Raw genomic sequence first — 55163 nt, 5'->3', positions numbered from 1 at the left:
GAGACCGACTACACCGAGGACGCCCCCGGCCTGCCGAACCGTTCAACGACCCGAAGCCGAAACCGGTTGTGCTGGTTGGTTCGTGAACAGTTCGGCGACCACTGAGCCTATCTAGCCACCGTTGCCGGCGTTGTTGCCCTGATTCGTAGCTTGGCTGCCGTTCCCGGATTGGCCCCCTGCCTGGTTACCGGCGTTCCCGGACTGGCCTCCTGCTTGATTACCGGCATTCCCGGCTTGGCTCCATGTTTGGTTGCCGCCGTTGCCGGACTCGTCGCCAGCTTCATCTTTTGTGGCCTCTTCGTAGCATTTCTTGAACTTTTCGTACGTCTTCGACGCCTTGATGCAGCTGCCGACGGGGTCGGCTTGGGCCGCGGGCGCCGCGGCAACCCAAGCTCCGGCGGCTATCGCGCAAGCGGCGAGCACAGCGACGGTTCGAGCACGATCGAGGCGCATGTGGTTCCCATCCGTTGAAGGTGGACCAGCCTGTCCGGTTCACCGTACGTCGACATATTCGGACCTGCGAAGATTCCGGATGGGAAGGTCAGTTTCGCTGGGGGCAATCCCTGCTGCGACAACTCGTCGATCGTGCCCGATCCCATGCGGACCCGGAAGTGCGAGATGTGACCGACGACTACAGCGAATAGTTTGCGGCCCTTGGGTTCTGGCATTCGATACCGGCAACCGCAGCGTCGGAACGTCCGACCCACGACCGCACCCAGCACCGAGCAAAATGGACGTGTGCCGTAGACCCCGCTGGACTATCATGGCTCTCGTGCCACATCGTTAGGTTCCTCTCCGCCTTTACCTGGTGACTCGCGCCGACCTGGCGCCGGGGACACAGGTTGCGCAGGCGTCACACGCCGCGTTCGACTTTGCCGTCGCGTATCCCGACGTAATCGATGACTGGCACGCCACTTCGAACGTGTTGGTGGTGCTCGCCGCATCTGACGAGCTGTCTCTTGGTTGGTTGTGTGCCGACGCCGCCGCTGCTGGTCACCGGCTGATCCGGGTCCACGAGCCCGATCTCGACGGTGCGCTGACGGCTGCCGCGTTCGAACCGGCCGCCCATCGGCTGGTCGCCCACCTCCCTCTCGCCTTCCCTGAACGAGGGGAGGTGAAAAATGACTAATTCCATCGATGCTCAGCTGAGCGCCTCGCGCGCCCAACTCGTCGAGCTCGCCGCCGAGCGGGACGCGCTGCGCGCCCAACTCGACGGGGACTTGCCCACGGCCACCCGCTGGCTGCAGCGCAAGGTGTGGCGGCAGGCCGCCGCGCTCGACGTGCTGAACCGCCGCGTCGTCACGCAACGGTTCGTGCTGCGGACGCTCGACGAACTCGGGCGATCCCTGACGGCCGAGGAGTACCGAGCCGCCAGGACCGGTACCGCGAACGCCGAGCTGCGCGACCGGATCGACGATCCGGACGCGGCCTGATCGGTCATCATGAGGTGACCGGCAACTGCCGGTCACCTCTCAGTCCCAGATGCTCGACGGCCGAGCAGCCGCCTCTAAAGCGGCCTCCAGCGGGTTCGACTCCCGCCTGGGGCACCCCCGCACCTACCTAACCGCCGCTCGACTACGTATCTAGGTGAAAATCACCGACGCGAATGCCGGTGCGCGGATGGAAATCTCGATGTCAGCAAGCGAGCACGACTTGCCGGACACGAGGAGGAACACCATGAGCGCGGCACCTTACGAGGCGGTGGAGCGACAGCTGGCCACGCCGGCGCGCATCGCCCGCGCCACAGTGCTGGCCGCCGCGACGCTGACGGTGATGGGTCCGGCCGTCATCGCGCCGAGCCTGCCCGCCATGCGCGCGGCATTCTCGGCGGTAGCGGGCGCGGATGTGCTGGTGCGGCTGGTGCTGACCGTCACGTCGCTGGCGATCGGCCTCAGCGCGCCGCTGGCGGGCATGGCCGCCGACCGGATCGGGCGTAAACCGCTGCTGGTGGGCAGTCTCGCGCTGTACGCCGTGGCGGGAGCGGCCGGGTTCTTCGTCGACAGCATCGGTGTCCTGCTGGTGACCAGAGCCCTGGTCGGTGTCGCGGTCGGCGGCATCATGACGGCGATCAGCGCCATCATCACCGACTGGTTCGAGGGACCGAAGCGGGCGACTTTCCTTGGGCTGCAACAGGCTTTCGCCAGCATCGGCGGTGTCGTCTTCTTGCCGCTGGCCGGTCTGCTTGCCGCGTCGAACTGGAAGTTGCCGTTCTGGATCTATGGTGTCTCCGCCGTGATCCTGCCGTTCGCGCTGCTCGCTCTGCGAGAACAGCGGCGCGACAGGGTATCCGGACCGGCTCTCGACGCCGCTGGTCCGCGGTCACCGATCTTCCGGCCGATCGCCGGGCTCTACCTGCTCGCCTTCCTGGTGACGCTCGCCTTCTACATGGCCCCCACCCAATTGCCCTTCCTGCTGGCGGAACTGCACATCGGTCCGGCCTTGGTCGGTGCGGTGATAGCCGCGACGACGCTCAGCAGTGTCGGTGGCGCACTTGCCTTTCCGACGCTGCGCGGCCGCTGGTCGCCGAGTGTTCTCACGGCCGCCAGCATCGCGCTGCTCGGCATCGGCTGGATGCTGGTCGGCACCGCGAGCACGGTGGCGCAGGTGGCGGCCGGACTGCTCGTGGGCGGCGTCGGCGTCGGCCTGGCCGTCCCGAACCTGAACCTGCGATTGAGCGATCTCGCACCGGCGGCCACTCGCGGCCGGATCCTCAGCGGCCTGGTCACCGGAATCTTCCTCGGCCAGTTCGTTTCCCCGCTGATCGTCGCGCCACTCATCCAGCTCACCAGCATCGGCGGCGCGTTCCTCTGGACCGGGATCGCCATGACCGTAGGCGCGGTGATCGCGCTGCCCCTGGTCCGTAATGCCAAGTAACACACGCAAATTCCGCAACAAGTATCGAGTCCGCACACCTGCGGCTCGCCCGAATGAAGGATGAAAGAAATGATCTACCACGGCAACCGCTTCACCCTCCGCGCCGACGCCACCCCCGCAGCGGTCGAAGCAGCCCTCGAGAGCCTGCGCAACCAGGGACGGACCATTCCCTCGGTGAAGTCCTTCGTGGTCGGCCCCGATTTCGGCGGCGAGTACCAGTGGGGCGCGGTCTTCGTCATCGAGGACCTGGCAGGCTACTGGGAGTACCTGATCCACCCGGCGCACCGCAACACCGACCGCGTCGGTCTGCCGCTGGTCGACAAGTTCGCCTCCTTCGACATCACCGACGACGCGGACCCGGCGATGGCCGAGAAGATCGCCGAACTGCACCAGCGTCGCTACGACAACGACGCGGAACTGACCAAGCTGGTCTCCGACCTCGGCGAATACAGCGGTAGCGCCGCACCGGGACGGCACGGCGAGAAGTAGCCACCCGATCGAACTCGAGCCCCTGTCGGATAGCCTGTCCGACAGGGGGTTTCGTATTGCCCGAGGCCTGTCTACGAACCAGCCAGGTGGTCCGCACCGGGTTCAGGGCGTTCACGATCTCGGCCGCACCGATGAAATTCGGGCGGATCCGCCGTCGATACCTCTGAATACACCGACCGACAGCGGCGGCCCGTGCTGGGATCATCCAGCACGGAAAGAAACACAGGAGGCAAAGATGAGCGTCGGCAACCCCGCACACGAGCAGACGGTCCGGACGGGTGCGCAGGTGGGTGCGGTGAGCAGTCCCAAGGTGCTGGTGGCGGGCGCGAGCATCGCCGGGCCCGCGCTGGCCCACTGGCTGCACCGGCGCGGCGCCGAGGTGACCGTGGTGGAGCGCGCCCCCGAGCTGCGTCCCGGTGGGCAGGCGGTGGACGCGCGCGGGGTGACCAAGGAGGTCATCCGGCGCATGGGGCTGGACGCGGCGGTGCGCGCGGCCTGCACCGACACGGCGGGCGCGCACACCGTGGACGCGGACGGGAACGTGCTGGAGACCTTCCGCGTGGACGACGACGGCGGCGACGGGTACATCGCGGATATCGAGATCCTGCGCGGCGACCTGTCCCAGGTGCTCTACGACGACACCCGCGACGATGTCGAGTACCTCTTCAACGACCGGATCACCGAGCTCACCCAGGACGCGGACGGGGTCGACGTGACCTTCGAAGGCGGCGACCGCCGGCGCTTCGACCTGGTGATCGGGGCCGACGGCCTGCACTCGGCGCTGCGCAGCATGGTCTTCGGGCCGCGCGAGCAGTACGTCCGCCATCTCGGGCTGGTGCTGGCCTTCTACAGCGTGCCCAACGAGTTCGGGCTGGACCGCTGGCTGATCGACTACCAGGAGTCCGGGCGCTCGGCCATGCTGCGGCCCATCCGGGACGCCACCCGGGCGATGGCCATGTTTTCCTTCCCCTCGGCCGACTTCGAGGTCGATTACCGCGACATTGCCGCCCAGAAGCGCCTGCTGCGCGAGCGGGTGGCCGGCCTGGGTTGGTTGACTTCGGACATCCTCGCGCACCTGGACGACACCCCCGACTTCTACCTCGACCAGGTCGCCCAGGTGGTGATGGACCGCTGGTCGAGCGGCCGGGTGGGACTGTTCGGGGACGCGGCGTTCAGCGCGTCGCCGATGTCCGGGCAGGGCACCGGACTGGCCCTGGTCGGCGCCTACCTGCTGGCCGGCGAGCTGGCCGCCGCAGGCTGGGACCCGGAGGCCGGGTTCGCCGCCTACGAGGCGCGGATGCGCTCGTTCGTCGAGGCGAACCAGGAGATCGGCCGGCTGCACGCGCACAGCCTCACTACCCCCGCGCCTGCGGCCGAGCCGGGCACCGAGCCCGCCGTCGAATGGGACCTCGAGCTGATCGAGCGTGCGATCAACGGCGTCGAGCTGCCCGACTACGCGGGACTGCCGGACTCCGGGGCCACCGCCGAACCGCTGATCACCTCGTCGGCCAAGCCTTAGGCCACCGCCTCGGGCACTCAGATCAACCGGGATCGCCTGGCGCAATGGTCAGGCGAAGGGTGTGACGCCCGTCAGTAGACCCGCGGCCGGGTTTTCAGCGCTCGGCCGAACCAGGCGAAGATCGGTGCCAGGTCCGGCATCGGTGGCCAGTTGTTGATGGTCGACACCAGCTGCCAATATCGCGTCACCCGCGCGTCGTTGGCGACCTCCAGCCGCTCGACGATCCAGCGCCGCAGGTCGGCGTCGTCAGGTCGGCCGAAGGTTTCGGCGTAGCGCGCGGTCAATGTGTTGACGACGGCCGCCGCTTCGACAGCATCCGGTGCCATGCCCGCGGCCAGCGCTCGGCCGACTTCCGCGCGCACGGCCTCGGTCAGGTCATGATGCAGTCCAGTGCTGTCTCCGTCGGCTCGTTGTCGCTCCTGGTATTCCGCCATGCGCCGCACCGCGGCCCGAAAGTCGTTGTCCTGCACCAGCTGTACCAGTTCCATCCACGCCTCGACCTGCTCGGCGGTCGGCTCCTCTGGCAGGTCGGGCATGCTCGTGCGCAGCAGCTCCACCATGGCCGGATTGGCGTCGGCGCCGCCGAAGGTGTCATCGATGAAATCGTGGATATAGCGGTGCCGTTCGGCTTGGGTCAGGTTCACCAGTTTGTGCATCAGGTCCATCTCCTGTGGTTTCGATTCTCGATTCGCCACCGCCCGCAACACCGCGCGCCGCAGCCGCAGCACCCGGATCTGCGCGTCGAGCGCGGCCGCGTGTGCCACGGCGACCTCGGCGAGCGAGGTTTCGCGGGCGAGGACGCGACGCACCGTCGGCAGATCGATATCCAGTTCGCGCAGTGTCCGGACCAGTTCCAGACGCGCTAGTGCGTCGATGTCGTAGAGGCGGTAGCCGGCGGGGCTGTGACTGGTCGGCGGGACGATCCCCTTGTCGGCGTAGAACCGGATCGTCTTGACCGTCAGACCGGTCCGCTCGGCCAGCGCTCCAATGGGAAAGAGTGTCTCGTCGTCCATGCCCCAAGCTTGGCCTCTCCCCCTGATGGAGACTCAAGTCGATGCGGATCGCGATGCGGTGCGGCACTATATGACCGAGGGATCCAGCCGCCGAGGAGGACCTGATGCTGCCGGTGATCTACTCGATGAGCGTGTCGCTGGACGGTTTCATCGCCGGACCCGATGGCGACATCAGCTGGGGGGCGCCGGACGCCGAACAGTTTCGCTTGCACATCGAGCAGACCCGCGACATCGCCGCGTATGTGGCCGGCCGCGGCGTGTATCAGGACATGCTGGTGTGGGAGACCGCCGAACAGACAATGCCCGGGGAGGCGGAGCTGGAGTTCGCCCGGATCTGGCGGGCTATCCCGAAGGTGGTGTTCTCCCGCACGCTGCATTCGGTGACCGGCAATGCGCGCTTGGCCACCGACGACCTCGCCACCGAGGTCGACCGCCTGCGCCGCCGGCCGTGCGAGGGCGTGGTGTCCATCGGCGGGGCGGGCCTGGCTGCGGCGGCCATCGCCGAGGATCTGATCGACGAATATCGCCAATTCGTTTGCCCGTCCATCCTCGGCAACGGCACCCCCTATTTTCCGCCGCTCGCCCAACCACTCGACCTGCGGCTGATCGAGTCCCGAATCGTGAGCTCCCGCGTCGTCTATCTTCGCTACCAGCGGATGCGCTGAGTTGGCCCGCGCACCGGACGGCGCGTCAGCTCAGCTCCTGGGCCAGCCCGACGATGATGCCCTCGGGGCCACGGACGTAGCAGAGCCGGAAGATCTGCTCGTACTCTTCGATCGTGCCGACGAGTTCGGCGCCGTGGGCGCGCAGGCGGGCGACGACGTCGTCGACATCATCGACGGCGAACATGATGCGACGAATGCCGAGCGTGTTCGCCGGTGCGTGCTTCGGCTCGGGGCTGATCACCTTCGGCGTGTGGAACATTGCCAACTCGACCCCACCGGGTTGGCCCGGAATCCGCAGCATCGCGACCTCCTGGCGGACGTCGTCGACCCCGATCACCCGTTCCACCCAACGTCCCTCGACTGGTCCCCTGTTCTCCAGCTCCATGCCGAGTTCGACGAAGAACGCAATAACAGCGTCGAGGTCCTCGACAACGATGAGCACGTTGTCCATTCGCTGAATCGCCACAGCCCTATCTCCTTTATCGGCAAGCCCACCGTGCGCTTTGGTGCGCACGACTGTAATGACCTACGGCGAGCCGGAAACTCATCGCATGCGGGTCATCGGCTGGATGAACTCTGTTGCGCCGCCGCAATCTCCCGGACGGCGGCCGCGATGGCGCGAAAGTCCTTGCGCAGCACGTGCGAGTGGTTGCTCGCGACCTTGGCGCTGACCTGGATGTTCGGGTTGCGGGCGAGGACGGGCTCGAGCGAGGCGCGCACCGCTTCCATCTCATCGGCCCCGCCGCCGAGGTTGGCTCCGGTGGCCAGGACGTAGCGCATCGGGCAGGTCACGTTATCGAGGACCGGTGCGAGGGCGGCGTGGAGTTCGTTGGCCTCGATGTTGATGTCGGCGTGCTCGGCGGCGCTCATCCGCGCGGCCAGGCCGAGCCGACGAGCCACCGGCAGCAGAAATCGCATCCGGTGGAACAACTTTCGGATCCGCTCGCGGCCTTCCTCGCCGGTCAAGCCGTACGGCATCGCGCCGTCCACCGACACCACCCCGGCGACACGGCCGGGATTGCGCTCAGCCCAGTGCGCCGCGAGCAAGGCGCCGTAGGACCAGCCCACCAGGATCGGCCGGTCTACGCCGGTCGCCGCGAGGACGGCATCGATGTCGCGCAGACACGCCTCGAAGGAGTAGTCGGCCGATTGCCGCGACTTGCCGCGGGCCCGCTCGTCGAAGCTGATGTGCCGGTAGCCGTCACCGAGTTCGGCGATCACGGGCCGCCACGGCCGCCGGTCGGCATAGGAGCCGTTGAGGTAGACGACCGGACGGCCGGAACCACGGGTGTCGGTTACCGACAGTGCGGTGTCGTCGACGGGCACCATGCCGGTCCAGGTCGAGGTGGTCGAGTTGTTGGCTGCGTTGTTCATGTGCACACTGTCGCCAGCCCGGCTGTCACCGACCTGATGCTGGCCTGACACGGTGTTCGGCCTGCGTCAGCGTTATGGCAGCGGATCGGGTGCGATGCGGAGCAGCTGCTTGCCGAGGTTGCGTCCTTCGAAGAGGCCGCGCAGCGTGGCGGGCGCGAGTTCGAGCCCTTCCTGGATGTCTTCGGCATACACGAGCTGACCCTGGGACATCCATTCCTGTAGTCGGCCGAATGCCTCCGGGAATCGGTCGAGGTAGTCCAGAAAAATGAACCCCTCCATTCGTGCCCGCTTGATACCGAGCTGCATATAGTTGCGCGGTCCGGGAGGCGGTTCGCCCGCCTCGTAACCGGAAGAGATGCCGCCGCAGACCACAATTCGGGCTCGCTCGGCGATATTCGCCAGGCCGGCGTCGAGGACAGCGCCGCCGACGTTATCGAAGAACACGTGGATGCCCTCGGGAGCCAAGTCGCGCAGCCGCGCCTCGACATCGTCGGCCTTATAGTCGATGCAGGCATCGAACCGAGCGACCTCGGTGACCCAGGCGCTCTTGGCGGTGCCGCCAGCGATCCCGATCACCTTGCACCCCAACGCCTTAGCGATCTGCCCCGCGACGGACCCGGTCGCGCCGGCGGCCCCGGACACCAGCACGGTCTCCCCCGCCGACGGCCTGCCGATATCGACCATGCCGAAGTAGGCGGTCAGCCCGGTCGCGCCGAAGATGCTGAGCGTCGCCTTCGGATCAACGCCTGGCGGAACGACATTCATCCCGAGCAACCCTGGACCCGAGGCGATCGCATAGTCCTGCCACCCGACCATCCCGCAAACCCATTCTCCCACTGTGTAATCGGCGCTACGCGAGGCCACCACCCGGCCGACACCGCCGGCTCGCATCACCGTGCCCAGTGGCACCGGGTCCATGTAGTTCGGGCCGTCGTTGAGCCAGCCCCGCTGCGTCGGGTCGAAGGCCAGCCAGACCACTTTGACGAGCGCCTCATCCGGGCCGGGCGTCGGGACGGCGCTGCTCCTGAGCTCGAAGTTGCTGTCATCGACCGGGCCTGCCGGTCGCTCTACGAGGACCCACTGGCGATTCACCCGGCGAAACTAACCCGCCTGCCCTATCACTGTCATCCGAATTTCCCGATCTCGCACCGAGACGGAGACCGTGGCCGGACAGGCCCGCTGTCAGTAAGGGGCCGGTACATCGATGGTCAGCTCGGATGGGGTGGGGTTGGTGCTCACCTGAACAGCGACGGGACCGGAGCCGTCGAGGGTGAAGAAGGCGGCGTTCCATCCGTAATGGCCGTCGTACTGGGTCGTGCGGGTATCGGTCATGGTCGCGCCGGTATTCAGATTGCGCATGGTGACCGTCGTGGAGATGGCGCAGTTGTTTCCGCCGCCGGGCGCGGCGGACATCGAGCCGAACGGATTATTGGTGGCGTCGGGCGTGAAATTCACCGTCACCCGTGCCGTGCTGTCGATGAAATCCGCGAACTCACGGGCTTGCTGCCCCTGACTGGCCGACACCTCGGCCGAGACCGTGCCCATACATCCCGGTCCACCGTCGATGTGCGCGGGTTCGAATCGCACCGGGTCCACCGCGCCTGCTGGACCAGCGGATATGGCGAACGCGACCAGCGGAAGGGTCGATACTGCCGCAAACTTCAGAATGCCTCGCATCATGACTCCCATCCTCGTGCGGATCCGCAGTGGGTTCTCGTAGCATCACTACGGCTCAGCAATTATCTGGCAAAGTTTCACGCTAGCAGAGCGAATCCGACACCACTACCGGGCTTGCAGCCAGGCCACGATGGCGGTGACGACCGCCGGGTCCAGGCTGGCGTCGTCGGCGTTGTAACCCATCGTGACCTGGGCCTGAACCAGCTCGGAACGGGGTCGCGGCTCATGCTTGAGCACATGGTTCGCGTCGGCCGGGAACAGGAACGTCACGTTCTCGCGTCCCCTGGCCGCATGCCGCAGCGGCTCGCCGTCGGCCTGCCAGTCCACTTGGACGTCTTTCTTGCCGATGACGACGAGGACGGGCACGCGCACTCGGCCCAGCGGGGCCGCCGCATCCGCTGTCCACAACTCGCGGGCGAACGGCAGGTTGGCCGGGCTTTCCAGGGAGCGCAGGAGATTCGTAACGTCTTCGGGGAGAGCGGGGTCCGGGTCAATCGGCACGCCGGCCATAAACCGCGCAATCGACGCGTCGTACAGCTCGAGCAACTCCGCGCCGTCGGGGATCTTCGCCGCCTGTCCGGCCAACTGCGACCGGGCCACGACGCCGACGGCGCGTCCAGGAGGCCCGGTGAGAACCAGCCCGGCAAACGGGATTTCAGGTTCGCACAACGCGTAGTTGAGAACGTGCAGCGTCCCCTCACTGTTGCCGAGCCCGAAAATTCGATCGGCACGGACGTAGTCCTCGGCCGCGAGGGCGCGCACCGCGCTGGTGAGCTCGTCGAGGTGGCTCTGCATGCTCATCTTACCGATCAGCAGCGGAATGTTCTCTCGCACATGGGGTCCCGCCGCACGCTTGTCGTAGCGGAGCGAGGCGATGCCCGCCTGCGCGAGGGCCTGCGCCAGTAGACGGCCACTTCCGTTGGACCCGGGAAGTAGGGGCGAATTCCAGTCCCGATCGGTGGGGCCGCTACCGGCCACCAGCACCACACCGGGGAACGGGCCGGGACCGTCGGGCCGCACCAGCGTCCCGTATACGGTGGTCGGACCGAGCGGCCAGCTTATTTCGCGGCTCTGCACAGTCGTATCGTATGCCCCGCGTTGCCCGGGGCTGGACCTCGACGCGGCGGAGTCGGCGGGCGATGCGGGCGGCGGACTTCCCGGCGCAGGTTTTAATGGCATGGACACCGGATAGACTCAGATTCGGAGCACCGCTCCGAATCTGCGGCCGATCCAGGCGCAGACCATGGGAAGGGAGCGCCGCGTGAGTGCAGGCAACCAGCAATTGCCGACGACCGCGAAGCGCGCGGACGCCCAACGGAACGAAAAGGCCCTGCTCGATGCCGCGGCATCGGTCTTCGTCACCGACGGGGTGGACGCACCCGTACGCCGGATCGCCGCCGCGGCGGGCGTCGGCATGGGCACGATCTACCGCCACTTCCCCACCCGCGCGGACCTCGTCGTCGCCGTCTTCCGGCATCAGGTCGACGCCTGCGCCGAAGCCGGACCCACCCTGCTCGCGACCACGCCGTCACCGTTCACCGCGCTGGGCCGCTGGGTGGATCTGTTCGCCGACTTCCTGGCCACCAAGCACGGCCTCGCCGCCACGATGCGCAACGACGCCGAGGCCTTCGCCACCCTGCACGCGCTGTTCGTCGATCGCCTCGTGCCGGTGCTCGACGACCTGCTCACCGCCGCGCGGAACGCGGGCGAGATCACCGCCGACTGCACCGCCTACCAGTTGCTCCGAGCGATCGGCGATATCTGTGCGGGCGCGGAAATGGTTGACGCACAATATGACCCGCGACTCACCATTCGACTGCTACTGGATGGATGCCGGTAGAGCCGGGCCGACTGCGGCCATTGCTCTGGCCTGGACCCGAGCAAGTCCAGGGCTTAACCACGGGCATGTCGACCTCGGACCGCGAGCTGACCACCGCCGCCACCTCGCGCACTCTCAGCGGCGGCGCAACACCCGCCAGAGGACGAACACGCCCAGCGCGACTAGGGCGGCGGCAGGCACCGGCTGACTGCGTGCCGTGTCGACCAGCGAGTGCGTTTGTGCCGCAACGGGTTCGGGGGGACCTACCCGGTCGGTGGCGACCCTAGCGTTTGCCGTCGCCTGATCGGTTCGCTCCGCGGCTTTCCGGATCGCCGCTGCGGCCTTTTCCCTTGCCGCCGTGGCCTTTTCCTCGGTCACCCGCTGCGCCTCAGCCGCCGCGGCCGCCGCGTTACGCGATTCTTCGGCGGCCTTCTCTTCGGCCCGTCGCGCCACGTCGGCGGCCTTCTCCTCGGCGATCCGGCGCATCTGCGCGGTCTTCTCCTGCGCAAGATGCTCGGCTTCGGTGGCCTTTTCGCGAGCCGCGTCGGCTACCTCGTGGAATCTGTCGCGTTCCGGCGGTTCTGGTCGACTCATCATTTCCTCCTGTCCGCTGACGTCGCGTGTTCTTCAGCGTCCCGGTGCTTTTCGGTGTCCTCGTCGGACATCGCGCTGGTGTCGCGTGGTGGCAGGAAGGGTTCCTCGTCGGGCGGGAAACCCTGTTCGATGCGCCGGCCGCGGGCGAGCTCGGCATCGAATTCGGCACCGAGCAGCACCGCGACATTGGAGATCCACAACCACACCAGAAAGACGGCGACGCCGCCGAGCGATCCGTACACCTTGTTGTAGGAGCCGAAATTGGCGACGTAGACGGCGAATCCGGCCGAGGCGACGATCCACAGCAGCACGGCGAGCATGCTGCCCGGACTGAGCCAGCGGAAGCCGGGCTGCTGCGCGTTCGGCGCGGCCCAGTACAGCAACGCGAACAACAAGCTGACCAGCACCGCGAGCACCGGCCATTTCGCGATGTCCCACACCAGCACACCGGCCGATCCGACACCGAGCCAGCGCCCGAGACGTTCGGCGATCGAGCCCGTCGCGACGACGCCGATGGCGCACACCGCGAGCAGCACCACCATCGCGGCGGTCAAGCCGATGCGCACCGGAATGGTCTTCCAGATCGGCCGTCCCTCGGTGGTGTCATAGATCGCGTTGGACGCTCGCATGAAGGCCCCGATGTAGCCCGAAGCCGTCCACAAGGCGGTGGCAAGACCGATGATCGCCAACGGTCCCGCCAATTGCGGCGATCCTTGCAGCTGCTCGAGCGAGTCGACGAGCAACGCGGTGCCGCTGCCGGGTCCGATCTCCTGAATGGTGTCGATCAGCGACTGCGTGGCGGACGGCCCGAGCGCCCCCAGTATCGCGGTGAGCACGATGAGGCCGGGAAAGATCGACAGCACGCTGTAATAGGTAAGCGCCGCAGCCCAATCCGTGAGGTTGTCGTCCAGCAGCTCCAGCACGGTGCGCCGCAGCACACCCCACCACGACCGCCAGCGCAGCACCGACGGCCCGCTCGACCAGTCCACCAGCCGGTGTACGCGCCGCGCCGCGCCCTGCTTCGACATGCCCTCACCTCTCGATCGGGGAGCGAATACCCGGGCGCCGCACCGGCAAACTCGACGCGCTACAGCTTGCGCACCATCACGAATTCCAGCCGGGGATCGCCCGGCCGGACGAACCCGCTCTCCCCGGTCCGCACGAAACCGTTACGCAGGTAAAGCCGTTCGGCCGCGACATTCCCGTCGGCGAACTCCAACCAGACCACGCGGTGCCCGCCCGCGACAGACCAGTCGAGGACAGCGCGCACCAGCAGATCCGCCACCCCGGTGCCACGCGCCTCGGGCGCCACCCACATCGAGATCAGGTGCACGCCACCACGTTCGGGGTCGGGCATGCCGGCAACCGTGCCGAGTTCAGCGCCGTCGGCGCCGGCGACGAACTGCGCCCGATCGTCGAGCGCCGCCCGCCAATCCCCCTCGGTGCGTGCCTGCGCTTCAGCCAACGTCGTCCCGAAGAACTGCGGAGTGTCGGCCAGCGCCCGCAATCGAACCCGCCGGAACACTGTCCATTCGTCGGCGGTCAACAGCCGGATGTCGATCGTCGATATATTCACCCAATTTTTCTACTTGCCGGGCGCCTACCTGCGCAAACGCTTTTGGTACCGGCCGGACCGGGGGCCGCGACAACTGTTGTCGCGCAATCAGAATCCGGCCCGGCGAACGCCAATGAACTCGACCGCGGCGAACACCGCGACCACCGTCGCGCCGAGGAACATGAACACCACGCCGAGACCGGTCAGCTCGATCAGGCCGGACACCGTGAGCACCACCATGCCGACCGCCGACAGCGCGTTCACAGCGACGACGCCGACCGCCTGATGGAACGGAATCTCCGGCGATCCCGCGATGAGCAGCAGCGCGAGCGCACCGCCTAGCATCGCGACGCCGAACGGAATCGACCAGGCGGTGGGCAGGCCGAGCGGGTCACGCAGCACTATGGCACCGGCCAGCATGACGACGCCGAACGAGCCGGTGCTCCAGCCGTCGATCCGCAGGGCGGTGCGCAAGAAGTCGGTGCTCAGCGTCGGCTGGGTCGTCAGAAGGGTCGTGCTCATGTCCAGCTCCTGTTGGTCGAGACGGCGGGGCCGATCGGCTCCCGCACCTCACCCTGCCGAGGTGAGGTGAGCGTCTCAATAACCTCAGAGGTCATGGCCGCGCGACGCGGCCGGTGATTAGCCTGCTCAGGTGGCACAAACTCGAGGAGAAACGCGATCGCTGGCCGGCGGGCTGCTGCGCGACTGGCGGCAGCGGCGCAGGCTGAGCCAGCTCGACCTGGCGCTGTTGGCTGACACCTCGGCACGGCATCTGTCGTATATGGAGACCGGACGCGCCAAGCCGAGCCGAGCGATGGTGCTGCGTCTGTGCGCGGCGCTGGAGGTGCCGCTGCGCGACCGCAATACGTTGCTGCTGGCCGCCGATTACGCCCCGGCCTATCGGGAGAGCAGCCTCGACGACGCGGGCCTGACCTCGGTGCGGACCGCGCTGGAGACGATGCTGACCGCGCACGAGCCGTATCCGGCCGTCGTCGTCGATCGGTGGTGGAATGTGGTTACCGGCAATGCGGCGATGGGTGTACTGACGCACGGGGTCCCGGAACATCTGCTGCTGCCGCGACCGAATGTGTATCGACTGGTGCTGCATCCGGCCGGGCTGGCCGCGCGGCTGGCCAACTACGGCCAGGTGCGCGAGTTGTTCCTGGAGCGGCTCGCCAGGCAGGTCGGCGCGAGCGGTGATCCGCGGCTGACGGCGCTGTACGACGAGGTGAGCCGGTATCCGGCACCACCAGATTCGCCGGACGAACCGAAAGATGGTGCGGCGCAACCGGGTCCGTTCGAGGTGCCGATCCGGATCCGGACGCCGATGGGCGAGATGTCGATGTTCGCCACGATGGCGACCTTCGGCGCACCCGCCGACGTCACGCTGTCCGAGCTGGCGATCGAATTGTTCTACCCGCTGGACGAATTCACCGCGGCCGCGCTGCGTGGGCTGGCGGCCGCAGCGAATTCCTGAGGTCGACTAGATGGGCTGGAATCCGGCCCCGACGCCGCCCTGGGCGTTGATCGCGGCGAGGATCACCACGATCGGCTGGAAGAAGGCCGGCGAGTGGACGGGGTTGGCGGCGTTGGTGCACGGCACGTCGAAGCCGACCGGGCCGAGCCCGGTGAGCCGCCCCTGATTCATGCCGACCAGCCGATCGCCGACAACGACCGGACCGCCGGAATCTCCTGGCTTCGAGCAGTATTGGTTGATGCTGGTGCCCTCCAGCTCGCCCCACACCACGCCGCAGTCGGTGCCGGTGGTGCGTCCGCTCGAGCACACCGTGGCGCCGGGGCCGGGGGCGTCGGCGACGCCCGCGATGGTGGTCGGTCCGACGGTGCGCACCGGGGTGATCTTCGCCGGATCGAGTTCCAGGACCGCGTAGTCCAGGCCCTTGCCATCGTCGGAGTACGCGACGGTGCCGAGCACGCCGGCTTCCGGCGTGCGCTCGGAAACCAGCCGGGCGCCGGTGGGTGCGCAGTGGCCCGCGGTGATGCCGACGAGCCTGCCCGCGCCGTCGTGACCGATCGCGGTCAGCGAGCAGACGGAGTCGTTGTCGAACGCGATGCCGGAGCTGCCGCCGAGCACCGCGGTGGGTGCCGCCGACGCGGTGCCCGCGGCACCGACGACTACCGACGCAATGGCCGCTGTCGCGAGCGCCATCGATCTGAATTTCGTTGTCACTTCTCTCCTTATTCGAAAAACCGGGGAGGGAACCGCCCCCGAGACAATCTGCGGTCGCCGGATCGGCAAGCGAAAACGCCTGCGCAGAGGAATTTCATCGACGCTGGTTATCCGCCAGCTAACTCAGCATGGACATGCGGTAGGTGGGTCCACAACACATCTGTGCGCTGTGCCACAACGGATCGGCAATTGAGACCTGAGCCACAAGGCTCCGCGGCGGCCCTGAAAAGCGTTCGCCCGAACTGACTTTCACCCTCACCCAACCCCAGCTGCGGCCGTTTTGCCTGGCCGACGAGACTCAACTGTTATACCACCGCACGCGAAGCCGGGCGGAACCTCCAGGTCCCGAGCTCGCGAGTGAGGACCACTCATCCTCGGCAGACGGTGACAGACCATGATGACCGTCGCCGAGCATCCGGCGACGGGTGGGTGAACACAGCTGGTCGAATGGCCGACTTTTAAGTCAGCCTTAAATGTATTGAAGCAGTAGGTGATCCGCCTGCTACAGGTAGGACGTGTCGTTCACCAGACGCACGGACGAGCCGCCGTCCGGATAGAACTCCGCGATCGACAGCGCCGCCAGATCCAGGTGCAGCCGGTACAGCAGTGACGGCCCGACACCGAGCGCCAGTTGCAGCAGCGTCTTGATCGGGGTCACATGGCTGACCACCACGAGGTTCGCGCCCGGATACAGCCCGACCAGATCGCGGCGAACCGCGTCCACCCGCTCCCGGACCTGGTCGAAACTCTCCCCGCCGGGGGCGGCCAATGAAGGATCGCCCAGCCAGCGGGCATGCAGCTCCGGGTCGCGTTCGGCCGCCTCGGCGAAGCTCAGCCCCTCCCAGTCGCCGAAGTCGGTCTCGATGAGCCCGTCCAGGATGGTGAGCGGTGCGTCCAGCGCGGTGGCCGCGGCCTCGGCGGTGTCGCGGGCCCGGCTCAGCGGCGAGGTCAGCACGGCGGCGATATTGCCTTTGGCGGCAAGCATTTTCGCGGCGCGCGCGGCCTGCTCGCGACCCAGTTCGGTCAGCGGCGGGTTGCCCCGGCCCGAATAGCGGCGTTGCACAGAGAGTTCGGTCTGGCCGTGGCGCAGGAGCAGCAGCCGGGTCGGGCGACCGGTGGCGCCGGTCCAGCCCGGTGCGGGTTGCGCGGCGACGGCCGAGGCGACCGGGTCCAGCCGAACCGGTGCGGCCGTGGGCTTTTCGGCCTCGCGGGCGGTGCGCACCTCATCGACCAGGGTGCCGTCGTCCATTGCCTCGTTGGCGAGGCGGTCGGCGTGTGAGTTCTCGGCGCGCGGGATCCAGGTGAAGCTCACCCGCTCGAAACCCGCGACGAGCCTGCGCGCCCGGTCGGCGAGCGGAATCATGGCCGCGTGCTTGACCTTCCAGCGGCCGGACATCTGCTCGACGACCAGCTTGGAATCCATTCGCACCGTGACGATCTCGGCGCCGAGTTCGGCAGCGGCCTCCAAACCGGCGATGAGGCCGCGGTATTCGGCGACATTGTTGGTGGCGATGCCGATGAACTCGCGACGTTCGGCGAGCACCCGCACATGGTCGGCGGCGAAGACGACGGAGCCGTAACCCGCCGGTCCCGGGTTGCCCCGCGAACCGCCGTCGGCCTCGATGATCACCTCGCGCTCGGTCACCGCAGTGCCCGCCGCGCGGCGATCACAGCCCCGATTCCTTGGTGCGCACCAGGATCGCGCCGCATTCCGGGCAGCGCACGACCAGCTCCGGGGTGGTCTTCGCGATCCTGGCGATCTCGCCGCGGTCGAGTTCGATCCGGCACGCGCCGCAGCGGCGGGCCTGTAGCAGTGCCGCGCCGACACCGTGCTGGGCGCTCTGCCGGTCGTAGATCGCCATCAGGTCGGCCGGGAACAGCGAGATCAGCTTGGACCGGTCGGCGTCGCAACGGCCCTGTGCCACCTGAAGATCCGCGAGGGCCTCGTCGCGCTGGGTTTGCGCGTCGGCCAGTTCCTGCTCGGTCTTGTCCAGCCTGGCGCCCGCGTGCTGGTAGTCGTCGGCGGAGGCCTCACGCTTTTCCATCACCTCGAGCAGCTCGTCCTCCAGCACCGAGCGCCTGCGCTCCAGGCTGCCGAGTTCGTGCTGGATCTCCGAAAGCTGTTTGGCGTTGACCGTTCCGGCGGTCAGCATGCCCTTGTCGCGCTCCTCGCGCTTACGGACCGCCTCGACCTCGCCTTCCAGCTTGCGGATGTCGCGGTCGAGGTCGTCGAGCATGATCTGCACGGCGACGGCGGCATCCTTGTGCGCGTTGCGCTCGGCCTCGAGCCGGGCCACCTCCTGCTGTTCGGGCAGCACGGTGCGGCGGTGCGCGATCCGATTCAGCTCGGCGTCGACAGCGGCGAGCTGTAGCAGCTTGGCCTGGATCGGTGGTTCGACATTCAACGCGGACAAACTCCTGAACGCTATGGATTGGGGTCGGTGTTCAACCGTACCCCGCCGGCCCGCCCGCGCTGACCGACGCCGCACCAATCGGTGTGGACGGGGTGGTTGCCCGGGCGTGCCTGTGCTGTCGGCCCGGTCGGGAGTGGGTTATGCGGGCGCGCGGGTTTTGATGGCGTCCCTGGAGACGAAGACGTCGTATTCACCGGGTACCGCGACCACCGCGTTGCCGTAGGCGGAGCGCACGAACGGCTCGGTCCACCAGCGGCCCTTCGTCATGTCGTTGAAGAAGTCCTGATCGCCGTCGTTGAGGAAGATCTGGTGCTGGGTCGGCGACACGCCGTCCAGGCGCTGGCCGAACAACCGGCTGATCTTGTAGCCGGAGTGGAAGCCGAGCGCGTTCACCCAGGGCTCCAGTTCGACGATGCCCGCCTGCAGCACCCACATGTCGCCCTCGACCTGGTACTTCAGGTGCTGGTCGTCGTGCTGGTCGTCGCCGTAGAGGGTGAGGTCGACATCTAGGAGGTGCTCCTGGCCGGCCACCGGCTTGGCCACCACGTGCGCCGCTTTGATTTCCCCGGTCAATCCGAGATAGGTCTGCATCAGTGTGGCCAGCCACAGCAACAGCACCGCGACCAGCAACACCACCAATCCGCTGCCGCCGCGCGCGATCAGCGCCCGCATCCCGACCCGGCGCGTCCGCACCAGCCCGGAGATGAGCAACGCGACTCCGATCAGGATGATCAAGATCAACCCGACCTGAACGAAGCCGAAGTTCACCGGGAAATTCATGCGGTAGTTGTACCCCCGGAACGCCGGTCGACTCGCGGAAACAGCCCACCGCGCAAACCAATCCAGCGGACACGCCCCGACACGCCGTAGTGGAGGTATGGTCTGCGGGTCAAAGTTCAATTCTTCGGGGGTTTTCCATGTTGATCTGGGGTTGGCGTCAGTATGTGACGCGGCTCGCCGTGCTCACCCTGGTGTGCGGACAGTGCGGTAATCCGGCGGCGCACGTGCTGCACAAGCTGGTCACCAAGTTCACGCTGTTCTTCGTGCCGCTGATTCCGTTGCGCACCAAGCACACCCTGCAGTGCACCTGGTGCGGCGCCGAGTCGAACCTGGTGCAGCAGCAGGTCACCGAGTTGCTCGGTCAAGCGCAGGCCGAGAACATGCGGGCCGCGCAGCAGCCGATGGACCCGTCGTGGCAGGGGCAGCAGCCGGGGAGCTACTGACGCGGGTCAGCGGGCTGCGCTGACCGTCCATGGATCGGTCCGCTGGGTCGAGACGCGGGTCTCCAGGTCGGGCAGGCCCGCGCGGACGACCCGTTCCGCCTGTGCGCACCAGGGGAATTCGGTCGCCCAGTGGGCGGCGTCGATGAGGGCGGGGCCACCCTTACGGAGATGCTCGTCGACCGGATGGTGGCGCAGGTCCGAGGTCACATAGGCGTCGACGCCGCGGCGGGTGACCGCGTTCAGGTAGGAATCGCCGGCACCGCCGCAGACGGCGACCGTGTAGATGCTGCGGTCCGGATCGCCTGCCGCGCGGACACCCCACGCGGTCGGCGGTAAGGCGGCGGCGACTCGATCGGTGAAGGCGCGCAACGACTCTGGTTCCGTCAGGGTGCCGACGCGGCCGATGCCTACCGCCGAGGACAACAGCGCCCGTTCGGTGATGTGGTAGGCCGGATCCTCATACGGGTGAGCGGCGCGCAGCGCGGACAGGACGGCGGCGCGGGCCGCGGGTGGTGCGACCAGCTCCAGGCGGTCCTCGTCGACATGCTGGAGTTCACCGACCACGCCGAGCGCGGGCTTGGCTTCCGACATCGGCCGAAACTGGCTCTTCGCAGGTACCCGGAGTGCGCAATCGCGATAGTCACCACTGCCGCCCGCACCCGCCATGAACAGCGCGACCAATACCGCCTCGGTATGCGACGGAGGCACCTGCACCACCCAGTTATCCACGGGGGCTTCTGGTTTCGCATCGATCGGACCGATGACGGCGAGGCCGAGCGCGGCAGCCAGCGCGTCGGAGACGCCGGGGTCGGCGGAGTCCGCGTTGGTGTGCGCGGTGAACAACGCGCACCCGGAACGGATGAGCCGGTGCAGCAGTGCGCCTTTCGGAGTATCGGCCGCGACCGTATCGACACCGCGCAGCAGCAGCGGGTGATGCACCACCAAAGCCTGTGCCCGCCAATCGATCGCCTCATCGACGACCCCCGCCGTCGCGTCGACCGCGAAGAGCACCCTGGTGACCACCTCGTCCGGGTCACCGGCAACAAGCCCCACCGAGTCCCACGACTCGGCCAGCTTCGGCGGGTAGGCCGCGTCGAGCACCTCGATGAGATCCGCCAGCGTCGTCATCGTTCGCCCTCCTCAGATTCGATCATGGACTGTCGCAAGGGTTGCCGAGCCTCGATTACCACAGGTTCGCCGTCCGAATCGCGGTGATCAGCTGATCGACCTCGGCCGCACCGCGCACCGCCACGCGCAGGTGATTCGGCCCGAGGCCGGGAAAGGTGTCGGCGCGACGGACGGCAATGCCCTTGCCCGCCAGGTGTTTCCGGAGCAGTTCACCGTCGGGGACGCGGAGCAACAGGAACGGGGCCTCGGCCGGGGTGTGCACGTGGACGCCGAGCTCGGTCAGCCGATGGATCATCGCGTCGCGTTCGACGGCGATGACCTGTGCGCGCCGTTGTTCCGCCGCGACCGCGGCAGGCTCGGCGGTGGCGGTGATCGCCTCCAGTTGCAGCGTGCCGAGTGGCCAGTGGGCCCGGCCGTGATCAAGGCGTGCCAGAAGTTCGGGAGCGCCGAGGAAGTAGCCGCAGCGGAGTCCGGCGAGGGCCCAGGTTTTGGTGAGGCTGCGCAGGACCAGCAGGTCGGGGGCGGTGCATCCGGCGAGTGACGCCGGTTCTCCCGGCACCGCGTCGGCGAAAGCCTCGTCCACCACGACGATCCGGCCTGGTGCGCGCAGTGCGCGCAGGGTTTCGGCCGGGTGCAGCACCGAGGTGGGGTTGGTCGGGTTGCCGAGCACCACCAGGTCGGCGTCGACGGGAACGGCCGTCGGGTCGAGTGCGTACGGCGGCTCGAGCAGCACCCTGGTCACCGCGACACCCGCCTCGCGCAATGCGAGCTCCGGCTCGGTGAACGACGGGTGGATCACGGCGGCCAGGCGCGGCGCGAGTCGCGGCAACATCGCGAACCCCTCGGCGGCGCCGGCCAGCAGCAGCACCTCGTCCGGACCGCGGCCGTGCCGCGTCGCCACCGCACGCCGCGCGGTGTGATCTTCCTCGGTGCTCGGGTACCTGCCGAGCGTGTCCAGCCGGGCCGCGAGCCGCTGCCGCAGCCAGGCCGGCGGCGCGCTGCCCTGCACGTTCACCGCGAAATCGAGCATCCCGAGGCGCGCGTCCACGTCGCCGTGGTGGCGCAGTTTCGCGTGATCGACGCTGTCCTCGGGCACGAGATCACACCCTACGTGGCGAGCCCGCGGGCCGACCGGCCAGAATGGCTGTCGTGGGTGAGCTGCATGTGTCGTTCGTCTGTACCGGCAACATTTGCCGTTCGCCGATGGCGGAGAAGATTTTCGCGACGCATCTGTCCCGCGCGGGACTGGCCGATCGGGTGCGGGTGAGCAGCGCGGGCACCGGTGCGTGGCACGTCGGCGACGACGCGGACCGGCGCACCACCGCGACGTTGCGCAGGTACGGCTATCCGACCGGCCATGTCGCGGCCGCGATCGGCCCCGACCATCACGACGCCGATCTGCTGATCGCGCTGGACACCTCGCACGAGCGTGAGCTGGCTCGGCTCGGCGTGCCGTCGGACCGGCGCAGGCTGCTGCGCTCGTTCGACCCGGCCGCCGACGGGCCCGACGTGCCCGACCCCTACTACGGCGACGACGCCGACTTCGAGCTGGTGCGCGACCAGATCGAGGCGGCGATGCCCGGCCTGCTCGACTGGGTGCGTGCCGCGCTCGGCCTGGCCGCCGAACAGTCCGCGTTCGACGGGCGCCCCTGATGCGCAGGCTGACCTTCCTGCTGCGGCCGAGCTGGGTGATCCTCGCCGCGGTGGTCGCCGTGTTCGCCTACCTGTGCTTCACGGTGCTCGCGCCGTGGCAGCTCGGCAAGAACACCAGCACCTCGCACCGCAACCAGCTCATCACCGACTCGGTGGGCGCAGCGCCGATCGACATCACCACCGTCCTCGGCAGTCCGGCCACGGACGACTCACACACCGAATGGCGCAAGGTCACCGCCGCCGGCAGCTACCTGCCGGACTCGACGGTGCTGGTCCGGCTGCGCCATCTCGACGGTGCCCCAGGCTATTCCGTGCTCACCGCGTTCCGGCTGGACGACGGCCGCCTGCTGCTCATCGACCGCGGACTGGTCGCGGCGGTAGACGGTTCCCGCCCGCCGCAGATCCCCGACCCGCCCGCCGGACCGCAGCGCCTCGAGGCCAGAGTCCGGATGTCCGAAGGCATCACGCCGGGCAAGGACCCGTCCATCCAAGACGGTTACCGGCAGGTGTACTCGATCGACACCACCCAGGAAGCGGCGTTCCTGCAACAACCGCTGACCCCGATCCCTACCGGCGAGCGCGGCGGCTACCTCCAACTCGACGAAAACCAGCCCGGCGTCTTCACCCCCACCCCCCTCCCCCAACTCGACGCGGGCCCCTACCTGTCCTACGGGCTCCAATGGCTCGCCTTCGGCGTCATGGCCCCGCTCGGCCTCGGCTACTTCCTCTACGCCGAGCTCCGCGAGCGCCGCAGGGAAAAAGCAAGCACCCCAGCCGAACCCGCGCCCACGAGCCCGCCCGCGGAACTCCCCACATCCGAATCCACCACCGCCACACCACCTCCGGCCGCCCCCGCACCGAACACCGAAGCGCGCCTAGCAGACCGCTACGGCCGCGGCCGCGACTGACGCTGGGTACCGCGACGGTTCAGTGCCTACTAGCCGCACCCACGACTGATCCTGGGCACCACGACGTTCAGCCTCCTCGCTGCGTCCGCGACGGACGCTAGGCACCGCGACGGGCTCAGTGCCTACTAGCCGCGTTTTCAAGAGCCCTGCAACGAGACGTGCTGCCTCAACGCACTTCGCGATCAACTGCTGCTAGCGCCTGATGACGGCCCACAGTGCAGCCACCAATGCCGATGCCAGTTGCACGACCTTCGACATGTGTACGGCGCGATGCAGGTCGGCGACTGTCGGGGCGGGGCCGTCGCCGAGGGTGGGGCGGAGTTCGGTGCCGTGGCGGTATTGGGTGCGGCCGCCGAGGCGGACGCCCAGGGCACCTGCCATCGATGCCTCAACTACTCCGGCGTTGGGGCTCGGGTGTTTCGCGGCGTCGCGACGCCAGGCGTCGAGCGCGGCAGTTCGGCGGCCGCCGACGAGGGGGGCGAGGGCGACGGTGAGCAGGCCGGTGAGCCGGGCGGGGAGCAGGTTGGCCAGGTCGTCGGTGCGGGCGGCGGCCCAACCGAAGTGGCGGTAGCGGTCGTTGCGGTAGCCGATCATGGCGTCGAGGGTGTTGATCGCGCGGTAGCCGAGTAGGCCGGGTACTCCGGCGAGCGCGCCCCAGACCAGCGGGGCCACCGTCGCGTCGGAGGTGTTCTCGGCAATGGATTCCAGTGCGGCGCGGGCCAATCCGTCGGCGTCGAGCACCTCGGGGTCGCGGCCGCACAGCGAAGGAAGTAGCGCGCGTGCGCCCGCCAGATCGCCTGCCTCGAGCCGGTCGGCCATCTCGCTGCCCGCCTTCGCCAGGCTGTGCCCGCCGAGCACCGTCCAGGTAGCCAACGCGGTCACCGGCAGTCCGAGCCCGCGAACCCCGACACCCAATCCGACCACCCCACCCACCAACAGCACCTCGTGCAGCACCCCCGCACTACGCCGATCGGCATACGTCACCGATTCGAGCGCGCTTGCCGCCGAACCGAACCCGGCCACCGGATGCCACCGCCGCGGATCCCCCAGCACCCGATCCAGCGCGAAACCGAGCAGCAACCCAGCCGCGGTCGAGGTCCCCTTCTGCACCCACCGAGCCTATCCGGTACCCCGACCCAACGAAGCCCCCGCGCTACGACATCGACTGGATATCATGCGTGGCTGTGCGGGCTAGTGACGCGGACCTCGCTGGTGGTGGGCGTGGCGGGTCGGCGTGTCACACTCTGATTCGCTGCGTCGTCTACTTGGTGACGCACTTATAGGACTCGCGCCCCGACGGGGCGGAACGACCGAACGGCGAACAGCAGTGACTACCGAACAGCCTTCTACTCCCGAACCCATCGACCAGGCCGAACTGGCTCGGCGGTTCGAGGAGCACCGGTCGTATCTGCGCAGGCTCGCCTACAGCACGCTAGGCAGCCTGACCGACGCCGACGATGTGGTGCAGGAGGCGTGGCTGCGGCTGCAGCGCCAGCACGAAGCCGGGACCGCGGGGCAGATCGAGAATCTGCGCGCCTGGCTCAGCACCGTCACCGGCCGCCTCGCGCTGGATCAGCTCGGGTCGGCCCGTGCTCGCCGTGAACAGTATGTCGGCGAGTGGTTGCCGGAACCCGAGGTCACCAGCTGGGACGATCCCGCTGACCGGATCAGCCAGGACGAGCGGGTCACCACGGCACTGCTCGTGGTGCTCGAATCCCTGTCGCCCGCCGAGCGCACCGCGTTCGTGTTGCAGGACGTGTTCGGCATGACCGGCCCGGAGGTGGCAGAGGTGGTCGGCCGCACCCCGGCCGCCGTCCGGCAGCTCGCCTCCCGCGCTCGCAAGCGGGTCGAGGACGGTACGCCGCGCTTCCCCGCCTCGCCGGACGAGCAGGAGAAGGTCGTCTCCGCCTTCGCGGTCGCCTGGCGCTCCGGCGATCTCAGTGCGCTGCTCGGCGTGCTCGACGCCAACGTCAGCCTGACCGCCGACGGTGGCGGCAAGGTCCCCGCGATCCGGCAGCCGGTGCACGGCGCCGAGCTCATCGCGAAGATGCTGCTCGGTTGGTACCACGCGCCGTCGGCGGCGCACGGGTGGGGCCGTGCGGTGCTGGTCAACGGCGCGCCCGGCCTGGTTGTCTTCGACGGCAACCACATCGGCGTCTTCGCCTTCACCATCGATGACGGCCGCATCGTCGCCATCGACGTCGTCCGCAACCCCGACAAGCTGCACGACCTCCCCACCACCGGCGAGCCCGACTGGTACCTCGGCGCGACCACCACTGAGGACGAGTAGTCCAGGCGCACACCGTTTGTGCCAGCCGCACACGCGCTCTACCAGGTTGTGCAGCTGGCTGACACGCCCGTCTCTTGGGGTCTGCCCTCAGCCTGCCAGGCCCACGGGCTTCGCTGTCGTATAACCGTGGGCCGCAGCCACTTCCACCGACAGCAATCTGCCCGCGTCGGCGGTCAGACCGTGGGCGAGGTCGGGGTTCGCGGCGCAGGCCTTGTTCCAGCCGAGGTCGGCGATGGCGCGTACGTACCGGAGGGTGGCGTTGGTGAGGGCGACGGTGGCGGTGTGCGGAACTGCTCCTGGCATGTTGGCTACGCAGTAGAACAGCGAATTGTGTACGCGGAAGGTCGGATTCGCGTGGGTGGTGGGGTGCGAACCGGCGAAGCAGCCGCCCTGGTCGATGGCGATGTCGACCAGGACCGAACCGGGGCGCATCTGGGCGACAAGATCGTCGGAGACGAGTTTCGGCGCGCGGGCGCCGGGCACCAGGACGGAGCCGATGACCAAATCGGCGCCGGACACGGCGTGCTGGACCTCGGCGGCGTTGGACGCGACGGTGGCGATCCGCCCGTCGAAGCGGGCGTCCAACTCGCGCAAGCGGTGCAAGTTGGTGTCCAGCACGGTGACTCGCGCACCCATGCCGTCGGCGACCGAGGCCGCGTTGGATCCGGCGACACCGCCGCCGAGCACCACCACATCGGCCGGACGCACCCCGGGCACGCCACCGAGCAGCATGCCCGCACCGCCCAGCGGTGCCATCAAATGGTAAGCGCCGACCTGACTTCCGAGCTTGCCCGCGACCTCACTCATCGGCGCGAGCAACGGCAGCGAACCGTCCGCGGCGCGCACGGTTTCGTACGCGATGGCGGTGATCCCGGAACTCAGGATGGCGTCGGTGCATTCGCGGGACGCCGCCAGGTGCAGATAGGTGAACAGCACCTGCCCGCGCCGCATTCGCGGATACTCCTCCGCGATCGGCTCCTTCACCTTCAACACCAGGTCGGCCTCCCACCACACCTGATCCACGGTGACCAGTCGCGCCCCGACACCCGCATAGTCGGCGTCCGCGAACCCGGATCCGACGCCCGCCCCCGCCTGGATCAGCACCTCGTGTCCGTGCGCGGCCAGCTCCCCGGCTCCCGCCGGGGTCAGGGCAACCCGGAACTCCTGCTGCTTGACCTCGCGTGGCACTCCGATCTTCATAACGCCATCGTGAACCCCGCACCGGGCGCACGCCACGAACGACGCGCGGGTATCACACGATGATCACGAGACCGGCCGCGCACCGGTTATTTCTGCGCAAGTTGATCAGCACTTCGACGGCGGCCTAGACAATCCGCGCTGTTCGGAGCCGGTTCCGCGGACTCGCCCCAGCAACAGCGACCAGCCCTATTGATCGCCTCGCCGAGCGATCGGGATCCGCGCACGGTCGATGCTCGACGCAGCACATCGGGCCGCCCGGATTCGAAGTAGATAACCGGCCTGAGCGGACACTTTCACGCTCAGCGCAGCATCTCACGCAAAATTCGCGCGAAAGTGTCCACTCAGGCCGGGGCCATCCGTCAGACCGTGATCGCCGCACCCAGCGGCGGAATCCGCAGCTGCTTCTCCCGCCCCGCGTACTCGAACAGCAGACTCAACCGATCCAGCGTCTCGCTGAAGTGCACCCACCCTTCACCGTGCACCGGCACGATCACCGCATCGCCGAGCACCTCGGCCGCCTGCACCGCGGTGCGCGCGTTCAACGTGAGGTCGATGTCGCCGAAGTGACCGACATTCGCGGCGCCGACGAACAGCACCGCGGCATCGATCTTCCCGATCCGCTCGACGATCTTGGCGACCCGATCGACCGAGGCGTTGTCCCCCGAGACGTACACGGTCGGCTGACCGTCGGCCTGCAGCACGAACCCGGTGACGATCCCGGTCAGCGATTCGCACCCCTCGGGACCGTGCAGCGCGGGCACCCCGCTGATCCGGACGCCGCCGATCGTCACGGTCTCCCAATTCTCCAGTCCGCGAACACCTTTGATCCGTTCCGCGGCACCGGGTGTGGACAGCACCGTGCCCGCCGTCCGCAGGAATTCGCGGCCGGCGTTGTCCAGGTTGTCGGCGTGTTCATCGTGCGAAAGCAACACGACGTCCACCGGGCCGACCTGATCCGCGGGCACCGCCGGACCGATGAGCTTGTGCAGGGTGACCGGACCCGGGTAATCACCGGGCTCGTCGAAGGTGGGATCGGTCAGGAAGGTCTGGCCCGCGTACCGCAGACGCACCGTGGGTCCGCCGATATGCAGTACTTCGAGCTGGTTGGAGTGTTCGATGGTGTCGGTCATGCCGTTGAGCTTGGCAACTCGCCGGGGCATCCAACAGTGGCCCGAGAGCCGCCTATCGCTAAAATCGGGCCATGCATACAGTGGCTGTTCTCGCCTATGACGGCATGAGCCCGTTCCATCTGTCCGTGCCGAGCCTCGTCTTCGGCCGGGTCGGCATCGGCGGACCAGCGCCCTACCAGGTAGATGTCTGCGCCGAGCGCCCCGGAAGTCTGCGCACCCCAGCGGGTTTCGACATCGAGGTGCGCCATGGACTCGACCGCCTGGTCCGGGCGGACACGGTGATCATCCCCAGCTGGGAGCGCGACATGCCGCTGTCGGCGGAACTGCGCGCCGCCCTGCATCACGCGCACACGGCGGGCGCGCGGATCGTCGGCCTGTGCCTCGGCTCGTGGGCGATCGCCGCCAGCGGACTGGCCGACGGCCGCGAGGTGACCACCCACTGGGCCGGTGCCGCCGCGCTCGCCCGCGCCTGCCCCGCCGTCCGGGTCCGCGCCGACACCCTGTGGTCGGACCTCGGCGACGTGATCACCTCGGCGGGCGTCGCCGCCGCCCTCGACTGCTGCCTGCACCTGGTGCGCAACGACCTCGGCAGCCGCGCCGCGACCGAACTGGCCAGAGACCTGGTCACCGCGCCGCACCGCAGCGGCTCGCAAGCCCAGTACATCCCCATCGCGGTTCCCGACGCCACCGACGACGACCCCATCGAACGCGCGATGGTCTGGGCCCGAACGCATCTCGGCCAATCGATCGACCTGGACGGCTGGGCCCGGATCGCCCTGATGTCGCGCCGCACCTTCACCCGCCGCTTCCGCGACCGCACCGGAACCAGCCCGCAGCAGTGGCTGCTGCACCAGCGCGCCGACCGGGCCAGGCTGCTGCTGGAAACCACCGACGACACCATGGAGCGGATCGCCACCGACACCGGCTTCGGCACGGCGGTCAGCCTGCGCCACCACTTCCACCGCATCCTCGGCACCAGCCCCGCCGCCCACCGCGCGTTGTTCCAGGGAGCACGGCTAGGTTCGGCGGTATGAGGATTCAGATCGGCGAATTCGCCCCCGAGATCGACGAGGCCGCCTGGGTGGCGCCCAACGCAACGGTGATCGGCCGGGTGCGGCTCGCGGCCGAGGTGAGTGTTTGGTACAGCGCCGTGCTGCGTGGGGACCTCGAGCAGATCAGCGTCGGCGAACGGACCAATATCCAGGATGGCTGTGTGCTGCACGCCGATCCGGGCTTCCCGCTCACCGTCGGCAGCGGAGTTTCGGTGGGGCACAACGCGATCCTGCACGGCTGCACGGTCGGCGACGATGTGCTGGTCGGCATGGGCGCCACCGTGCTCAACGGCGCGGTGATCGGCGCGGGCAGCCTGATCGCGGCCAACGCGCTGATTCCGGAGGGCGCGCAGATTCCGCCGGGGTCGCTCGTCGCCGGAGTGCCCGGTAAGGTCCGGCGCGAACTCAGCGAGGCCGAGCAGGATGGCATCCGACTGAATGGGGCTGTGTACCTACACAACACGGCCAATCACCGTGCCGCAAAAGAGGTGTGAGACAGCACACACTGATCAAGCGACCAGCAAGAATCGCTGATAACATTTTGCCAGCGTGCCCGGTGACCCGGGGTCTCCTGCCGAAACGGTAGTCGTGCGGCTTGTAGCGCAGTGGTCAGCCCATTTCGGGTCGATGGGTCCGTAAGCGAGCGTAGCGGGCGAGCCGAATCGCAGCGCACGGTCGCACACGACGGAGCCGAGCGTGGCAAAGTTGTGAGTCGCTCATGACACAGCGAGGCGACGTCGTGCGCGTGCAGGCAGGAGGTATCGGTGATGGTCTACGTGCAGTCGAGTGTGCACCGGTCCACGGGGCGGATCAGCGTTGCCGACATCGCGGCCCAGCCGGGCGGCATCGAGGCACTACAACGGCGAGTCCATGAATTACGTTCCAGCGGGGTAGATTTCGCCGCGAATGCGATCGAGCAGGAAATGGTGGCGCTGAACCTACCGCGCCACTGACACATCAGCCCACGGTCACCGCGTGTCACTCGGCAGCGGTGACCGTGGCAAGTCCGGCCGTGGTGTGCTGATCCAAGGCCATCAGCGCGGCCCGCACCCGCACCGACTGCCAGCCACCGTCGGTGCACCGCAGCCGCACGATGCCATCGGTGCGATGACGCGCCAACTCCCGTGACATCTCCTGCGCCGCCGCCAGATCGTCCGGATGGATCTGCGGCGGCGGCTGACCGGGCAGGCCGGCCCACGCGATACCGGGCATCGGCGGCCCGATCCAGCGAATCAATTGCAGCGAACGCAGATTCACGATCGCGCGATACTCCCCCGGCGCGGTGGACGCCTCCAGCAGTTGATATTCCAGAATCATCGGCGGCGGGGCGGCCGGCACCGCGGTCGCGGCACCGATGTCCTGGGTCACCCCGCGAAACAGCACCACCGCGCGCCCGTCCGCGTCGACCTCGCGGCTGATCCGGCAGGCGAAATGCCCTGCGCGCAAGGCATCGTCGTCACGCCGGATCGTCCACACCGCCTGATGTTCGGTGCCCGGCGCGGAATTCACGATCTTCGCCAGCGCCTCGCTCTCGTCCCGATTGGTGACCAACCGGGTGAACGCGCCCGCGAGAGCCAACTCGGCCTCCCGGTCCTCGGGCGCGACGCCGTACAGATCGAGCAGGTCCACGCTGCGCACCGATCGGCTGGTGGTGAGGTTGAAGTACCACGCCCCCACCGGTTCTCGCTCAGGCAGCGGCTCCGCCACCGGCCCCACCCACAGCCGAACGGCATGCGCCCGCTCGGGCGTGATGAGCAGCGGCTCGGCCCGCACGGTGCGGCGACCGTCCGCCGAGATGTACGCGACCGGGGCACAGGTCCGGCTTACCTGCGCGAGAGCGGCTTGCGCGTCGGCGAGCGACAGCGGGTTACGCAGGATATTGCTCAGCGGCACGAAGGATTTCGGCGCGGCACCGAGGGCGATCACCGTGCCCGGCGTGCCCGAAAAACATTCGACCAGGATCCATTTCGCCATCAGCCGCGTCCGATCGATCGCGCCCGATCGGTTATCGACGTGAGAAGCCTTCGACCAGTTGACATTTCAACATCACCCGTTCCTGATCGCACGGTTCCGCGCGGTCAGGAACGAAATACCATGTCCAGCACCCGTTCGTGGTACGAGCCCGCGAACCTTGTGACCAGGTCCACAAGAAGGGCGTCCAGTCCGACCAGAACCTTGGCCTCGCCGCGCGCCGCCCCGCGCAGAATCGTCCTGGCCGCCGCGGCCGGGCTGGTGCGCGCGACCTGCCCCTCGAAGCGCCGTGCGACCGCCGCGGCGTCGATGCCGGGCGCGACGCTCGCCGACCGCGCGATGGAGGTGAGCACCCCGCCGGGATACACCGCGGTGACCCGAACCCTGCCGCCCGCGGCTCGCATGTCCTGGCGCAGCGAATCGGTGAATCCGCGCACCGCGAACTTCGCCGCGTTGTACGGCCCATGCTGCGCCATCCCGACCAGGCCGAACGCCGAGGACATGTTCACCACATGGGCCCGCTCGGCGGCCAGCAGATGCGGCAGAAAGGCCTTGGTCCCGTTGACGACGCCCCAGAAGTCCACGTCCATCACGTGCTCGAAATCGCTGAACGGCGACTCCGCCACCCCGCCGACGTGCAGGATCCCGGCATTGTTGAACAGCGCCTCGACCCGTCCGTGGTGCGCGACGGTGGCCGCGGCATGGTCGAGCATCGCCGCCCGATCGGTGACGTCGAGCGTGGTGGTCGTCGGCTCATGGCCGACGGCAGCACACAACCGCCCGGTCTCGGCGACGGCGTCGGCCGACTTGTCCGACAGCGCGAGCACCGCACCGTCGCGAGCCAGCGCCAGGGCCAGCTCGCGGCCGATGCCAGCGCCGGCACCCGTGATCGCCACCACACGGTCAGCGAAATATGCCACGGCTCAACCCTTTCCAATCATCCGACATCCATATCGGATATCCACAAAGGCTAACCATCTGCTACCGGACGTGCGACCTGTGCCCCATTCCGGCGATCCGCGACCAGGCCGCCGCACGTCGGTGAAATAATGAAGGTCCATCACCCGCACCGTCGCGGCGCCATCCCGTACGCTCGGCCCTCGCGCGAATCGACTGGAGACCAGATGCCAACTGTCCCGCCCATGCTGCAGCGCATCCTGGACAAACCCGTCGCCGACGGCGAGAAACTCCTGGAAAGCGCGCTGTCGGCCTTCCTGGACTTCGGCATCAAACGGACGAGCATGGGCGAGATCGCCCGTCGCGCGGGCATCAGCCCCGCCACCCTCTACCGCCGCTTCGAATCGAAGAACGACCTGGTAGAGGCGGTGAGCGTGCGGGAGGCGCAGCGCTTCGTCGAGATGATCGACAAGCAGGTGCGGGCCGTCACCGGCTCCGAAGACCAGCTGGTGGAGATCTTCGTCGCGTTCATCACCGCCATCGCGAACAACGAGCTGCTGCGTCGCCTGCTGCGCACCGAGCCGGACCTGATCCTGCCCCGGCTCACCACCGACGCAGGCCCGATCCTGGCCGTCGGCCGCGGCTACCTGGCGGAAAAGCTGCGCGAGCTGCGCGACACCGAAGGCACCCACGATTTCGACGCCGACCTGGTCGCCGAGATCATGGCGCGGCTCGCGCTGTCGCTGGCACTCACCCCGGACGGCCTCATTCCGGTCGCCGACCGGGACGGCGCCCGCGAGTTCGCGCGGCGGACGCTGATGCCCATGGTGGGCGTGCACGTCACGGCGTAGTCAGAGCGGCGTCACGCCGAACGCCGCGGCCACCCGCTCGTCCAGGTCGGCCCGCGCCGCCGCGTCGGGCACCTGGCCGTCGACGAGCGCACGAGCCAGGTCGATGACCGACGCCGCGCAAGGCGATGCCGGATTCGGTAGCGGCAACCGTGACACGTACTGGGTGATCCATCGGCGTCTGCCCGAGTACAGGCGGTTACCGCAGACCGCGTCGTAGAAGCGCAGTCCGAGCGCCGAATTCGCCACGCCCATCAGCAGATACGCGAGCCTGTCCGCGTCGGCCGGGTGCGCCCCCAGATCGGGCAGCGAAATCCAATAGCAGTCACCGTTCACGACCGCGCCCGATCGATCGAGGGCAAATCTCGGACGTTCACTGATATCCGGAAACACCAGCTTCGGCTCACGCCATAGATGTGGACGTTGCGGCACCCATATCTCGAACCATTCCCGTCCGCTCGGCCCGAGGTAGTGGCGGGCGGCGAGGGTGTCCTTGTGGGCACGCAGATACTCAGCGGCGCAGGGGAATTCGTTCAGATCGATCGGCGTGCGACTAGGCCGGTTCAAGTCGTAGGGATACAGCACGCGGGTGTCGTGCGATCGGGCGATGCGCCACGGCTCGAGGTCGTGATGGGTGATCAGCTCGCGCAGCAATTCCGGTTCGGGAGGCGGCTCGACGTCGGCCCACCGATCGGAGATGAACACCTTGTCGGCAGTTGTCTTGATACCCACTCGAATTCGAGCAACGTCACCAAACGTCCGCCAGGTCGTCGTTGCGATACCAGCGAGCCAGGCATCGATCTCGGCGTTCGACATACGCCACGCGGTCTCTGGTTCCACTATGCGCCGCAGGGTCTTTCGACGCCCAGGACGACTGGACGGCGGATCCGGCAACAATTGCCGCGCGAGAGTCGATCCGGGCGTCCACGAACCCTCGGCCCCTGAATCCACACCGGGCCGATCAAGTCTCAACAGTCCCCCGGCCTGCGGGCTCCCACTCGGCGCATCAGGTCGCAGCAGTCCCCCATTCCGCGGATCCACACCTGCCCCCTCAGACTGCCGAGCCCCCTCAGCCTCCAGATTCACACCCGACCGATCAGGTTGTCGCGGACCAGTATTCCCCCGATCCACGCCCAGCCCATCGGGTCGTAGCGAACCCTCGGCCCACAGATCCACACCCGACCCACCACGCTGCCGAGCATCCTCAGCCCCCAGACCCGCATCCGACCGATCAGGTCGCAACGTTCCCGCGGACTGCGGGTGCCCACGCGGCTCATCAGATCGCAGCGCTTCCGCACTCACTAGGTCCACCCCCGACCCATCAGACTGCCGCGCACTCTCGGCCCCCAGGTTCACGCCCAACTGACCAGGATGTCGCGGTTCCGCATCCCGCCGGTTCGCGCTCGGTCCATCAGGGTGCAATGGCCCACCACCCTGCCATCCCACCCCCGGCCCACCAGACTGCCGCGACCCCTCAGCCCCCAGGTTCATACCCGCCGCAGATTGCCGTTCCCTCTCGGCCCGCAGGTCGACACCCGGCTGACCAGGCAGCGCCCCCTCGGCCCCAAAGCCCACGCTCCGCCCATCAGACTGCGACGCACTGTCGACCAAAATATTTGCACCCGGCCCATCGGATTGACGCGCGCCTTCGGCCCGAAGATCAATGCTCGCCGCATCGGGGGCGGCCGCACCGTCTAACGCCGAAACCTCCTGCGCCCCTGATGCTTCCCGTCCTGAACGCGTCGTGTGCCCGGTGACCAGCGTGCCGACCTCGACCGCGAAGGTCCGCCCGTTGTGCGCGACAAGACAACCGCGATTATCGAGCAGTGCACCGAAAAGGTCTGTCTTCGATGGGATTTCGCCGCACTCGACCTCGTACGCGGAGACGTACCGGCATTCGGCGCCACTCCCGGCACGAGTCGCGATGGTGATCGCGGGCAGCACGGCCGCCTCGAACAGCTTGGTGTCCCCCAGGTCGTACAACTCGACCGGTGCTAGTTCGGCAAGCAGCAATCGCCGAATGTTCGCGCCCGCTTTCGTTGTCAGAAACCGGTTGGCGCACAGCAATCCGAGCACGCCATCGGGGCACAGGAGCCGGGGTAGTGTCGCGACGAAGGGGTGGGTGAGGTCGATTCGGCCGCGTAAGCCGAACTGCTTGCTGAGCAGTTGGGCGGTGGTTCCGCCCAACTGCTGGGTTCGGACGTAGGGCGGGTTCGTGATCACGGCATCGAATGAACCGGCGGCGAGCTCTTCGGATGCCGCGAGGAAGTCGCCGACGTGCCAGTCGACCCCGTCCCCCGCGGTTCGGGCTCGTGCCACCGCGAGTGCCGCGGCGTCGAGGTCGTATCCGGTCAGCTCGACTCGAACCCCCGGCAGCCGGATCGCCGCTTCGTCCCGCAATGCGAAGAGCAGTTCGCCGTCGCCGCACGCCGGGTCGAGCACCCGCAGCACCCCGGATCGCGGGCGCGGCACGTGCGTGAGCAGCCGTCCGGCCAGAAAGCGCGCGAGCTCGGGCGGCGTGTAGTGCCTGCCGTGCCGCTTACGATCTCGTGCGGCGGGGGCTCCGGACGCCATGCGGTGGATTCTGCCTTGTCAGAGCCCGGCATTCAGGGCAATGCGAGCACTGGCCCTACACACCCGCATGCAGACCGACGCGCGAGCGTTTCGCATCGATAATTTCGATGCTAACGTTCGGTCTCATAATGGAACCAAATGGAGGAGCGGGGATGACGACAGCGGATGTGTCGACCGAGCAGTACACGGCATTGGCCAAGGTGCTCGACGAACGCTGGACCTGTCGGCAGTTCCTGGCCGATCCGGTGCCGCGGGAGGTCATCGAGACACTGCTGCGACTGGCGCAGCGCACCGCCTCCTGGTGCAACACCCAGCCGTGGCAGGTTGTGCTCACCGAGGGCGCGGGCACCGACCGGTTCCGCCAGGAGTTGCTCGCGCACGTCCAAACCGCAACGCCGGAACCGGATTTCCCGTTTCCCGCGCAGTACACCGGGGTGTTCCGGGACCGCCGCCGCGAGTGCGGAATGCAGCTGTACGACAGTGTCGGCATCAGCAAGGGCGACCACGAGAAGACGATGCGGCAAGCCGTGCGCAACTTCGAACTGTTCGACGCACCGCATGTGGCGATCGTGACCACCGAGGCGGACATCGGCGTCTACGGTGCCGTCGACTGCGGCGCCTACATCGGTAACTTCCTGCTGGGGGCGCAGAGCCTCGGCCTCGGGGCGGCACCGCAGGCGGCGCTCGCGTCGTACGCGCCGTTCATCCGCGCCTACTTCGGCATCCCGGACAATCGCCGCGTCGTCGCCGGGATCTCCTTCGGCTACCCGGACACCGAGCATCCGGTCAACGGGTTCCGCACCTCTCGCGAAAACCTGACTCAGGTAGCGACCTGGTTCACCGACTGACCTGCAAGCAGCCCCGGCCCGGCCTCGGGCAGCACGTCGCGCGCGGTCATCGCTTTGCCACACACGTCGCATTCGAGGTTCGCATGCGCCTCGCCCGTGCAGCCCTGGTGGGCGTAGCGCGCGGGCGGGCCGTCGGGCGCCATGTAGGTGTCGCCCCATTCCCGGATGGCCATGAGGATCGGATAGATGTCATGCCCCTTCTGGGTGAGCCGATACTCCTCGTGCGCACCCACCGCCGCCTTCCGCTTGACCAGGATCTCGTGCTCGATCAGCCGATCGAGCCGGTCCTGCAGCCGACTGCGCGAGATGCCCAGCGCACTCTGGAACCCGTTGAACCGGCGGATCCCGGAAAACGCGAACTTCAAGATCAGCAAAGTCCAGCGATCACCGAAGATCACGAGCGGGCGCGTAATCGAGCACGGCACGTCAGCAAGTTCTTCGTAGCGCACTTCTCGATGCTACCGAGCCCAGCACCCCAAGCCCCCACACCGCGCGTCCCGACACCTAGAGCGGGATGTTCTTCAGGTGGCTGGGGTGTGCGGGGGCGGCGGCTAGGGCGGCGGCGATGATGCTGCGGGTTTTTGCCGGGTCGATCACCTGGTCGACTACGCCGATGGCGACGGCGCGTTCGACGCCGCCCGCGATGCGTTCGTGCTCGGCGGTGAGGCGCTCGTGCAGTGCTTCGCGCTCCTCTTCGGGGGCGGCGGCGAGTGCCTTCTTGTGCAGGATGCCGACGGCGGCCTTGGCGCCCATGACGGCGACCTCGGAGCCGGGCCATGCGTAGACGGCGGTCGCGCCGAGCGAGCGGGCGTTCATCGCGATGTAGGCGCCGCCATATATCTTGCGGGTGACGAGGGTGACGCGGGGGACGCGCGCCTCGGCGAACGCGTGCAGCAGCTTGGCACCGCGGCGCACGACACCTTCCCACTCCATGCTGACGCCGGGCAGGTAGCCGGGCACGTCGGTGAGCACGATGAGCGGAATGCCGAAGGAGTTGCACAGGCGCACGAAACGCGCTGCCTTCTCGGCACTTTCGGAGTTGAGGCAGCCACCGAGACGGATCGGGTTGTTGGCGAGCACCCCGACGGTGCGCCCGGCCAGCCGACCGAGGCCGGTGACGATGCTGCGCGCGTACCCACCCTGCAGCTCCTCGAACGAGCTTTCGCCGTCGACGTTGTCGAGCAGTTCGTGGATGATCGGCTTCACGTCGTAGGCGCGCTTGGCCGATTCCGGCAGCATCGCCTTGAGGTCGACGTCGCCGTGCGCGGCCGCGAGCAGATCGAACTCGCCCTGTTCGGCGAACATCGACACCAGACGACGCGCGCGATGCACCGCGTCGGCCTCGTCATCGGCGACGATGTGGGCGACACCGGACTTCTTGCCGTGGGTGACCGGTCCGCCGAGGGTCGCCATGTCGACCTGCTCGCCGGTCACGCTGCGCACCACGTCGGGGCCGGTGACGAAGATGCGGCCCTCGGGGGCCATGATCACGATGTCGGTGAGCGCGGGCCCGTACGCGGCGCCACCTGCGGCGAAGCCGACGACCACGGAGATCTGCGGTACCAGGCCGGACGCACGGACCATGGCTTCGAAGACCAGGCCGACGGCGTGCAACGCCTCGACGCCCTCGGCGAGCCGGGCGCCACCGGAATGCCAGATGCCGACGATCGGGACGCCGGAGTCGATGGCGGTGTCGATCGCGTCGACGATGTGCTTGCAGCCCTCGACGCCCATCGCGCCGCCCATCACGGTGGCGTCGGAGCAGTATGCGACGGTGCGCACACCGTCGACCTCACCGATCGCGGCGAGCACACCGGACTTGTCGCGTGGGTGCAGCGGAAGCAGCGTGCCGGGATCGAAGAAACGCTGCAGCCGGCCGAGCGGATCGCGCGGATCCAGGTCCGTCCCTTGGTGCAGCGCGGGAGCGATAATCGTCATCGCGTTTTCTCCTCACCTCGTGAGTGCGCCGCTACCGCGGCTGCAAAAATGTCGATCCCGGCGGGATGAGGCCTTGGCGGCCCGATCCCGCCGGGATCGTCGTGCAGTCCGAAATTCGATACGGGCGGCTATGCCCGACCGAAGGCGAGCGCGACGTTGTGCCCACCGAAACCGAAGGAATTGTTGATCGCGTACTCGATCTCCTGACGGCGAGCTTCGCCGTGCACCACATCCAGGTCGATCGCCGGATCCTGGTTCTCCAGGTTCAGCGTCGGCGGGACGATGCCGTCCCGGATGCTGAGCACCGTGAGTACGGACTCGAGCGCGCCGACGGCACCGATCGAGTGTCCCAGTGCGGACTTCGGGGCGTAGACCGACGCGTGCTTGCCGATCGCCAGGCTGATCGCGTTCGCCTCGGCGGTGTCACCGATCGGCGTCGCGGTCGCGTGTGCGTTGACGTGAGTGATGTCCTTCGCGGTGAGACCAGCGGTCTGCAGCGCTCGGGTCATCGCACGAGCCGCGCCGACCCCATCGGGGGCGGGAGCGACGAGGTGGAAGCCGTCGGACGTGATACCGGCACCGAGCAGCCGGGCGTGGATGGTGGCACCACGCGCCTTGGCGTGCTCCTCGGTCTCGACGACCATCAGAGCGCCCGCCTCACCGAAGACGAAACCGTCGCGATCCTTGTCGAACGGACGCGAGGCACCCTTCGGATCGTCGTTGCGGGTGCTCATGGCACGCATCATGCTGAACGCCGCGATCGGCACCGCGTCGATATAACCCTCGACACCACCGGTGACGACCATGTCGGCATCGCCCATCACGATCATGCGCCATGCGTTGGCGATGGCCTCGGAGCCTGACGAGCATGCCGAGACCGGAGTGACCACTCCTGCCCTGGCCTTCAATTCGAGGCCGACAACGGCCGAAGGGCCGTTCGGCATGACCATCTGCACAGCCAACGGCGAAATCTTGCGATAGCCACCGCTTTTCAGCTTGTCGACCGAGTCGATGAGGGCGTCGCCGCCACCCAACCCGGTGCCGATGGCCACACCCAGCCGTTCCGGGTCGACCTCCGGGCTGCCTGCGTTACGCCAGACTTCGCGACCGAGCACGGTCGCGAGCTGCTCGACGTACGCCATGCGCCGGCACTCGACTCGGGTCAGCAGGGTCTCGGGCCGGACCTTCAGGTGACCGCCGATGCGGACCGGAAGGTCGTATTCCTCGACGAAGGAATCCTCGAGAACGTCGATACCGCTCTCGCCGTTGAGGAGTCCCTTCCACGTCGCATCGACATCACCAGCGATCGACGTGGTCGCCGCCAGGCTAGTGACGACGACGTTGGGGAAGTTCCCGTTCAAGGTGGAAGGAGTGGTCACAGTGTCAGCCCTACTCGGCGTCGAACTTGGCCTTGAGCTCCGCGGCGGCTTCGCTGTTCTCCGCCTCGAGCTTCTGGATGTAGCCGACAGCGTCGCCGACCGTCTTCAGGCTGGCCAGATCCTCGTCCGGGATCTTCACGCCGTACTTGTCCTCGGTCTGCACCGCGATCTCGACCATGGACAGCGAGTCGATGTCCAGGTCATCGACGAAGGACTTCTCGATCGTCACCTCGGAGGGTTCGATACCCGTCACCTCTTCGATGATCTTGCCGAGTTCCTCGACGATTTGTTCCTGGGTCAGAGCGGCCACTTCGTGGCTCCCTTCCTTGTTCTTTGTAGGGCGTGTACTGGTTTTTCGGATCGAGACGGCCGAAGGTTACGTCCGCTCGGTCACAACCGTGCATATCGATGCATGGCTGCGCAGGAAAGCTAGCCGGAGATGCTTACCCCGGCCAACGCGGGGAGGTCTTCCGGGGTCTTCAGGGCCACGGTGCGCGTGCCCTTCAGCTCCCGTTTCGCAATGCCGACCAGGGTGCCCGCCGGTGGCAACTCTGCCACCATGGAAACCTCTGCCTGCCTTACGGTTTCGGTGCACAGATCCCACCGGACGGGCCGGGTGACCTGGGCAGCAAGCTTGTTGATCGCGTCGCGACCCGAGTTCACCGGCTTGCCGTCGAAGTTCGACAGCAAGATCCTGCTCGGGTTGTTCGGCACGATCTGCGATATGGCATCGGTCACAGCGTCCTGTGCCGGCGCCATGAACGCGGTGTGGAAAGCACCGGCGACGGGCAGCGCGCGAATCCGTGCCTTCTCCGGCGGGTTCGCGGCGAGCTCCGCCAGCGCGTCCAACCGACCAGCGGCCACGATCTGGCCCGCCGCATTGCGGTTGGCCGGAACGAGGTCGAGTTCGGCGAGCCGAGCGAGCACGGCGGCCTCATCGCCACCGAGCACCGCGGACATGCCGGTCGGTTCCAACGCGCACGCCTTGGCCATCTCCGAACCACGGATGGCGGCCAATCGCACCGCGTCGTCCGGGGAGATGACCCCGGCGACAGCGGCGGCGGCGAGTTCACCGACCGAGTGTCCGGCGACGATGGTAGCGGCCGGAAGTGAATCCGTGGGGATTTCCGCATAGGCGAGCAACGCGGCGGCCACGACGAGTGGCTGGGTTACTGCCGTATCGGTAATCTCCTCCGCCGTCGCGGTGGTGCCGAGGCGAACCAGGTCCAGGCCGGAAGCCATGGACCAGAGGATGAGCCGGTCACGCGCGCCAGGGAGGTCGAGCCAAGGCGCGAGCATGCCGGGAGTCTGGGACCCCTGTCCAGGGGCGAACAACGCGATCACTCCCTAAGAGAACACTGTGAGGTGCCTCGCCGGAGATGTCGACGCGAATGAAGCTTGCCCTCGCGTTTTGTGGGAGTCCCACAAAAGGCCACGTGGGTCGACCCGGATCGGACGTCCCACGAATTCCGTTACAGGCCCTCTTCACCAAGTGTGAAATGAGGGGCATCTGGGGTTGGTGTTGACGTTTCGTTACGGGTTCGTGTCAAACGACCCACGGTGGCGGCGATTCTGAGCACATACGCGTCCCGCGGATTCATCGGATCACGACCCGTGATTTCGGCAATCCGTTTGAGGCGGTAGCGAACGGTATTTGGATGGACGTACAACTGACGCGCGCACGTCTCGACAGCTCCACCGCAATCCAGATAGGCCTCGAGCGTGTCCGCCAGTGACGATCCCGCCGAGGCCAACGGAAGGACAAGATACTCGTTCAACGCGTCGACCGCAGCTCGATCGCCGAGCAAAGCGCGTTCCGGCAGCAATTCGGTCGCATGCACCGGGCGTGGCGCGCCTCGCCAGCCAACCACGGCCTCCATACCGGCCAGCGCCTCGACCGCGCTGGCGTGCGCGGCACCCAGCGTGCGGGTGGTCGGGCCGATCACCACGGGACCGTCGGAGAAGACGTCGGCCAGCAGGTCTGCCAGGAACGGCGATATATAAGAGGACTCACCGAGATGGCCACTCACGACCATCACCAGGCGAGTGCCCTGCACTACCGCCAGCGCGGCGCGCCCGTGCCTGGCCGCGATCGCGTGCACCGCACCCACCGACGACACGCCTTGCTCGCCGGGCGGAGTGCCGACCAGCACCGTCGCCGGTGCGGTGGCATCCCAGTTCAAGGTGGCGGCCCTGGACAGCATGTCCGGACCCGTGTCACCACGCACCACGGCGTCGACGACGAGCGCCTCCAGCCTGGTGTCCCACGCGCCACGCGATTCGGCCGCGCTGGCGTACACCGAGGCGGCCGCGAAGCCGAGCTCACGCCCGTACCGCAGCACCGCCTCGGTGAGCGCGACCAGCTGCCGGTCGTTGCGCGCGAGCGCGGGCAGCCACTGTTCGAAGAACTCCATGGCCACCCGGACCATGTCCACGGTCTGGCGCAGCGTCAGCCGCCGCGCCAGATCCTGCGGGATCACCTGGAACGCGTCGAGGCTGAACCGGATATCGCTGTCCGGGTCCTGCAGCCATTCCAGGAAGTTCACCACCGCGGTCTGCACCAGCATCTGGACACCGGCGCGCTGCGCGGCGTCCAGATCGGCGAAGAACGGCAACCGATCCTGCATCGACCCGACCGCCTCGGTAGAGAGGCGTCCAGAGAACTGCTTCACGCGTTTGAGCAGCGTGTCCGGTAGTGGGTCGCGGGTTTGCCGGTTCGGGGAGAGCGCGCCCGTCGGCAGATACACCTCGTGCTCGGAAGAGCCCTCGGAGATCCGTCGCGGCCGCGGCGGTTTACGGTCCACCATTCAATCGTCCGCTACTCGCCGTCCCCATCGGAACTCGACGCGTTATTCGGCGCGGCGTCGACGTCGTCGATGCGGTACTTCGACGCGGCCTCGATCACCTTGGCGTCGTCGATCTTTCCGGCCTTCGCGAGGCCGGACAGGGCGGCTACCACGATCGATTGCGCGTCGACGTTGAAAACGCGACGAGCGGCGGCCCTGGTATCGGAGAAGCCGAAGCCGTCGGTGCCGAGGGTGATGAAGTCGCCGGGCACCCACTTACGCACCTGGTCCGGAACCGCGCGCATCCAGTCCGTCGCGGCGACGAACGGGCCCTCGGCCCGCGACAGCGCCTCGGTGACATACGGAATGCCGTGGTCCTCGTCCGGGTAACGCAGTGCGGCGATCTCCCGGTGCAGTGCTTCCTTGCGGAGCTCGCCCCACGAGGTCACCGACCAGACATCGGCCTGCACACCCCAGTCCTCGGCGAGCAGCGCCTGCGCGCGCAGGCCGTCCGGCACGGTGACCCCGGAGACCAGGATCTGGGCCCGCACCTCACCTTCGCCACCGGGCTTGTACAGGTAGATGCCCTTGAGCAGGCCGGCGATGTCGACGCCGTCCGGCTCGGCTGGCTGCTGGTACGGCTCGTTGTAGAGGGTGATGTAGTAGAAAATGTCCTCGCCGCCGAAACCGCCGTCGGCCTTGCGGGTATCGGTGCCCGGCAACGCATACGGAACCGGATCCGGCGTGCCGCCGCCGTACATCCGGCGCAGACCATCCCGGATGATGTGCGCGATCTCGAAGGAAAACGCCGGATCGTAGGTGACCACAGCCGGATTGGTGGAGGCCAGCAGCAGCGAGTGGCCGTCGTTGTGTTGCAGCCCCTCACCGGTCAGCGTGGTTCGCCCGGCGGTTGCTCCGAGCACGAAACCGCGAGCCAGTTGATCCGCCGCGGCCCACAGACCGTCGCCGGTACGCTGGAAACCGAACATCGAGTAGAAGATGTACAGCGGGATCATCGGCTCGCCGTGCGTCGAGTACGAGGTGCCGACCGCGGTGAACGACGCGGTGGATCCGGCCTCGTTGATGCCCTCGTGCAGGATCTGCCCGACGGTGCTCTCTTTGTAGGCAAGCATCAACTCGGCGTCGACCGATGTGTACAACTGGCCGTTGCGGTTGTAGATCTTCAACGAAGGGAACCACGAGTCCATACCGAAGGTACGGGCCTCGTCCGGGATGATCGGGACGATCCGCTTGCCGATCTCCTTGTCCCGCAGCAGCTCCTTCATCAGCCGCACCAGTGCCATCGTGGTGGCCACGCTCTGCTTGCCCGAGCCCTTGCGCACCGACTTGTACGCCTCGTCGCCCGGAAGTTGCAGCGGCTTAGCTGTGGTGCGTCGTTCGGGCAGGTACCCGCCGAGCGCCTTGCGGCGATCCAGCATGTACTGGATCTCGCGCGACTCCATGCCCGGGTGGTAGTACGGCGGCAGGTACGGATCCTTCTCCAACTCGGCGTCGGTGATCGGAATCCGTTGCAGGTCACGGAAATCCTTGAGGTCCTGCAGGGTCAGCTTCTTCATCTGGTGCGTGGCGTTGCGGCCCTCGAAGTGCTTGCCGAGGGTGTAGCCCTTGATGGTCTTGGCCAGGATCACCGTCGGCTGACCCTTGTGTGCCATCGCGGCCGCGTAGGCGGCGTACACCTTGCGGTAGTCGTGGCCGCCGCGCTTGAGATTCCAGATGTCCTGATCGGACAGGTCCTGCACGAGCGCCTTGGTGCGCGGGTCGCGGCCGAAGAAGTGGTCGCGCACGTAGGCGCCGTCGTTGGCCTTGTAGGTCTGGTAGTCGCCGTCCGGTGTGGAGTTCATCAGATTCACCAGTGCGCCATCGCGATCCGCGCCGAGCAGCGCGTCCCACTCACGACCCCAGATCACCTTGATGACGTTCCAGCCGGCGCCGCGGAAGAACGACTCCAACTCCTGAATGATCTTGCCGTTGCCGCGCACCGGGCCGTCCAGCCGCTGCAGGTTGCAGTTGACCACGAAGGTCAGGTTGTCCAGGCCCTCCAGCGCCGCGACGTGCGCGAGACCGCGCGACTCCGGCTCGTCCATCTCACCGTCGCCGAGGAACGCCCACACGTGCTGATCGGAGGTGTCCTTGATGCCGCGATCGTGCAGGTAGTGATTGAACCGGGCCTGGTAGATGGCGTTCATCGGGCCGAGACCCATGGACACCGTAGGGAATTCCCAGAAGTCCGACATCAGCCGAGGATGCGGATACGACGGCACCCCGTGGCCAGGGCCGCCGTGGCTGTACTCCTGCCGGAAGCCGTCGAGCCGGTCGGTGCCGAGCCTGCCCTCGAGGAAGGCGCGCGCGTAGATGCCCGGCGAGGCGTGCCCCTGGATGAAGATCGAATCACCGCCACCGGAGTGATCCTTGCCGCGGAAGAAGTGGTTGAAGCCGACCTCGTACAGCGCCGCCGAGGACGCGTAGGTCGAAATGTGGCCGCCGACACCGATTCCCGGGCGCTGCGCGCGGTGCACCATGATCGCGGCGTTCCAGCGGATCCAGGCGCGGAAGCGCCGTTCCACCTCTTCGTCGCCGGGGAACCAAGGCTCGTTCTCGGTGGGGATGGTGTTGACGTAATCGGTAGACGTCAACGCGGGGATGGCGACACGGCGTTCACCGGCCCGCTCCAGCAGACGGAGCATGAGGTAACGCGCTCGGCCGGGCCCTTCACGGTCGAGCATCTCATCGAATGACTCGAGCCATTCGCTGGTTTCCTCCGGGTCGATGTCCGGTAGGTAGGACGCCACCCCTTCGCGAATCACCCGCACACGCTCGGTCGGCTGGGCTTGCGAGCCGCTCGGATCGCGGCCGGCCGGAGCGGCGGACTCGGATCCAGCGGGTTGCGCTGGAGCGGAAGAGTGGATCAGGTCGGTCAAATCTGCTCCTCGTACAGGGGTGGACATGCGGATAGCGTCGATATCCCCGAGCGGTGTCGCGTGGGTTTGCGTACCACTCGTTTACGAAAGGTCGGGGCGCACCCTCCATCCTTGCCGATGGTGTGCCCCAGGTCATCATGTCAGCAGGAAATCCAGTACCGTGCGCTGGGCAACATGAGCCCAGGCCGCTGTAGTTTTCGAGCGCCCGGCGAGGCGCACGTCATACGGGAGGACGATGAAGACGCTGGACCCGCGCGGGTTCGGATTGGTGTGCGCGACCGGAGCGATCGTTGTCGGCGTGGTAGTGGCCGGCTGCGCGAACGGGGTCGTTGGCACGGCGAATCCCAATACCGCTGATCTAGCGGCCTACAAGACCGAGGCGGCCGCCTCGTCGGCCGCGGCCACCTCGTCGAAACGCGCCGCGGCGCAGGACAGGGCGATCACCGACAACTGCGCGCAGTTCCCGACCACCACCGGCGTCGGGGTCGCCAAGTACAACGAGTTCGTCGACGCGCACGACGCCAACGCCGCCGACTACGCGGCCAAACGCGAACTCGCCGCGTCAACCCTGGATGACGCCGCGAACAAGGTGGAGACCGGAGTCAACACCGCGAAGGACTCGATCCCCGCGGATCTCGCCGGAAAATTCACCGACTACGTCACAGCGGCACGCGCGCTCTCCGCCGAGACCCGCAAGATGACCTACTCCGCGCCTGTAGGGCCGCTCAACGACGCAAGTAGGCGGGTCAACGACGCGCGCAACGCCGTCCGCGACGCCTGCCCGAAGCGCTGAAACAGTCGATGACACAACATTGTCACGCGACATTCCGGGCCATTTTCTTCGGATCGGCTTGCGCTGGAGGCCATAACCATGTTCGCTTGCAACTACCTATTGTCGGGAGTTGAGGAGGACACCACCGTGGTCGCCGCGGCGGACGCGCAGAACTACGCTCAGAAGCTTGGCATTACACACGGCTTGGTTGTCCAGGAATTGGGCTGGGACGAGGACGTCGACGACGACTTGCGAGCCGACGTCGAGGAGTCCATCGGCAGCGATCTTGTCGATGAGGATTCCGACGAAGTAGTCGACGTTGTGCTGCTGTGGTGGCGCGACGGGGACGGTGATCTGGTCGACGCACTGATGGATGCGATCGGTCCACTCGCCGACGAAGGCTTCGTCTGGGTACTCACGCCCAAGACCGGACATCCGGGACATGTTGAACCAAGCGAAATCGCAGAATCCGCACCGACCGCCGGTCTGACTCAGACCTCGGCGATCGCCCTGGGTAGCTGGGCGGGCAGCCGCCTGGTGCAACCGAAGGCGCCCTCGAAGCAGCGCTGACCCACCTTTCGCTATGGTGTCGCCGGGCGGTGATCGCGCCGCCCGGCGGAAACCCGACACGATGGAGGATTTGCGATGCCGCTCGAAGTTGGCACTGTCGCGCCGGATTTCACGCTCAAAGATCAGAACAACCAGGACGTCAGCCTGTCGGACTACCACGGCAAGAAGAACGTGCTGATAGTGTTCTACCCGCTCGCCTTCACCGGCATCTGTCAAGGTGAACTGTGCAAGGTGCGCGATGAACTCCCCAAGTTTCAGAACGACAACGCGGAGATCCTCGCGATCTCCGTCGGCCCACCCCCCACCCACAAAATCTGGGCGGCCGAACAGGGCTACGTCTTCCCGCTGCTGTCCGACTTCTGGCCACACGGAGCCGTCGCTCAGGCCTACGAGGTCTTCAACGAAAAATCCGGCTACCCCAACCGCGGCACCTTCGTCGTCGACCGCGAGGGCTACATCCGTTTCTCGGAGATGAACGGCCCCGGAGAAGCCCGTGACCAGGCGGCTTGGGAGAAAGCGCTCGCCGCGCTAGATTCATAACCCGGTCGGTAACGATCAGGGGCGTATAGCTCAGCGGTAGAGCACTGGTTTTACACACCAGCGGTCGGGGGTTCGATCCCCTCTGCGCCCACAGAATCGAAAGCCGCGGGTCAGGGACCTGCGGCTTTCGATACGTTGAGGCGCTTATTCGAACCGTGCGTCGTTGCTTATTGAGCTGTCAAGAGTTGACCCAGTTCACCAGTTCGTGCAGAACATGCATCCCGTCATGAGGCATCCCGATGTAGGCGCATTCAGTGTCCCCGAGCGGCAGGATTGTGCTCACTCCGCGTGCCGCGAGTTCGTCACGGACCTGTACCCGCACAGGCTCCGGGTACACGCCGACGGTCGATATTCCAGGTTGAAAGAACTGGACTGCATCCGCTAGCTGACGAACGGCACGGACGACCACGCAACGGGACATCGGATGAGCGGCAAGGTCGAATGGGTTGGGCAAGTAGACCACGGCCGAGGTTATGTCCGGCCATCGTCCGTTTTCGAACCACGTTCCGCGAAGAAAGGCACCCCGCTTGAGTCGTCTCAACCTACCGAGTGCCTGAGGTGGAAGGCGGTGCGGGAGCGCGCGATCCCAGGTGGCCAGCGCACCTTGCAGCGCCCGGCAATACTCGAGCACCTCAACTTCCGAACCTTCGACATAGTGCACAAGCGACGATGTACACCCGGCCTGATTGGCGACCATGACGTCCACTGCAGCGCGGGCGGCAACGTTGTCCACGTCATCGGCGAACACTTGATGACCGATCAAGCTCATGCCCACCCGCGGCCGCAACAGGATCTGTCTGGCATCGGTAGCGCGCTGTGTCACGCTACTCATGGTGTCCGCGGCCCCCCAGACGAGCAGCCTGTCGAAGTTTCCAGGGGCGAAGAGGACGTCTTCAACTCGTCGTTCGCCTCCCTTCCAGTACACCAGTGAGGTGTGGCGGGTTATCGGGTGGTCCGGATCCAGCCGCGCCATGGCGTGGGCCAGTACGGCCGCGGTCGCTGTTGCTCCGGAAGGGCTCTTGATCACCGCCGCGCCCTTGGTGCTCAGCGCACGGAGGAACGAGATGGCGGGGACGATCGGAGCGTTGCCTGCGGTGATATGAAGTTGCCTGGTCGGCATCGCTCGGGTGAGAGGTACGCGCGGCAGCGGTGGTTTATACCCGCCGATCTGTGTGGCCGCGATAGCCGTTGGTCCCGGCGACGCGGCGGCGGAGACCTCGGCCCAGCCATCCAGGTAGCGCGAGCCGGGGTGATCCCCGGTCGCCAGCCCCCTGTCCACTGCCGCCCCGAGTCCGTCTCGATCGAACAGGCCGGGCAGCGAGGCGAAGAATCGCTCGTGGAACCGGCCGCCGAGCCATGATGTCGCCGCCGCCGAGCGTGCCGCGTGCGCAAGCAAGTTACCGTCGTTCAGCACCCGGCTCAGCCCCTCCGCGTATGCGAGCACCTCGCGGAAGGGAAGGGAGTACAACGAACGGGCCAGTTCGCCGGGGTCGTTCTCGATAAGCTCGCGGGGGTCGACCGTCGGTAGCACCAGATACTGGCTTTCCCCCGTAGGTACGAGTGTCGTCTGGTCGATGACGGGGTGGCGGATGACGGTCGCGTGCTCGAATGACCGTGCAGACTCCGACCCGGCCGCCTGCCCTTGCTCGCCGGCATCCCACAGGGCGTCGAGTTCTCCCGCCGAGAGGTCGGGTGCTTGCACGATCCTGCCTTTGACGAGCGCGGGAAGTGCCACGGTCCCGCCGGGGAGGGTGTCGGGGTCGCTTGCCGGGCGCGCCATCGGTGGCCGATTCAGGCGAGTACGGACGCTGCGACACCGGCGCAGCCCCGCTCGGCCGTGTGTGCCGACCGTGTGATTCGTCCGGCGATAGACCAGCCGTCCAGACCGCAATCGCAACGGTCGTTGATCAGGCGGCCGACATCGCCGGTGACGAGGAAGCCGGGATACGAGACGGCGAAGGGGTCGAGGAAAGCGAGCGTCCCAGTGTTATCGCTACCTTCCAGCGGAGTGAGCTGATCATCTACCACGAGCGGTTCCACGAGCGGTGGAATGTGATATCGGCGCTCGGTGCACGTCTGCAGGGTCACGTTGAGCTCCGAGGTCGAATATCCGTCGACGGTATGAGATGACGGTACCCCGAGCGCCGCCGCGATTAGGTCCTCGACCATGTTTTCGGGCACATGGTCGGCATTTTTCCAGCCCCCACCGGTCATTACCACACTTCCCGGCGGCAGGTGCAGTTCGCCGAAATTTTCTGCGGCATATCGGCACATATCGAGCACCTCGAACGGAGGACCGAATATCAAGACACTACGATTAGTCTTTATCGACTTCTTCAGGAATTCCAGAGATTGCTCGAACAAGATATTTCGATCGCGCCGCATCGCTGTCTTCGATGGTCCCGCCCCGACCATGTCCGCGGTGAGCGGAACGTCGTAGAGAAAGTGTGCCGTTTCTGCCAGGTCCGCTATCGCGGACGCCGCGTTCTGCAGCCCGGTGCCGAGACCGCGAGGGGTCATGAGGAGACAGTCGAAAGGCGTGCTGGTCAGCGCGCACAGGACCGGATGCGGATAGTAGCTGCCGCTGGCGCGAAGCGCCCAGAGGCTGAGCGGGTCACGCGGAATGAACGACGGGCTGCCGGATGTCCCACTCGAGTAGCTGACGTAGATGCGGTCCTTACTCAGCCGCCGACACCAGTCCTGGATGCTTCTCGATTCCTCTGTCGCCATCGGTATCCGGCGAAAGAAGATGGTGCCGAGCCACCCGTTCATGGCGCCGAAATCGCGTCGGTCGAGCCGGCTTCGGTCGTACGACTTGAATATGTCGGTTGTCACCGTCAGCTCATTCGAAATGGTGTGCACGTCTTTGACGGAAATAATGCCTGATTCTTCCGCCATCTTTCGGTAGGCGGGAATCAGAGTGCAGTACCGGCGGGCGTTTATCAGCAAGGCTCGATGCCGTATCCGCGCCACCGCCGAAAGATCGATCTGTTCCTTTTCGTTCCATTGGCGAGTCGACGCGAGAAGTGATTTCAAGCATTGCACGAGCGTCTGCTCTAATTCTCGGTCAGTTCTCTCGGGCACAGCGAACTCCTGGCTACATCGCAAACCACGTCGGTCGTACGCGATCAACGCTAGAAGACTCCGGTCGATGGCCACATCCGTCCGCATGGCCCGCTCGGGTGGCGAGCGCCCCGGTACGCCGGTGGTACCGCTGGTCAGGACCACGAGCGAGTGCTCAAACATTGACAAAAATTTGTATACAAGTTTAAATATTACCTATGTCCACCACTCGATTGCTGCTGCTCGGCGTACTCATGGATCGTCCACTGCATGGCTACGAGGTCCGCAGAACCCTCGAGCTGTGGGGCGCGGAGGGCTGGGCGAACGTCGCGTACGGCTCCATCTATTTCGGTCTGCGCAGGATGGCCGGCGAGGGCTTGGTCGAGGTTGTCGGCGAGGAGTCGAGAGGTCAAGGGGCGCCCCGCACTGTCTATGCGATCACCGACTCGGGCGAGGCCGAATTCCATCGCCTGTTACGCCATCACTGGTGGGAGGTCAAGCCACCCGCTGACCCCTTCCAGACGGCACTGACCTTCATGCAGCATCTCGAGCGTCCCGAATTGCTTGCCGCACTGCGACATCGGACGACCGTTCTGGAGGGTCATCTGGAGCGACTCGACTACGTGTCCGGACAGAAAATCGACGCTGGCGCGCCGGCGCATATCGCGGAGAATATCCGCCTCGGCACTGCGCATGTGACCGCCGCACTCAGCTGGTTGAAGGAAATAACCGCAAAGGTCGAGCAGGGGGAAGTCCCCTGACCTCGGAGGAGGTGGCTAGGAATGATGATCCAAGCGTCCGGTCTGACGAAGACCTTCGTGACGCGCAAAGGCCGAGATAAAAACCTTGTCGAGGCGGTACGAGGCATCGACCTCACCGTCCGCGACGGCGAGATATTCGGTCTGCTAGGCCCGAACGGTGCCGGGAAGACGACGACGGTTCGCATCCTCGCCAGCCTCCTACCACCGGATGGCGGTGAGGCCACCGTGGCCGGCCACGACATCGTCCACGAACAAGTCAAAGTTCGGGAGAACCTCGGTTATGTCTCACAGGCGGGTGGCATCGACGACGGAGTTACCGTCCGAGACAACATGATGCTGCAGGCGCGATTGTGCCGAATGCCCCGCAACGCCATGAATTCCCGCATCGGAGAGCTCCTCGCCACGCTCGGCCTGGCCGACATCGCGGACCGCGCACCACGTGTGTTGTCCGGTGGGCAGAAGCGACGGCTGGCACTGGCCGTCGGGCTGGTACACCGGCCACCGCTGCTCTTTCTCGACGAGCCAACGCTGGGGCTGGACCCGCACGGCCGCACCCAGCTGTGGAGTGAGGTGCAGAAACTACGAGAATCCGGGACAACGATCCTGCTCACCACGAATTACCTCGACGAGGCCGATGCGCTGTGCGACAGGCTGGCGATTGTCGACAATGGTCGCATCGTGGCCGAGGGCACACCCGAATCGCTCAAGCGCGAGGTCGCCGGCGAGTCCGTGACCGTTACCCTCCCGATAGGCAATGGCATTTCCGACAGAGCCGCAGCGGCAGTGTCGGAGCTTCCATTCGTCCGGTCGGTTCAGGCGTACGAGGGCCGACTGCGCGCTTACGTCGACGACGGCCAGCAGGCACTACCGCCGCTGCTGCGCGCCCTCGACGCGCATGACATCAAGGTAGGCGCCGCCACCTTGACCAGACCCAGTCTCGACGACGTTTTCCTCGACCGTACCGGGCGTTCGCTGCATGAAGCCGAACTCGCGGCTGTTTGAGAAGGATCGTGAAATGACGAATGTTGTTCAAGACACTGGTACAATCACCGTCTACGAATTCCGCCGCTCGCTGCACAGTCCGGCGTGGGTGATCTTCGGAGTTCTGCAACCGATACTCTGGCTGCTCCTATTCGCGCCGATGCTACGCAACGTCTTCCCGGGAAACTCGCTCCAGATCTTTGCCCCCGGCATGCTGTTTCTGGTCGTCATCTACGGAAATCTCTACCAGGGCTTCGACCTCGTCGCCGCGATGCGCGCGGGTGTGCTCGAACGGCTGGCCGTTACCCCCGCCAGCCGGTCGTCGCTGTTACTGGGCAGGCTGCTACGGGACGCCGTAGTGACTCTCCTACAAGGCATCCTGATGATGGCAGCCGCATGGCTGATGGGCATGCACGCGTCGATCGGTGGCGTCGCACTCACGCTCGTTCTCATCATGCTTGTCGGAATGTGGGGAGCCGCACTGTCTTACGGGCTGGCCCTGCGGATCCGCGACGAAAGCGGTCTGGCGTCCTCGGTCGGTTTTCTCGCCCTGCCGCTGATGCTCATCTCCGGGGTAATCCTCCCCTTCAGCCTGGCACCGGGCTGGTTGCAGGGCCTGGCCCACGTCAACCCGTTCTACTACGTGGTCGAGGCGGGTCGTCACCTGTTCGCGGGCCAGTTCGACGACGGGTTTGTGCCGCTCGCGTTCGCGCTCACCATAGGGATCACGGCGCTGACCCTCGCCTGGGCGGTGTCCGGCGTCCGACACGCGGCAATCTGACCGGCCAGCCGACGGTTTCAGGAGTCAACGCGGCAGCCTCAAACCGCGTCGCCATATTGCGGCAATTGATGTGGTGGCGGTGATCGAGGTTGTCGGGTCGCCGTCCACCAGTACCAGATCCGCAGGCACTCCAACGACGATACGGCCTCGATCGGAAAGACCGAAGCAGTCAGCCGTTGTCCGGGTCGCGGCCGCTAACGCGTCGGTGGCCGAGAGGCCGGCCGCGACCAGCAACTCCAGCTCACGATGCAGGCCACCGCCGTGCGCAGCACCAGGATTCGGAGCGTCGGTGCCCGCGAGGATACGAACACCCGCACCGTATAGTTTTTCTGTGTTCTCCAGCGCTGTGTGCAGCGAGAGCGCTCCGCTCCGCGCTGCACACACCGCCGCAAGCGCGGTAAGGGTTGGTATCACGAATACACCAGACTTTGCGAGCGAGTCTGCGAAGCCATCGGCTATCGGCTGATCGACGATCACATGCCCGAGCGCATCTGCACCTTCGGCGATTGCCAGCCGCGCCGCCGCATACGTTGTCGCGTGGGCGATGGCGAGGCGGCCGTGCTCGTGTGCCGCAGCGATCACGGCCGCCACGCAGGACCGGGACAAGCATGGGACGGGGCGGCCGACCGTAGTCCCGTCCTCGACGAAAACCTTGATGTAGTCAGAACCTTCGGCGATCCGCTCGGCAACAAATTCTGCTGCTCGGTCGGCGGAGTGCAGCACCGGGAAGGGACGGTACAGGCCACGTTGAACCAGGCTCCAGGGATGCCCCGCAGGAGCGGTGGCGCCGATGCCCGCGGTCCGCAAGTCCGCGATCGTCGCGTCGACCCGAGCGTGAGCTCGAAGGCTCGATGCCACAGCCGGTTCGGCGAACATGTCCAATACCGTGGTCACGCCGAACCGCATCGCCTCCCGCGTCGCGCCGGGAAAGACGTGCGCGTGCCCGTCGATAAGACCGGGAAGCAGCGTTCGCCGCGAGCCTTCGATCACCTCCGTGCCCGGCGGCGGGACCGGGCACTCGGGGGTGATCGAGGTGATGTGTGTGGGGCCGATCAACACCGAGGCGCGAGGTAATACGACGGTACCGTCGAATACCCGCACGTCTCGGATCAGCGTGCCGGTGCCGGTCGAGGGGCTGGTCACTTCTTCGGTGCGGAAATCCAGCCCATTACCTCTGTGCGGTTGTTGAGCCCGAGTTTGCGCAGGACGCTGCTTGTATGGTTTTTGACCGTCTGCAAGCTGATGGTCAGCTCCTTGGCGATCTCGGCGTTGGTGAGGCGCATCGACATCAGGGTCAAGACGTCGCGTTCCCGCGGACTGAGTCGGTTCATGTGTGCGCCCCCGTTGCGTTGGTTCTCCATCGTGCCGATGAACCAGTCCTGCCGACCCTGGGCGGCGTCATGGATTGCCTGGATAAGCCGTTGCGGCTGCGCGTCTTTACTCACATAGCCGCATACGCCGAGCAAATAGAAGGGGAGCAGCAGCTCCCGGGATCGGATACTGGAGAACACGACGACATACGGGCAGTTCGGGCGCTTGAACAAGGAGCGAACCATGCTTACCGGCCCGATCGGGTACGCGAGGCTCGGGTCGACCACGGCGACGTCCGGTTCCTGTTCATCGATGAGGTCGTGCAGCCCCTGCTCGTCGTCCGCCTCGCCGATGACCTGCGCTGCGTTCTGCTCCAGTACGGCACGGATTCCGATACGTGTGACCGGTTGTGCATCAAAGACCACGACGCGTACCCGATTCAGGTGATCCTCCCCCGGAACGCTATGGTTTTTTATCACGAAACCCCCCATCGAACAACAACGTGTTGATGACAACACAGCGTATAGCAATCTTGCGCGCCGGGCGAACAATTATGTACCAAGATCGGGAACGTCCATTTTTCGCTCTCGTGAAAGCAGTTTGCTCACGCAGAGCCGAATGTTGCCGGGCAGGCGTTCTAGCGAAATAGTTGACGTGTACTCGAAGGTGTTGCGCACGTGGCAGATAGACATTATATGGAATTGATTACGCTGTTTGCGTACTGTTCTCGATGCGGTTGCCGGAGAACCGGGTCGCACGGCGTCGGCCACCCAGGGGCGCCCTTGTCGACGCCATACGGCTGGATCGACGCGACAATGCGGCGGCGTGCCCGGCCTCGACCGGAAGCTACCTTCCCGCAACAGAATTCGCATCTGCAGCGGCACGGATGGTCGGCGGCGCCCGAAGAGCCGAGGCCGATGACGCGCGAATTGATCTCGGCACCACAGTACTTCTGCTCCTAGCGATGTACTGCCCGATGTGGTCGCCCAGTCAGCTCCTCGCAGGCGATGGCACGGCCTCCAGAACCGTCTAACGTGGCTGACGCAGAGTCAGGCCTCGTTTTATGCGTGATTGCAGGAGGAATTATGAAAGAAATCGATTTGAACATCGACGATCTGGACGTCACAGATCTCGACTCGATCGAACCGGTCGACGTGGGACTGGAGTCCCTCAGCATGGGCCACGGCCTCACCGAACTAGGCGCATCCTGTTGCTGCTCCGCTTCGACATGCAGCAGCTGCTGCGCCGCACCCATCTGATCGATCGACAGTGGCTCGGCCGCTGCCATATCACCGATCTGCCGGAAACCTGACACCGAGTCAGGCCTCGTTCGATACGAGATTCAGGAGGAATTATGAAAGAAATCGATTTGAACATCGACGATCTGGACGTCACAGATCTCGACTCGATCGAACCGGTCGACGTGGGACTGGAGTCCC

General features: G+C 66.7%; 57 protein-coding genes and 1 tRNA gene. 25 read left to right on the top strand and 33 right to left on the bottom strand.

What is annotated here, in order from left to right:
- Nucleotides 1-808 precede the first annotated feature (808 nt).
- From ACIBCN_RS02475 to ACIBCN_RS02455, 5 genes are all read left to right on the top strand, one after another.
- Nucleotides 809-1129 carry a hypothetical protein gene (locus ACIBCN_RS02475; protein WP_396989681.1) on the top strand — a complete coding sequence of 107 codons (321 nt, stop codon included), beginning with the start codon at nucleotides 809-811 and terminating at the stop codon, nucleotides 1127-1129.
- Complete coding sequence (locus tag ACIBCN_RS02470) at nucleotides 1122-1433, top strand: hypothetical protein (protein ID WP_396989680.1); 312 nt, start codon at nucleotides 1122-1124, stop codon at nucleotides 1431-1433. The genes ACIBCN_RS02475 and ACIBCN_RS02470 overlap by 8 nt, the downstream gene beginning before the upstream one ends.
- Before the next feature lie 244 nt (nucleotides 1434-1677).
- Nucleotides 1678-2874 carry an MFS transporter gene (locus tag ACIBCN_RS02465; protein WP_396989679.1) on the top strand — a complete coding sequence of 399 codons (1197 nt, stop codon included), beginning with the start codon at nucleotides 1678-1680 and terminating at the stop codon, nucleotides 2872-2874.
- A 69-nt stretch (nucleotides 2875-2943) separates the two neighbouring features.
- Nucleotides 2944-3363 (top strand): Dabb family protein, encoded by a 420-nt coding sequence (locus tag ACIBCN_RS02460; RefSeq protein WP_396989678.1) that lies wholly within the window; start codon nucleotides 2944-2946, stop codon nucleotides 3361-3363.
- 235 nt (nucleotides 3364-3598) lie between these two features.
- On the top strand, nucleotides 3599-4882 hold the full coding sequence (locus ACIBCN_RS02455) for an FAD-dependent monooxygenase (RefSeq protein WP_396989677.1): 1284 nt from the start codon (nucleotides 3599-3601) through the stop codon (nucleotides 4880-4882).
- Nucleotides 4883-4953: 71 nt separating this feature from the next.
- Here ACIBCN_RS02455 and ACIBCN_RS02450 read toward each other — a convergent pair whose 3' ends face one another.
- Entirely contained in the window at nucleotides 4954-5895 is a 942-nt protein-coding gene (locus ACIBCN_RS02450; protein WP_396989676.1) for a MerR family transcriptional regulator, read from the bottom strand.
- A 104-nt stretch (nucleotides 5896-5999) separates the two neighbouring features.
- Here ACIBCN_RS02450 and ACIBCN_RS02445 point away from each other — a divergent pair, with 104 nt between their 5' ends.
- Nucleotides 6000-6560, top strand: coding sequence for a dihydrofolate reductase family protein (locus ACIBCN_RS02445; protein ID WP_396989675.1), 561 nt, complete (start codon nucleotides 6000-6002; stop codon nucleotides 6558-6560).
- A gap of 25 nt (nucleotides 6561-6585) precedes the next feature.
- On the opposite strand, the gene ACIBCN_RS02440 is transcribed toward ACIBCN_RS02445, so the two are convergent.
- From ACIBCN_RS02440 to ACIBCN_RS02420, 5 genes are all read right to left on the bottom strand, one after another.
- Entirely contained in the window at nucleotides 6586-7026 is a 441-nt protein-coding gene (locus ACIBCN_RS02440; protein ID WP_396989674.1) for a VOC family protein, read from the bottom strand.
- A gap of 92 nt (nucleotides 7027-7118) precedes the next feature.
- Entirely contained in the window at nucleotides 7119-7934 is an 816-nt protein-coding gene (locus ACIBCN_RS02435; RefSeq protein ID WP_396989673.1) for an alpha/beta fold hydrolase, read from the bottom strand.
- Between the two features lie 72 nt (nucleotides 7935-8006).
- Nucleotides 8007-9026 carry an NADP-dependent oxidoreductase gene (locus ACIBCN_RS02430; protein ID WP_396989672.1) on the bottom strand — a complete coding sequence of 340 codons (1020 nt, stop codon included), beginning with the start codon at nucleotides 9024-9026 and terminating at the stop codon, nucleotides 8007-8009.
- A gap of 90 nt (nucleotides 9027-9116) precedes the next feature.
- On the bottom strand, nucleotides 9117-9614 hold the full coding sequence (locus ACIBCN_RS02425; protein ID WP_396989671.1) for a hypothetical protein: 498 nt from the start codon (nucleotides 9612-9614) through the stop codon (nucleotides 9117-9119).
- A 102-nt stretch (nucleotides 9615-9716) separates the two neighbouring features.
- Complete coding sequence (locus ACIBCN_RS02420) at nucleotides 9717-10688, bottom strand: alpha/beta hydrolase family protein (RefSeq protein WP_396989670.1); 972 nt, start codon at nucleotides 10686-10688, stop codon at nucleotides 9717-9719.
- Nucleotides 10689-10854: 166 nt separating this feature from the next.
- Here ACIBCN_RS02420 and ACIBCN_RS02415 point away from each other — a divergent pair, with 166 nt between their 5' ends.
- On the top strand, nucleotides 10855-11451 hold the full coding sequence (locus ACIBCN_RS02415; protein WP_396989669.1) for a TetR/AcrR family transcriptional regulator: 597 nt from the start codon (nucleotides 10855-10857) through the stop codon (nucleotides 11449-11451).
- Nucleotides 11452-11565: 114 nt separating this feature from the next.
- Here ACIBCN_RS02415 and ACIBCN_RS02410 read toward each other — a convergent pair whose 3' ends face one another.
- The 4 genes from ACIBCN_RS02410 to ACIBCN_RS02395 form a co-directional block, all read right to left on the bottom strand.
- Nucleotides 11566-12024, bottom strand: a complete 459-nt coding sequence (locus ACIBCN_RS02410) for a hypothetical protein (protein ID WP_396989668.1) — start codon at nucleotides 12022-12024, stop codon at nucleotides 11566-11568.
- Nucleotides 12024-13052 (bottom strand): YihY/virulence factor BrkB family protein, encoded by a 1029-nt coding sequence (locus ACIBCN_RS02405; RefSeq protein WP_396989667.1) that lies wholly within the window; start codon nucleotides 13050-13052, stop codon nucleotides 12024-12026. The genes ACIBCN_RS02410 and ACIBCN_RS02405 overlap by 1 nt, the downstream gene beginning before the upstream one ends.
- 59 nt (nucleotides 13053-13111) lie before the next feature.
- Nucleotides 13112-13600 (bottom strand): GNAT family N-acetyltransferase, encoded by a 489-nt coding sequence (locus tag ACIBCN_RS02400; protein ID WP_396989666.1) that lies wholly within the window; start codon nucleotides 13598-13600, stop codon nucleotides 13112-13114.
- Between the two features lie 87 nt (nucleotides 13601-13687).
- Nucleotides 13688-14101 carry a hypothetical protein gene (locus ACIBCN_RS02395; protein ID WP_396989665.1) on the bottom strand — a complete coding sequence of 138 codons (414 nt, stop codon included), beginning with the start codon at nucleotides 14099-14101 and terminating at the stop codon, nucleotides 13688-13690.
- A 130-nt stretch (nucleotides 14102-14231) separates the two neighbouring features.
- Between ACIBCN_RS02395 and ACIBCN_RS02390 the strand changes: the two genes are divergently transcribed.
- Nucleotides 14232-15056 carry a helix-turn-helix domain-containing protein gene (locus tag ACIBCN_RS02390; RefSeq protein WP_396989664.1) on the top strand — a complete coding sequence of 275 codons (825 nt, stop codon included), beginning with the start codon at nucleotides 14232-14234 and terminating at the stop codon, nucleotides 15054-15056.
- A 6-nt stretch (nucleotides 15057-15062) separates the two neighbouring features.
- Here the strand turns inward: ACIBCN_RS02390 and ACIBCN_RS02385 are convergent, their stop codons facing one another.
- The 4 genes from ACIBCN_RS02385 to ACIBCN_RS02370 form a co-directional block, all read right to left on the bottom strand.
- A complete protein-coding gene (locus ACIBCN_RS02385; protein WP_396989662.1) occupies nucleotides 15063-15767 on the bottom strand; it encodes a S1 family peptidase in 705 nt (234 codons plus the stop codon).
- Between the two features lie 502 nt (nucleotides 15768-16269).
- Nucleotides 16270-17412 (bottom strand): bifunctional RNase H/acid phosphatase, encoded by a 1143-nt coding sequence (locus ACIBCN_RS02380; protein WP_396989661.1) that lies wholly within the window; start codon nucleotides 17410-17412, stop codon nucleotides 16270-16272.
- A 22-nt stretch (nucleotides 17413-17434) separates the two neighbouring features.
- Entirely contained in the window at nucleotides 17435-18172 is a 738-nt protein-coding gene (locus tag ACIBCN_RS02375; protein WP_396990160.1) for a zinc ribbon domain-containing protein, read from the bottom strand.
- Between the two features lie 147 nt (nucleotides 18173-18319).
- Nucleotides 18320-18961: a hypothetical protein gene (locus ACIBCN_RS02370; RefSeq protein WP_396989660.1), complete on the bottom strand. Its 642-nt coding sequence runs from the start codon at nucleotides 18959-18961 to the stop codon at nucleotides 18320-18322.
- A gap of 137 nt (nucleotides 18962-19098) precedes the next feature.
- Here ACIBCN_RS02370 and ACIBCN_RS02365 point away from each other — a divergent pair, with 137 nt between their 5' ends.
- Entirely contained in the window at nucleotides 19099-19404 is a 306-nt protein-coding gene (locus ACIBCN_RS02365) for a hypothetical protein (protein ID WP_396989659.1), read from the top strand.
- Nucleotides 19405-19410: 6 nt separating this feature from the next.
- Here the strand turns inward: ACIBCN_RS02365 and ACIBCN_RS02360 are convergent, their stop codons facing one another.
- Both ACIBCN_RS02360 and cobC read right to left on the bottom strand, forming a co-directional pair.
- On the bottom strand, nucleotides 19411-20532 hold the full coding sequence (locus ACIBCN_RS02360) for a Nif3-like dinuclear metal center hexameric protein (RefSeq protein WP_396989658.1): 1122 nt from the start codon (nucleotides 20530-20532) through the stop codon (nucleotides 19411-19413).
- Nucleotides 20533-20587: 55 nt separating this feature from the next.
- Entirely contained in the window at nucleotides 20588-21628 is a 1041-nt protein-coding gene (gene cobC / locus ACIBCN_RS02355) for an Rv2231c family pyridoxal phosphate-dependent protein CobC (RefSeq protein WP_396989657.1), read from the bottom strand.
- A 44-nt stretch (nucleotides 21629-21672) separates the two neighbouring features.
- Between cobC and ACIBCN_RS02350 the strand changes: the two genes are divergently transcribed.
- Together ACIBCN_RS02350 and ACIBCN_RS02345 are read left to right on the top strand one after the other, a co-directional pair.
- Complete coding sequence (locus ACIBCN_RS02350; protein WP_396989656.1) at nucleotides 21673-22185, top strand: low molecular weight protein-tyrosine-phosphatase; 513 nt, start codon at nucleotides 21673-21675, stop codon at nucleotides 22183-22185.
- On the top strand, nucleotides 22185-23093 hold the full coding sequence (locus ACIBCN_RS02345; RefSeq protein ID WP_396989655.1) for an SURF1 family protein: 909 nt from the start codon (nucleotides 22185-22187) through the stop codon (nucleotides 23091-23093). The genes ACIBCN_RS02350 and ACIBCN_RS02345 overlap by 1 nt, the downstream gene beginning before the upstream one ends.
- A gap of 192 nt (nucleotides 23094-23285) precedes the next feature.
- Here the strand turns inward: ACIBCN_RS02345 and ACIBCN_RS02340 are convergent, their stop codons facing one another.
- Nucleotides 23286-24203, bottom strand: coding sequence for a cobalamin biosynthesis protein (locus ACIBCN_RS02340; protein ID WP_396989654.1), 918 nt, complete (start codon nucleotides 24201-24203; stop codon nucleotides 23286-23288).
- Nucleotides 24204-24420: 217 nt separating this feature from the next.
- Between ACIBCN_RS02340 and sigJ the strand changes: the two genes are divergently transcribed.
- On the top strand, nucleotides 24421-25383 hold the full coding sequence (gene sigJ, locus ACIBCN_RS02335; RefSeq protein WP_396989653.1) for an RNA polymerase sigma factor SigJ: 963 nt from the start codon (nucleotides 24421-24423) through the stop codon (nucleotides 25381-25383).
- An 87-nt stretch (nucleotides 25384-25470) separates the two neighbouring features.
- Here sigJ and ald read toward each other — a convergent pair whose 3' ends face one another.
- Both ald and ACIBCN_RS02325 read right to left on the bottom strand, forming a co-directional pair.
- Complete coding sequence (gene ald / locus ACIBCN_RS02330; RefSeq protein ID WP_396989652.1) at nucleotides 25471-26583, bottom strand: alanine dehydrogenase; 1113 nt, start codon at nucleotides 26581-26583, stop codon at nucleotides 25471-25473.
- A gap of 359 nt (nucleotides 26584-26942) precedes the next feature.
- Nucleotides 26943-27713, bottom strand: coding sequence for an MBL fold metallo-hydrolase (locus ACIBCN_RS02325; RefSeq protein ID WP_396989651.1), 771 nt, complete (start codon nucleotides 27711-27713; stop codon nucleotides 26943-26945).
- A 71-nt stretch (nucleotides 27714-27784) separates the two neighbouring features.
- Here ACIBCN_RS02325 and ACIBCN_RS02320 point away from each other — a divergent pair, with 71 nt between their 5' ends.
- The 3 genes from ACIBCN_RS02320 (at nucleotide 27785) to ACIBCN_RS02310 (ending at nucleotide 29718) form a co-directional block, all read left to right on the top strand.
- Nucleotides 27785-28747 (top strand): GlxA family transcriptional regulator, encoded by a 963-nt coding sequence (locus ACIBCN_RS02320; RefSeq protein ID WP_396989650.1) that lies wholly within the window; start codon nucleotides 27785-27787, stop codon nucleotides 28745-28747.
- Nucleotides 28744-29259 carry a gamma carbonic anhydrase family protein gene (locus tag ACIBCN_RS02315; RefSeq protein WP_396989649.1) on the top strand — a complete coding sequence of 172 codons (516 nt, stop codon included), beginning with the start codon at nucleotides 28744-28746 and terminating at the stop codon, nucleotides 29257-29259. The genes ACIBCN_RS02320 and ACIBCN_RS02315 overlap by 4 nt, the downstream gene beginning before the upstream one ends.
- A gap of 273 nt (nucleotides 29260-29532) precedes the next feature.
- On the top strand, nucleotides 29533-29718 hold the full coding sequence (locus ACIBCN_RS02310) for a hypothetical protein (RefSeq protein ID WP_396990159.1): 186 nt from the start codon (nucleotides 29533-29535) through the stop codon (nucleotides 29716-29718).
- Between the two features lie 25 nt (nucleotides 29719-29743).
- Here the strand turns inward: ACIBCN_RS02310 and ACIBCN_RS02305 are convergent, their stop codons facing one another.
- Nucleotides 29744-30739 carry a GAF domain-containing protein gene (locus ACIBCN_RS02305; protein WP_396989648.1) on the bottom strand — a complete coding sequence of 332 codons (996 nt, stop codon included), beginning with the start codon at nucleotides 30737-30739 and terminating at the stop codon, nucleotides 29744-29746.
- Between the two features lie 104 nt (nucleotides 30740-30843).
- A complete protein-coding gene (locus tag ACIBCN_RS02300) occupies nucleotides 30844-31656 on the bottom strand; it encodes an SDR family NAD(P)-dependent oxidoreductase (protein WP_396989647.1) in 813 nt (270 codons plus the stop codon).
- Nucleotides 31657-31860: 204 nt separating this feature from the next.
- On the opposite strand from ACIBCN_RS02300, the gene ACIBCN_RS02295 reads away from it, so the two are divergent.
- Nucleotides 31861-32484, top strand: a complete 624-nt coding sequence (locus ACIBCN_RS02295; protein WP_396989646.1) for a TetR/AcrR family transcriptional regulator — start codon at nucleotides 31861-31863, stop codon at nucleotides 32482-32484.
- Here the strand turns inward: ACIBCN_RS02295 and ACIBCN_RS02290 are convergent, their stop codons facing one another.
- On the bottom strand, nucleotides 32485-35055 hold the full coding sequence (locus tag ACIBCN_RS02290; RefSeq protein WP_396989645.1) for an Eco57I restriction-modification methylase domain-containing protein: 2571 nt from the start codon (nucleotides 35053-35055) through the stop codon (nucleotides 32485-32487).
- Nucleotides 35056-35207: 152 nt separating this feature from the next.
- On the opposite strand from ACIBCN_RS02290, the gene ACIBCN_RS02285 reads away from it, so the two are divergent.
- Complete coding sequence (locus ACIBCN_RS02285; RefSeq protein WP_396989644.1) at nucleotides 35208-35903, top strand: nitroreductase; 696 nt, start codon at nucleotides 35208-35210, stop codon at nucleotides 35901-35903.
- Here the strand turns inward: ACIBCN_RS02285 and ACIBCN_RS02280 are convergent.
- From ACIBCN_RS02280 to aceE, 7 genes are all read right to left on the bottom strand, one after another.
- Nucleotides 35876-36352 (bottom strand): winged helix-turn-helix transcriptional regulator, encoded by a 477-nt coding sequence (locus tag ACIBCN_RS02280; protein WP_396989643.1) that lies wholly within the window; start codon nucleotides 36350-36352, stop codon nucleotides 35876-35878. The genes ACIBCN_RS02285 and ACIBCN_RS02280 overlap by 28 nt on opposite strands.
- Nucleotides 36353-36407: 55 nt before the next feature.
- Entirely contained in the window at nucleotides 36408-37841 is a 1434-nt protein-coding gene (locus ACIBCN_RS02275) for an acyl-CoA carboxylase subunit beta (RefSeq protein ID WP_396989642.1), read from the bottom strand.
- Nucleotides 37842-37969: 128 nt separating this feature from the next.
- A complete protein-coding gene (locus ACIBCN_RS02270) occupies nucleotides 37970-39220 on the bottom strand; it encodes a KasA/KasB family beta-ketoacyl-ACP synthase (protein WP_364729435.1) in 1251 nt (416 codons plus the stop codon).
- A 10-nt stretch (nucleotides 39221-39230) separates the two neighbouring features.
- Nucleotides 39231-39530: a meromycolate extension acyl carrier protein AcpM gene (gene acpM, locus ACIBCN_RS02265; protein WP_150408150.1), complete on the bottom strand. Its 300-nt coding sequence runs from the start codon at nucleotides 39528-39530 to the stop codon at nucleotides 39231-39233.
- A gap of 119 nt (nucleotides 39531-39649) precedes the next feature.
- Nucleotides 39650-40564 carry an ACP S-malonyltransferase gene (locus ACIBCN_RS02260; RefSeq protein ID WP_396989641.1) on the bottom strand — a complete coding sequence of 305 codons (915 nt, stop codon included), beginning with the start codon at nucleotides 40562-40564 and terminating at the stop codon, nucleotides 39650-39652.
- Between the two features lie 128 nt (nucleotides 40565-40692).
- Nucleotides 40693-42027, bottom strand: a complete 1335-nt coding sequence (locus ACIBCN_RS02255; protein ID WP_396989640.1) for a PucR family transcriptional regulator — start codon at nucleotides 42025-42027, stop codon at nucleotides 40693-40695.
- Between the two features lie 11 nt (nucleotides 42028-42038).
- On the bottom strand, nucleotides 42039-44945 hold the full coding sequence (gene aceE, locus ACIBCN_RS02250) for a pyruvate dehydrogenase (acetyl-transferring), homodimeric type (protein ID WP_396989639.1): 2907 nt from the start codon (nucleotides 44943-44945) through the stop codon (nucleotides 42039-42041).
- A 235-nt stretch (nucleotides 44946-45180) separates the two neighbouring features.
- Here aceE and ACIBCN_RS02245 point away from each other — a divergent pair, with 235 nt between their 5' ends.
- From ACIBCN_RS02245 to ACIBCN_RS02230, 4 genes are all read left to right on the top strand, one after another.
- Entirely contained in the window at nucleotides 45181-45738 is a 558-nt protein-coding gene (locus ACIBCN_RS02245; protein ID WP_396989638.1) for a hypothetical protein, read from the top strand.
- Between the two features lie 126 nt (nucleotides 45739-45864).
- Complete coding sequence (locus ACIBCN_RS02240; RefSeq protein WP_150408147.1) at nucleotides 45865-46287, top strand: DUF3052 domain-containing protein; 423 nt, start codon at nucleotides 45865-45867, stop codon at nucleotides 46285-46287.
- Between the two features lie 75 nt (nucleotides 46288-46362).
- Nucleotides 46363-46827 carry a peroxiredoxin gene (locus ACIBCN_RS02235; protein WP_396989637.1) on the top strand — a complete coding sequence of 155 codons (465 nt, stop codon included), beginning with the start codon at nucleotides 46363-46365 and terminating at the stop codon, nucleotides 46825-46827.
- 19 nt (nucleotides 46828-46846) lie between these two features.
- Nucleotides 46847-46918, top strand: a tRNA-Val gene (locus ACIBCN_RS02230).
- A gap of 87 nt (nucleotides 46919-47005) precedes the next feature.
- Here ACIBCN_RS02230 and ACIBCN_RS02225 read toward each other — a convergent pair.
- Together ACIBCN_RS02225 and ACIBCN_RS02220 are read right to left on the bottom strand one after the other, a co-directional pair.
- Nucleotides 47006-48607 (bottom strand): acyl-CoA reductase, encoded by a 1602-nt coding sequence (locus ACIBCN_RS02225; protein ID WP_396989636.1) that lies wholly within the window; start codon nucleotides 48605-48607, stop codon nucleotides 47006-47008.
- Between the two features lie 11 nt (nucleotides 48608-48618).
- A complete protein-coding gene (locus tag ACIBCN_RS02220; protein WP_396989634.1) occupies nucleotides 48619-50073 on the bottom strand; it encodes a hypothetical protein in 1455 nt (484 codons plus the stop codon).
- Between the two features lie 35 nt (nucleotides 50074-50108).
- Here ACIBCN_RS02220 and ACIBCN_RS02215 point away from each other — a divergent pair, with 35 nt between their 5' ends.
- From ACIBCN_RS02215 to ACIBCN_RS02205, 3 genes are read left to right on the top strand one after another with little or no spacing between them, the layout of a single operon-like run.
- Complete coding sequence (locus tag ACIBCN_RS02215) at nucleotides 50109-50651, top strand: PadR family transcriptional regulator (protein WP_396989633.1); 543 nt, start codon at nucleotides 50109-50111, stop codon at nucleotides 50649-50651.
- 21 nt (nucleotides 50652-50672) lie between these two features.
- Complete coding sequence (locus ACIBCN_RS02210; RefSeq protein ID WP_396989632.1) at nucleotides 50673-51653, top strand: ATP-binding cassette domain-containing protein; 981 nt, start codon at nucleotides 50673-50675, stop codon at nucleotides 51651-51653.
- Complete coding sequence (locus tag ACIBCN_RS02205) at nucleotides 51628-52413, top strand: ABC transporter permease (RefSeq protein ID WP_396989631.1); 786 nt, start codon at nucleotides 51628-51630, stop codon at nucleotides 52411-52413. Before ACIBCN_RS02210 ends, ACIBCN_RS02205 begins: the two co-directional genes overlap by 26 nt.
- Nucleotides 52414-52437: 24 nt before the next feature.
- Here the strand turns inward: ACIBCN_RS02205 and ACIBCN_RS02200 are convergent, their stop codons facing one another.
- Both ACIBCN_RS02200 and ACIBCN_RS02195 read right to left on the bottom strand, forming a co-directional pair.
- Complete coding sequence (locus ACIBCN_RS02200; protein ID WP_396989630.1) at nucleotides 52438-53514, bottom strand: amidohydrolase family protein; 1077 nt, start codon at nucleotides 53512-53514, stop codon at nucleotides 52438-52440.
- A gap of 38 nt (nucleotides 53515-53552) precedes the next feature.
- Nucleotides 53553-54215: a response regulator transcription factor gene (locus tag ACIBCN_RS02195; protein ID WP_396989629.1), complete on the bottom strand. Its 663-nt coding sequence runs from the start codon at nucleotides 54213-54215 to the stop codon at nucleotides 53553-53555.
- A gap of 516 nt (nucleotides 54216-54731) precedes the next feature.
- On the opposite strand from ACIBCN_RS02195, the gene ACIBCN_RS02190 reads away from it, so the two are divergent.
- Nucleotides 54732-54983: a thiomuracin/GE37468 family thiazolyl RiPP peptide gene (locus ACIBCN_RS02190; RefSeq protein ID WP_396989628.1), complete on the top strand. Its 252-nt coding sequence runs from the start codon at nucleotides 54732-54734 to the stop codon at nucleotides 54981-54983.
- Nucleotides 54984-55163: the final 180 nt, after the last annotated feature.

Origin of the sequence: Nocardia sp. NPDC051052 (assembly GCF_044456045.1) — a bacterium.
Classification (GTDB): domain Bacteria; phylum Actinomycetota; class Actinomycetes; order Mycobacteriales; family Mycobacteriaceae; genus Nocardia.
Note: the sequence above shows the minus strand (reverse complement) of the source record. Positions and strands in the feature narration are given on the sequence as shown.

Excerpts from the sequence above, each read along its gene's own strand:
- ACIBCN_RS02470 (WP_396989680.1), top strand. The coding sequence starts at position 1,122 with ATGACTAATTCCATCGATGCTCAGCTGAGCGCCTCGCGCGCCCAACTC.
- ACIBCN_RS02465 (WP_396989679.1), top strand. The coding sequence starts at position 1,678 with ATGAGCGCGGCACCTTACGAGGCGGTGGAGCGACAGCTGGCCACGCCG.
- ACIBCN_RS02460 (WP_396989678.1), top strand. The coding sequence starts at position 2,944 with ATGATCTACCACGGCAACCGCTTCACCCTCCGCGCCGACGCCACCCCC.
- ACIBCN_RS02455 (WP_396989677.1), top strand. The coding sequence starts at position 3,599 with ATGAGCGTCGGCAACCCCGCACACGAGCAGACGGTCCGGACGGGTGCG.
- ACIBCN_RS02450 (WP_396989676.1), bottom strand. The coding sequence starts at position 5,895 with ATGGACGACGAGACACTCTTTCCCATTGGAGCGCTGGCCGAGCGGACC.
- ACIBCN_RS02445 (WP_396989675.1), top strand. The coding sequence starts at position 6,000 with ATGCTGCCGGTGATCTACTCGATGAGCGTGTCGCTGGACGGTTTCATC.
- ACIBCN_RS02435 (WP_396989673.1), bottom strand. The coding sequence starts at position 7,934 with ATGAACAACGCAGCCAACAACTCGACCACCTCGACCTGGACCGGCATG.
- ACIBCN_RS02425 (WP_396989671.1), bottom strand. The coding sequence starts at position 9,614 with ATGATGCGAGGCATTCTGAAGTTTGCGGCAGTATCGACCCTTCCGCTG.
- ACIBCN_RS02415 (WP_396989669.1), top strand. The coding sequence starts at position 10,855 with ATGGGAAGGGAGCGCCGCGTGAGTGCAGGCAACCAGCAATTGCCGACG.
- ACIBCN_RS02410 (WP_396989668.1), bottom strand. The coding sequence starts at position 12,024 with ATGAGTCGACCAGAACCGCCGGAACGCGACAGATTCCACGAGGTAGCC.
- ACIBCN_RS02405 (WP_396989667.1), bottom strand. The coding sequence starts at position 13,052 with ATGTCGAAGCAGGGCGCGGCGCGGCGCGTACACCGGCTGGTGGACTGG.
- ACIBCN_RS02395 (WP_396989665.1), bottom strand. The coding sequence starts at position 14,101 with ATGAGCACGACCCTTCTGACGACCCAGCCGACGCTGAGCACCGACTTC.
- ACIBCN_RS02370 (WP_396989660.1), bottom strand. The coding sequence starts at position 18,961 with ATGAATTTCCCGGTGAACTTCGGCTTCGTTCAGGTCGGGTTGATCTTG.
- ACIBCN_RS02365 (WP_396989659.1), top strand. The coding sequence starts at position 19,099 with ATGTTGATCTGGGGTTGGCGTCAGTATGTGACGCGGCTCGCCGTGCTC.
- ACIBCN_RS02360 (WP_396989658.1), bottom strand. The coding sequence starts at position 20,532 with ATGACGACGCTGGCGGATCTCATCGAGGTGCTCGACGCGGCCTACCCG.
- ACIBCN_RS02350 (WP_396989656.1), top strand. The coding sequence starts at position 21,673 with ATGGCTGTCGTGGGTGAGCTGCATGTGTCGTTCGTCTGTACCGGCAAC.
- ACIBCN_RS02345 (WP_396989655.1), top strand. The coding sequence starts at position 22,185 with ATGCGCAGGCTGACCTTCCTGCTGCGGCCGAGCTGGGTGATCCTCGCC.
- ald (WP_396989652.1), bottom strand. The coding sequence starts at position 26,583 with ATGAAGATCGGAGTGCCACGCGAGGTCAAGCAGCAGGAGTTCCGGGTT.
- ACIBCN_RS02325 (WP_396989651.1), bottom strand. The coding sequence starts at position 27,713 with ATGACCGACACCATCGAACACTCCAACCAGCTCGAAGTACTGCATATC.
- ACIBCN_RS02320 (WP_396989650.1), top strand. The coding sequence starts at position 27,785 with ATGCATACAGTGGCTGTTCTCGCCTATGACGGCATGAGCCCGTTCCAT.
- ACIBCN_RS02315 (WP_396989649.1), top strand. The coding sequence starts at position 28,744 with ATGAGGATTCAGATCGGCGAATTCGCCCCCGAGATCGACGAGGCCGCC.
- ACIBCN_RS02310 (WP_396990159.1), top strand. The coding sequence starts at position 29,533 with ATGGTCTACGTGCAGTCGAGTGTGCACCGGTCCACGGGGCGGATCAGC.
- ACIBCN_RS02305 (WP_396989648.1), bottom strand. The coding sequence starts at position 30,739 with ATGGCGAAATGGATCCTGGTCGAATGTTTTTCGGGCACGCCGGGCACG.
- ACIBCN_RS02295 (WP_396989646.1), top strand. The coding sequence starts at position 31,861 with ATGCCAACTGTCCCGCCCATGCTGCAGCGCATCCTGGACAAACCCGTC.
- ACIBCN_RS02290 (WP_396989645.1), bottom strand. The coding sequence starts at position 35,055 with ATGGCGTCCGGAGCCCCCGCCGCACGAGATCGTAAGCGGCACGGCAGG.
- ACIBCN_RS02285 (WP_396989644.1), top strand. The coding sequence starts at position 35,208 with ATGACGACAGCGGATGTGTCGACCGAGCAGTACACGGCATTGGCCAAG.
- ACIBCN_RS02275 (WP_396989642.1), bottom strand. The coding sequence starts at position 37,841 with ATGACGATTATCGCTCCCGCGCTGCACCAAGGGACGGACCTGGATCCG.
- ACIBCN_RS02255 (WP_396989640.1), bottom strand. The coding sequence starts at position 42,027 with ATGGTGGACCGTAAACCGCCGCGGCCGCGACGGATCTCCGAGGGCTCT.
- ACIBCN_RS02245 (WP_396989638.1), top strand. The coding sequence starts at position 45,181 with ATGAAGACGCTGGACCCGCGCGGGTTCGGATTGGTGTGCGCGACCGGA.
- ACIBCN_RS02235 (WP_396989637.1), top strand. The coding sequence starts at position 46,363 with ATGCCGCTCGAAGTTGGCACTGTCGCGCCGGATTTCACGCTCAAAGAT.
- ACIBCN_RS02225 (WP_396989636.1), bottom strand. The coding sequence starts at position 48,607 with ATGGCGCGCCCGGCAAGCGACCCCGACACCCTCCCCGGCGGGACCGTG.
- ACIBCN_RS02220 (WP_396989634.1), bottom strand. The coding sequence starts at position 50,073 with ATGTTTGAGCACTCGCTCGTGGTCCTGACCAGCGGTACCACCGGCGTA.
- ACIBCN_RS02215 (WP_396989633.1), top strand. The coding sequence starts at position 50,109 with ATGTCCACCACTCGATTGCTGCTGCTCGGCGTACTCATGGATCGTCCA.
- ACIBCN_RS02210 (WP_396989632.1), top strand. The coding sequence starts at position 50,673 with ATGATGATCCAAGCGTCCGGTCTGACGAAGACCTTCGTGACGCGCAAA.
- ACIBCN_RS02205 (WP_396989631.1), top strand. The coding sequence starts at position 51,628 with ATGAAGCCGAACTCGCGGCTGTTTGAGAAGGATCGTGAAATGACGAAT.
- ACIBCN_RS02195 (WP_396989629.1), bottom strand. The coding sequence starts at position 54,215 with ATGGGGGGTTTCGTGATAAAAAACCATAGCGTTCCGGGGGAGGATCAC.
- ACIBCN_RS02190 (WP_396989628.1), top strand. The coding sequence starts at position 54,732 with ATGGCACGGCCTCCAGAACCGTCTAACGTGGCTGACGCAGAGTCAGGC.